Consider the following 57671-nt stretch of genomic DNA (forward strand, 5'->3'; position numbering starts at 1 on the left):
CGGTGCCGGAGTCGAAGATCGTGGAGACGCTGATCGAGGAGGCGTTGAAGCTGGCCGAGCAGATGCAGGACGAGGGCGTCGCCTCCGGCGCACCCTCCGTCGCCGTCAGCTGACGTCCCGGGGCCGACCCGGCCTCCTGCCCTACTGCGGAACAGAAGGTGATCCCATGTCCCTACTGGAGTCCATTCAAGGCCCCGCCGATCTGAGACGGCTGCCCGCCGACGAGCTTCCCCGCCTCGCGGACGAGATCCGGGACTTCCTGATCGAAGCCGTCACCCGAACGGGCGGCCATCTCGGTCCCAACCTGGGCGTCGTGGAACTCACCATCGCGCTGCACCGGGTCTTCGACTCGCCCACCGACCGCGTGCTCTTCGACACCGGCCACCAGAGCTACGTGCACAAGCTGCTCACCGGTCGTCAGGACTTCACCCGCCTCAAGGCCAGAGGCGGGCTGTCCGGCTACCCCTCGCGGGCCGAGTCCGAACACGACGTGATCGAGAACTCGCACGCCTCGACCGTCCTCGGCTACGCCGACGGGCTGGCGAAGGCGAACCAGCTCCAGGGACGCGGTGACCACCGCGTGGTCGCGGTGATCGGCGACGGTGCGCTGACCGGCGGCATGGCCTGGGAGGCGCTGAACAACATCGCCGAAGCCCGGAACCGCCCGCTGATCATCGTGGTCAACGACAACGAGCGCTCCTACGCGCCGACCATCGGCGGCCTCGCCAACCACCTCGCCACGCTGCGCACCACCCAGGGCTACGAGCGGTTCCTGTCCTGGGGCAAGGAGACCCTCCAGCGCACCCCCGGAGTGGGTGCCCCGCTCTACGAGGCACTGCACGGCGCCAAGAAGGGCTTCAAGGACTTCATCGCCCCGCAGGGCATGTTCGAGGACCTGGGCCTGAAGTACATCGGCCCCATCGACGGCCACGACGAGCCGGCCCTGGAGTCCGCGCTGAAGCGCGCCAAGGGCTTCGGCGGCCCGGTCATCGTGCACTGCCTCACCGAGAAGGGCCGCGGCTACCGCCCGGCGGAGCTGGACGAGGCCGACCACTTCCACCAGGTCGGCGCGATCGACCCGATCACCTGCGAACCGCTGCGGCCCTCCAGTGGGATCTCCTGGACCTCGGTGTTCGGCAACGAGTTGGTGGAGCTCGGACGCGAGCGCCCCGACATCGTCGCCATCACCGCCGCGATGCTCCAGCCGGTCGGCCTGGGGAAGTTCGCCAAGGAGTTCCCGGAGCGGATCTTCGACGTCGGGATCGCCGAGCAGCACGCGACCGTGAGCGCGGCGGGACTTGCCACCGGCGGGCTGCACCCGGTCGTGGCCGTGTACGCGACGTTCCTGAACCGGGCCTTCGACCAGGTGCTGATGGATGTGGCGCTGCACCGGTGCGGGGTGACCTTCGTGCTGGACCGCGCCGGGGTCACCGGCACCGACGGGGCCAGCCACAACGGCATGTGGGACATGTCGATCCTGCAGGTCGTCCCCGGCCTGCGGCTCGCCGCGCCGCGCGACGCCGACCAGCTCCGCGCGCTGCTCCGCGAGGCCCTGGACGTCGACGACGCCCCGACCGTGGTCCGCTTCCCCAAGGCCGAGGTCGGTCCGCCGATCCCCGCCGTCGAACGCCTCGGCGGTGTCGACGTACTGCTGCGCACGGCGGCGCAGGGCACCGCGCCGGACGTCCTGCTGGTCGCCGTGGGCACCATGGCCCCGGCCTGCCTGGACGCCGCCGCGCTGCTGACCGCCGACGGTCTGACCGCCACCGTCGTCGACCCGCGCTGGGTCAAGCCGGTCGACCCCGCGCTGACCGAGCTCGCCGCCCGCCACCGCCTGGTCGTCACCGTCGAGGACGGTGGCCGGGTGGGCGGCGTCGGCGCATGTGTCGCCCAGTCCCTGCGCGACGCCGAGATCGACGTGCCGACCCGGCAACTGGGCATCCCGCAGGAGTTCCTGGCGCACGCCTCACGCAGTGAGATCCTGGACGAGCTCGGACTCACCGGCCCCGGGATCGCCGCGCAGACGGCGGGATTCGCGAAGGCCGTCGGCCTCGGGCAGCAGCAGGAGGCAGCCGTGCCGAGCGGCTTTACCGGAGGGGAACCAACGCGTGGAATCTGAGAGCCGAGCAACCGAGAAGGCGACGACCCCCTTCGACATCGCGGCGCTGCTGGCGGAGCGCGGCGCGGAGCGCTACCAGCTGCACAGTTCCTATCTCAACCACCAGCTGCCCCGGATGCTGCACACCATCGGCTTCGACAAGGTCTACGAGCGGGCCAAGGGCGCCTACTTCTACGACGCCGAGGGCAACGACTACCTGGACATGCTCGCCGGCTTCGGCATCTTCGCCCTGGGGCGGCACCACCCGGTGGTGCGGCAGGCGCTGCACCAGGTGATGGACCTGGAGCTGGCCGACCTCACCCGCTTCGACTGCCAGCCGCTGCCGGGTCTGCTCGCCGAGAAGCTGCTGTCCTACGCCCCGCACCTAGACCGGGTCTTCTTCGGCAACAGCGGCACCGAGGCGGTCGAGACCGCCCTGAAGTTCGCTCGCTACGCCACCGGCAGGCGCCGCGTCCTGTACTTCGACCACGCCTTCCACGGGCTCACCACGGGCTCGCTGTCGGTCAACGGCGAGGAGGGCTTCCGCAAGGGCTTCGCACCGCTGCTGCCCGACACCCTGCTGCCGCTGGGCGACCTCGGGGCGCTGGAGCGGGAACTGAAGCAGGGCGACGTCGCGGCCCTGATCGTAGAGCCGATCCAGGGCAAGGGCGTGCACGCGACCCCGCCGGGCTACCTGAAGGCGGCCCAGGACCTGCTGCACCGTCACAAGGCGCTGCTGATCGCCGACGAGGTGCAGACCGGGGTCGGCCGCACCGGCGACTTCTTCGCCTACCAGCACGAGGCCGGGGTGGAGCCCGATCTCGTGTGCCTGGCCAAGGCGCTCTCCGGTGGCTACGTTCCGGTGGGTGCGACCCTCGGCAAGGAGTGGATCTTCGAGAAGGTGTACTCCTCGATGGACCGGGTGCTGGTGCACTCGGCCAGCTTCGGCTCCAACGCCCAGGCGATGGCGGCGGGGCTCGCCACCCTGCACGTCATGGAGGACGAGCAGGTGGTGGCGAACTCCCGCCGCGTCGGCGACCTCTTTCGCGAGCGACTCACCGAACTGAAGCCCAAGTACGAGATGCTGGCCGACGTGCGCGGCCGAGGGCTCATGATCGGCATCGAGTTCGGCCGCCCGCAGTCGCTGCGGCTGCGAACCGGCTGGACCGCGCTGCAGGCCGCCCGCAAGGGGTTGTTCGCGCAGATGGTCGTGGTTCCGCTGATGCAACGGCACCGCATCCTCACCCAGGTCTCGGGCGACCACCTCGAGGTCATCAAGCTGATCCCGCCGCTGACCATCGGCGAGCGCGAGGTGGACCGCTTTGTCGAGGCGTTCACCGAGATCATGGACGAGGCGCACAGCGGCACCGGTCTGATGCGGGACTTCGGGAAGACGCTCATCAAGCAGGCGGTGGCCAACCGGTAGGAGGCCCGGAGGCCCGGCCGGATCCTGGCAGAACCGGATCCCGGCAGCCCCTGCTCAGACCTCGCTCACACCTCGAGGTGCTCCTCGATCTGACGGATCCGGTGCCGCGCCAGCGCCAGGTTGGCGCGGGTCCGGTCCAGGGCGAGGTAGAGGAAGATGCCCTTGCTGCCCTGCCGCGTCAGCGGCCGGATCAGGTGGTACTGGTTGGTGAGCGTGATCAGGATGTCCTCGATGGTCTCATTGTGAAGATTGAGCATCTCCATGGTCCGCATCTTGGCGCGGACCACGTCGGTGTTCCCCGCGGCCGCGACGTTGAGGTCCAACTCCTTCGTCGAGCTGAGCGATCCGAGGGCCAGGCCGCTGCTGTAGTCGACGATCGCAACGCCGATGGCCCCCTCGATGGCCATGGCTTCCTTGAGTGCGGTCTCCATGTTCGGCATGTCCGGACATCCTCCTGAACGGGTTCCGACAAGGGGACCGTTCGTGGTCCCTGCACTCAGGACCCTAGGAGTCCCCGGAAGCGGCACATGCCGCTTGGTCGAAAGTGATCAGGAGGCGGCTGCGGGGCGGCTGAAGTCGATTGCCGGATGATCTTTTCTGGTCGCTTCAGGCTGAGGATTAAGCGGAGATGAGGCCTGACGGGCCATCGAGGGAGAGGTAAGAGCGAGATCATTCGACGGAGTCCCGCCCGGGGGAACACGGCCTCCGAGGCCGCACGGAAAAAGCCGATCAGCCAAAGCCGCGAAGCGCCCCGGAACATGGGAAGGCCGGTGCGCAACCGCTGAATGGGGCCGGAAAGAGACGCTGCGACAGCAGCTCCGGGAGCGCCTCGGAAGTGACGAACGCCATGCTCCGTGTCCACGGTTCGGGCGCCCGGAAGGTGACCCAGGTAACACGAATCGGGTCAGCGGGCGGAGTCAGCCGGCGGACTCGGCGCGCGGCGTGGAGAAGGCGACCGGTCGGCGTTCGGAGTCCGGGCGAGAGGTCGAGCGGGGGGACGGCACGGGGCCATGGGTGGGCGCGGGGGCGACCGGCGCGTCCGCCTTCCCGCGCCAGAAGCGGCGGGTGGCCCAGGCGGCCTGCAGCCGCTCGTCGGCGCTGGCGACCACGGGCTCGAAGAGCGGCAGGGCCAGCAGGACCAGGGCCCCGGCGGCCCAGCCCGCGAGCACGTCGGTGACCCAGTGCGTACCGAGGTAGAGCGTGGTGAGGCCCACCGTGATGCCCATGAAGCCGGCGGCCACGGCGCCGGACCGGCGCCAACGGACCGCGAGGTAGGCCATGACGCCCCAGGTCACCACCGCGTTGGCGGTGTGGCCCGAGGGAAATATGCCGCCGCCCTGGAAGATCTCGCTCGCGCCCGGCACGTGGGCGTAGTGCGGGCCGAGGCGCCCCATTCCGATCTTCACCGCGCCGACGGACATGTTGAGCAGCACCAGGGAGACTCCCAGAACCAGCAGCGGCCGCATGCTCCTTGACCGCCAGCAGCGCCAGGCCAGCCAGATCGAGACCACGATGGCGGAGGGGCCGCGCTGGCCGGCTATGACGTAGACGTTCAGGAAGGACTGGAACGCGGGCCAGTGCTCGTAGGGCTTGAACATCATCACGGACCAGTCGAGGGAGACCATGCGTGAGGTGGTGAGCACCGCGAGGATCACCGCCAGGTAGAACACGGCGGTTGAGACGAAGAGCAGTCGGTGGGTACGGCTCAGCGGCGGCCACCTGAGTTCTCGCTCGGCGGGCCGCCTCGGTGCTGTCGTCTGCGGGCGCTCTAGTAGGGCGACCTCTTTCCTCTGGCTACGCACCCCTTCGACGTTACAGTGTTCGGCTGTGGGGGTCGGCGACTAGTTGTTGTTCGTAATAACCATGTGACCTGGTCGCTCGTCGGTTCGAGATAAGTGATCCGAGTGGGCGGGGAGAGGCGTTCCGATTTCGCTGCGGCAGGACGTGACATGGATCATTCTTCGCCCGGCGCAGGTTTGACCGGCAGCGTTGCGGGCATCAGCGGCGAGAGCCGAGCAGGAGTTCCGACTTTTCGATATTGGTAAGAACTCCATGAGAATCCCCTGGACGCCGGTTTCGAATTGCTGGCCATCCGAATTCGTGCGCCTTTCCCGGCCATATTCCTCGCCTTTTCCTGGCCTTTATGAGGACCCTCGGGGGAATCCCGGTAATTCCCCCGAAAGTCCGCTTGCTCAGGCGAAGCCGCCGAGCGTCACACCGCCGTCGAGTACCAGGGTCTGCCCCGTGATCCAGGAGGCCTGGTCGGACAGCAGGAAGGCGACCGCCCCGCCCACGTCCTCGGGGACGCCGAGCCGCTTCAGCGGGTAGGTGGCCGCCACCTGCTCCTCGTGTCCCGCGAACAGGGCCTCGGCGAACTTGGTCCGCACCACGGCCGGGGCCACGGCGTTCACCCGCACCGACGGCGCCAGCTCGTACGCGAGCTGCTGGGTGAGCTGGATCAGCGCCGCCTTGCTCGCGCCGTACATGCCGATGCCGGGGGCCGGACCGAGGCCGCTGACCGAGGAGACGTTGACGATCGCCCCGCCGCGCTCGCGCAGCGACGCCTTGTGGACCAGCTGGACCCAGCCGAGCGTCGACACCAGGTTGATGTCCAGGATCTTCCGTGCAGCAGACAGGTCGAGGTCGACCATCGGGCCGAAGACCGGATTGGTGCCGACGTTGTTGACCAGGTTGTCGATCCGGCCGAAGCGCTCCATCGCGCGGTCCACGACCTCGGCGCGGTGGGCCTCGTCGTGGCTCTTGCCGGCGATGCCGAGCGCGTGCTCCGGTCCGCCGAGCTGCTCGACGGCCTGCTCCAGGCTGGCCGCGTCGCGGCCGGTGATCACCACGCGCTCGCCCCGGGCGACCAGCGCCTGCGCCACCGCGAGCCCGATGCCCCGGCTGGCGCCGGTGACCAGTGCGACCTTCTCGTTGTCCGTCATGGTGCTGGTACTCCTCAGAGGGTGGGGGAGGTCAGAGGCTGGGGGAGGTCAGAGGGTGGGGGAGGGGAGGTCGACGAGGCCCGCCAGAGCTGCTCGGTGCCGGTCGGCGGTGCCGAGCGCGATGGAGGCGCTCTTGGCCCGCTTGAGATAGAGGTGTGCCGGGTGCTCCCAGGTGAAGCCGATGCCGCCGTGCAGCTGCACCGCGTCCTCGGTGGCGGCGACGGTGACCTGCGAGGCGAAGGCCTGCGCGAGCGCCGCCGCGACCTTCGCGTCGGGGGAGCCGCCGGCGACCGCATCCGCTGCGTAGCGGGCCACGGCGCGCAGCTGGGCCACCGAGACCCAGAGGTCCGCGAGCCGGTGCTTCACGGCTTGGAACGAGCCCACCGGCCGGCCGAACTGGTGACGCTCCTTCACATACGCGACGGTCGTCTCCAGGGCCCACTCGGCGACGCCGAGCTGCTCGGAGGCGAGCAGGGCGGCACCGGTGGTCAGCGCCGCGTCCAGGGCGCCGACGGCCTCGTCGCCCTCGGCGACCAGCCTGCCGGGAGCGCCGGCGAAGGCCAGATCGGCCAGCGGCCTGGTCATGTCCAGGCTGGTCACGGGCGTGGCCGTGAACTCCTCGACGGCAAGCAGAGCCGGACGGCCGCCGGCCAGCGCGGGCACGAGCAGGACGTCCGCGGTCCGCGCGTCAGCGACCAGGCGTACGCGGCCGTACAGCAGGCCGTCCCGTACCTCGACGTCGGCCGGGAAGGCGGCACCCGGAGCGGTCGCGAAGCGCACGGCCAGCGCCGCGACGCGGGCGCCTGAGGCGACCTGCGGCAGCAGCACGGTCTCGTCGGCCGCCAGCAGCGCCGCCGTCGCCAGCACCGCGCTGCCGAAGAAGGGGACGGGGGCGACGGCGCGGCCCAGCTCCTCCAGCACCACGGCGGTCTCGCGCCAGCTCGCGCCGGCGCCGCCGGATTTCTCGGGCACGGCCAGGCCGGTGACGCCCAGTTCGGCGCCGAGCGCCCGCCACAGCGCGGTGTCGACCGGCTGCTCGCTCTCGGTGCGGGCGAGGGTCTCGGACTGAGGGGCGCGGGCGGCGAGCAGCGCCCGGACATGGATCCGCAGCTCCTGCTCGACCTCGGAGTACTGCAGGTCCGGTGCTTCGTCGGTGGGGGTCACTGTGGGGCTCACTTCGGCAGGTCCTTCCATGCGACGTCCTTGTCGACCCGGATCTCCTGGGGGAGTCCGAGCACCCGCTCGGCGATGATGTTGCGGAGGATCTCCGAGGTGCCGCCCTCGATCGAGTTGCCCTTGGCCCGCAGGTAGCGGTAGCCGGGCGAGCCGCCCTCCATCGAGGGGTTGGAGGGACGCCGGAAGGTCCAGTCGTCGTAGGTCAGGCCCTCCGCGCCGAGCAGTTCCAGCTCCAGACCCGAGATCTGCTGGTTCAGCCGGGCGTACGCGAGCTTCGCGGCCGAGCCCTCGGGGCCCGGCTGTCCGGCGGCGAGTTGCTGGCGCAGCCGCTCGCCGGTGAGGCGCGCGGCCTCGGCGTCCACCCACAGCCGCAGCAGGGCGTCGTGCAGTCCGGGGGTGCGCAGGTCGGGGCGCTCGCGCCAGGTCCGGGTCAGCAGGCCGATCAGCCCTCCCTCGCGCGGCTCGGCGTGGCCGCCGATGGCGACGCGCTCGTTCATCAGGGTGGTCTGGGCGACTCGCCAGCCGTTGCCGACCTCGCCGAGCCGGTGCGCGTCGGGGATGCGTACCCCGGTCAGGAAGACCTCGTTGAACTCGGCCTCGCCGGTGGCCTGCCGCAGCGGGCGGACCTCGACCCCGGGCGCGGTCATGTCGCAGATGAAGTAGGTCATGCCCGCGTGCTTGGGCACGGTCGGGTCGGTACGGGTGACCAGGATCGCCCAGTGCGCCTCGTGCGCCAGCGAGGTCCAGACCTTCTGCCCGTCCACCACCCAGGAGTCGCCGTCGCGGACGGCACGGGTGCCGAGCGCCGCGAGGTCGGAGCCCGCGCCGGGCTCGCTGAACAGTTGGCACCACACCTCCTCGCCGGTCCACAGCGGGCGCAGGAAGCGGCTGCGGATGTCGTCGTCGCCGAAGGCGAGCAGGGTCGGCGCGGCCATGCCCAGGCCGATGCCGTGGCGTCCCGGGTCCAGGGTGGGCGCTCCGGCGGCGGCGAACTCCTCGTTGACGAGCTGCTGCAGCGAGCGGGGCGCGCCGAGGCCGCCCAGGCCGACCGGGAAGTGGATCCAGGCCAGCCCGGCGTCGTAGCGGGCGCCCAGGAACTCGGCGGTGGGGGTGCTCGCGGGGTCGTGCGCGGCCAGCAGCTCGCGGACGGCGGTGCGCAGGCCGTCGGCGGTCCAGGCCGTGGCCTCGGGATGTGCGGTGCTCATGGAGTAAAGCCCTCTCGACAGTGAGCAGGGGGAGCGCTCGAAGACTTGCTCCGAGGTGGGCTGTCGCCGGTGCGCCGCGGCGGACGCGGCGCACCGGCAGGTCGTTGGTCGGTGCTCGGCCGGACGGGCTCTAGTCGAGCGGCCCGCCCGCGACGTAGACCACCTGGCCGGAGACGAAGCCGGCACCCTCGCTGACCAGGAAGGACACCGTGTGCGCGATGTCCTCCGGGACGCCGACGCGGGCGACCGGGATCTGCGTCGCGGCGGCGGCCTTGAAGTCCTCGAAGCTCATTCCGACGCGCGCGGCGGTGTGCGCGGTCATGTCGGTGGCGATGAAACCGGGGGCGACGGCGTTGGCGGTGACACCGAACTTGCCGAGCTCCTTGGCCAGGGTCTTGGTGAAGCCCTGCAGACCGGCCTTGGCGGCGGAGTAGTTGGCCTGGCCGCGGTTGCCGAGGGCCGAGGAGGACGAGAGGTTGACGATGCGTCCGTAGCCCGCGTCCACCATGTGCTTCTGCACGGCCTTGGCCATCAGGAACGCGCCCTTGAGGTGCACGTTCATGACGGTGTCCCAGTCCAGCTCGGACATCTTGAACAGCAGGTTGTCGCGAAGCACGCCCGCGTTGTTGACCAGCACGGTCGGCGCGCCGAGCTCGGCGACGACCCGCTCGACGGCGGCCGCGACCTGCTCGGCGTTGCTGACGTCCGCGCCCACGGCGAGGGCGCGGCCACCGGCGGCGGTGATCTTCTCGACGGTGTCCTTGCCCGCGGACTCCTCCAGGTCCACCACGGCCACGGCGAAGCCGTCGGCGGCGAGGCGGATCGCGGTGGCGGCGCCGATGCCGCGTGCGGCGCCGGTGACGATGGCTACGCGGGAGGTCTGGTCAGTCATGGTTGCTGTCATTCCTTCGGTCTGGTGGTTGAGGGGACGTCAGTTGGTCTGTGCGGCCGCGGCAGCCAGGTACGGCTTCAGTTCGCGCCGGGCCAGCGAGCGGCGGTGCACCTCGTCCGGGCCGTCCGCGAAACGCAGGGTGCGGGCCTGGGCCCACAGCTGTGCCAGCGGGAAGTCCTGGGAGAGGCCGCCCGCGCCGTGGGCCTGGATCGCCTTGTCGAGGATCCACTCGACGGTCGCCGGGGTCGCGATCTTGATGGCCTGGATCTCGCTGTGCGCGCCCTTGTTGCCCACCGTGTCCATCAGCCAGGCGGTCTTGAGCACCAGCAGCCGCAGCTGCTCGATCCGGACCCGCGACTCGGCGATCCACTCCTGGACCACGCCCTGCTCGGCCAGCGGCTTGCCGAAGGCCGTACGGGACACGGCCCGACGGCACATCAGCTCGACCCCGCGCTCGGCCATGCCGATCAGCCGCATGCAGTGGTGGATCCGGCCGGGGCCGAGCCGGGCCTGGGCGATGGCGAAGCCCTCGCCCTCTCCGGCGATCAGGTTCTCGGCGGGGACGCGCACGTCGGTGAACACGATCTCGGCGTGGCCGCCGTGCGCGCCGTCGGTGTAACCGAAGACGTTCATGCCGCGACGGATGTCGACGCCGGGGGTGTCCCGCGGGACCAGGATCATGCTCTGCTGGCGGTGCTTCGCGGCACTCGGGTCGCTGCGGCCCATCACGATGAGGATCTCGCAGCTGGGGCTCATCGCGCCGGAGGACCACCACTTGCGGCCGTTGATCACGTACTGGTCGCCGTCGCGCTCGATCCGGGTGGCGATATTGGCGGCGTCGGAGGAGGCGACCTCGGGCTCGGTCATGCAGAAGGCCGAGCGGATCTCGCCTTCCAGCAGCGGGGCCAGCCAGCGCTTCTGCTGCTCCGGCGTGCCGAACTCGGCGAGCACCTCCATGTTGCCGGTGTCGGGGGCGGCGCAGTTGAGCGCCTCGGGCGCGAGGTGCGGGCTGCGGCCGGTGATCTCGGCGAGCGGCGCGTACTGGAGGTTGGTCAGGCCCGCGCCGTGCTCGGCATTCGGAAGGCTGTGCTGGTCTACAAAGAAGAGGTTCCAGAGCCCGCGCCGGTGCGCCTCCGCCTTCAGCTCGGCCATGATCGGCGGGCGGGACCACTCGTCCTTCGCCGCGGCGAGCTGCTCCGCGTGGACGGCCTCGGCGGGGTAGATCGTCTCGTCCATGAAGGCGAGCAGCCGCTCCTGCAGCTCGCGCGTGCGGTCGTCGTACAGGAAGTCCATCAGTGCGCCTCCAGCTTGAGCAGGGTCTCCAGGGCCGAGGCGACCAGCGGTGGAACCAGCGCGCCCAGGTGCGCGAAGCCCTCGCCGACGGTCTTGCCCTGGGTGTAGCGGTAGTGGATGCCCTCGGCGATGACGGCGAGCTTGTAGGCGGCGAAGGCCGTGTACCAGGGCAGGGGGGTGAGATCCAGGCCGGTGCGGGTGGCGTAGTGCTCCACCAGTTCATCCATTCGGGGGAATCCGGCAGCCGGGTTGACGGCCTGGGTGACCGGGTTGCCCGGCATCTCCCCGGCGATGTCCCAGTACACCTTCATCAGGCCGACGTCGGCGAGCGGGTCGCCGAGCGTCGCCATCTCCCAGTCCAGGACGGCGGCGATAGTGTCGTCGGCCGCGACGACCGTGTTGTCCAGACGGTAGTCGCCGTGCACGATGGTGGCCCGCTGACTCGCGGGGATGCCCTGGCCCAGCCGCTGCTGCAGCTCGTCCATGCCCGGGATCTCCCGGCTGCGGGAGGCCTCGAACTGGCGGAACCAGCGGGCGACCTGGCGCTGCAGGTAGCCGTCGGGACGGCCGAAGTCGGCGAGCCCGACCGTGGCCGGGTCGATCGCGTGCAGTTCGGCGAGGACGTCGATGAGCCGGTAGGACAGGGCGCGGGCGCGCTCGCGGCCGAGGCCGGCCGAATCCTCGGCGGTCCGGTAGACCCGGCCCTCGACCTCGTCCATCAGATAGAAGGGCGCGCCCAGCACCTCCGCGTCTGTGCAGAGCAGGTGCACGCCCGGGACCGGTACCAGGGAACCCGCCAGCGCGGCGATCACCCGGTACTCGCGGGACATGTCGTGCGCGGTCGCCAGCACGTGGCCCAGCGGCGGCCGGCGCAGCACCCAGCGGTGGCTGGCGTCGTGCAGGGTGTAGGTCAGGTTGGACTTGCCGCCGGAGATCAGCTCGGCCGCGAGCGGTCCGTCGACCAGACCGGGGTGGGCCTGCGCGAGGTGGTCGCGCAGGCGGTCCAGGTCCAGGCCGGGCGGATGCGGTGCCCCGGAGGGCCGGGCCCCGGGTTGCTCGGGCGATTGCTCGGGCATGCAGACCTCCTGGCTCGGGATGCGGCACAGTGGGGCTGTGACGCCGACGCCGCCACCATACCGACTGGTAGGTATGTCGGCTAGGGTGGGTCGTGACACATCCGATCGAAGCCGAGGGGACGCACGTGGCCGCAGCAGCACGCAGAGCCGTCGGAAGCCGGGGCAGTCGCGTCACGGTCCTGCCGGGACCGCTCGGCCGCGAGCCGGTCGCCCGCCTCGACGGCGATCCCGACGCCGACTCCGCCGCCTCCGGCGCGGACGAGCCGGAGCCCGCCCCGGTGCAGGAGCGCCTGCTCACCGCCGCCAGCCGGCTCTTCGCCGAACGCGGCTTCGCGCTGACCTCCGTCCAGGAGATCGTCGAGCGAGCCGGTGTCACCAAGGGCGCGATGTACCACTACTACGCGTCCAAGGACGACCTGCTGCAGCAGGTCTACACCCGGCTGCTCGCGGTCCAGTCCGCCCGGCTCGCGGCAATCGCCGACGCGGACCAGCCGGTGCGCGCGCGGCTCCGCGCCGCCGCCGCGGACGTCGTGGTCAGCACCCTGGAGAATCTGGACGACGCCATGGTGTCCTGGCGGTCCATGCACATGCTGCCGCAGCAGCGGCTCGCCGAGGTGCGCGCCGAGCGCAGGCGCTACCACGAGCGGTTCCGCGCGCTGATCGAGCAGGGCCAGGCCGAGGGAGTGCTGCGCGCCGACGTGTCGGCGGACCTCGCGGCGTACCAGTTCTTCGGCGGGGTGCACCACCTCGGCAGCTGGTACCACGCCGACGGCGAACTCACCCCGGAATCGATCGGCGAGACCTTCGCGGATCTCCTGCTGCGCGGCCTCGACGTCTCCTGACCCTTCTCCTGACGCGCCGCCAGAAACGCCCCCGAAACACCTTGACGCGTCCTCGCCAGAGGCGGCGAAAACCCGCTGGAATGATTGGTTTCGACCGGGAACGACCGTCCTGGATCACGATTAGGCCGCAGGTCCGAAGGGCATGTCGTCTGGCTTCGGTTGGTTTGTATAGTGTGCGCCAGCAGCCGTCGGCTGCTCGGTGAAACCTCCTCGCACTCACAGCTCCGACTCGGGGTCCGCGGGACGCGGGTACGCCGCTGCCAAGCCGCGCGTTCCTCAGACAAAGGGCCGCGCGAAGGCGTAAGACGGGACGGTTATCAATGGTGCTGGGGGATATCGACATGACGGGTGCTCCGCTCCGCCTTTCCCAGTCACCCGGACAACTCATCCGGATAGCCCAGCAGGTGCACACCCGGCTCTGGTCGGAACACGTCGGGCACGAGCTCACCGCCCCGCAGTACGCCGCTCTGGTCGCGCTCGCCGTCGAGCCCGGCGCCGACCAGCGCACGGTGGGGGAGCGGGCGTCGCTGGACAAGGCGACGATGGCCGAGATGGTCGGCCGCCTGGTGCGGCGTGGTCTGGTGCTTCGCCGCCGGGACCCCGCCGACGGCCGCCGCAAGCTGCTCACCCTGTCGCCGCTCGGCACCCAGGTCGTCGGCGACGTCTCGCCGGGCGTGGCCCGCGTGCAGCAGCAGCTCCTGGAACCCCTGACCGAGCCGCAGCGCTGCGAGCTGATGACCTCCCTCTCCCGGATGGCCCGGATGGAGGACATGGCGCTGGAGACGATGGTTGAGGCCAGGCCGATCCTGGACGCCCCCCGCGTCGTCGGCTACCTGATCCGGGTCGCCCAGCAGGTCCACACCCGGCTCTGGACGGAGCACGCCTCCGGCGAGCTGACCGCTCCGCAGCACGCGGTGCTCGCGGCACTCGCGGAGGAGCCGGGGATCGACCAGCGCACGGTGGGGGAGCGGGCGTCGCTGGACAAGGCGACGATGGCCGAGCTGGTCAGCCGCCTGGTGCGGCGTGGTCTGGTGCTTCGCCGCCGGGATCCCGCCGACGGCCGTCGCAACCTGCTGGCGCTGTCCCCTGCCGGCACCCAGCTGCTGGACCAGGTCCGCGCGGGCGTCGCCGAGGTGCAGAACCAGCTCCTCGCTCCGCTGGACCCGACCGAGCGCGAGCGGGTCGTCGAGCTGCTCTCGGTGGTCGCCCGCCTCTCCGAGGGGCAGCCGGCAGCGGCGGAGTAGTAGCAGCGGCAGAGTAATAAGTAATAGGGGACAAGCTCGGTAATAGGGGACAGGCTCGCGCCGCCCTCATCCCTCCGCGTCGCCCGTCCGCCGGTCGAACACCAGTGGACGGGCGGTCCGCAGCGCCGTGGCGATCGCGCCCAGCAGGACGGCGTCCTCGCCCAGCGCGCTCGGCGCGACCTTCGGGCGCAGCGGGGTGAGCCGGTGCAGCGTCTCCTCCACGGTGGTCAGCAGCAGGTCGGCGCTGTGCCCGACGCCACCGCCGAGCACCACCAGGTCCGGGTCGAGGACCGAGGACACCGCCGCCACCACATGCGCCAGGCGCACCGCCTCCTGCTGGACGGCAGCCACGGCGGGGGCGGAGCCGAGCCTGGCGGCCTCGAACACCCGTTTGGCCGTGAGCGGCCCGGTCATGCCCAGCCCTCGTGCGGCCCGGACCACGGCGTCCGCCGAGACCGCGTCCTCCAGCATCCCCCGGCGCGGGGTCGCGTCCCCGACCGGTTCCTCGCTGCCTGGCATCGGGCTGGTGATCAGCGGCAGGAAGCCGATCTCGCCGGCCGCGCCGTGAGCGCCGCGGAAGAGCTCGCCGTCGGCGACGACGCCCATGCCGAGGCCGGTCCCGATCAGCACGTAGACGAAGAGCTTGCTGCCCGTCCCCGCGCCGAAGGAGTACTCGCCGAGGGCGGCCAGATTGGCGTCGTTGTGGACGGCGAGCGATGTGCCCAGGCCCTGGCGGATCCCGTCGAAGAGTCCGGACCGTCCCCACCCCGGCAGGTTGACCGCGTAGCGGACCCGTCCGGACCGCTCGTCGAAGACGCCAGGCGTACCCACCACGGCCTCGACGATGTCGGCCTGCGCCAGGCCTGCCTCCGCGGTCACCCGCCCGGCGGCGGCGACCACGGCCTCCGCCACGGCGGTGCTGCTGCGCCCCCGGTTGGGTACGTCGACGCGGGCGACGACGGTACCGGCCAGATCGGCGACCGCGAGGCGGAGCCAGGCCCGGCCGATGTCGATGCCGAGCACGTGCCCGGCGTTGGGGTCGGCCTCGTACAGCACGGCGATCCGGCCTCGGTCGGGGGCCACCGTCCCGGCCTCGCGGACCAGCCGGGCCTGCTCGAGCGCGGCGAGCGCGGTGGAAACAGTCGGCTTGGACAGGCCGGAGTCGCGCGCGAGCTGCGCCCGTGAGGCGGGCCCAGCGGTGCGCAGCCGTTCGAGGAGCAGCCACTCGTTGTTGCTGCGCAGACGCTGGCGGTTCCACCGCTGGTCGGCCTGCTGCTGGTCGGCGAGGTGCTCGGTCATCCTGCCTCGTGTACCTCTCCGGTCGCGCGATCTGTCCTGGTGGCTTGAAGTGATCACTGTATGCGGCCGTTGCCGCCGTGACTGACGCAGGCTACTGCCGGTTCTCGATCCGCGACCTGCGACGGGAGGCCCTTGACATCTAAGTAAAGATACTTAACTTAATCAGCCTCTGCTGTCTACACCCCACGCACCACCAACGCCTTCGTCTGCACCCTGTATATGGGGGTTTGCGATAGTTCAGTGGGCGGGTAGAAGCGTCGCTGCGGACAATGAGGTCATGGCCAAGAACAGCGAGGGGTCAGGCCCCCGCAGGTTCGGCGGCATGTCGGTCAGTTCCCGGACGATCGGCATCGTCGTCGTCGCAATCCTCGTCGTCTGGTTCATCCTGATGAACACCGCCTCCGTGACGATGCACCTCTGGGGGCTCTCCACGGTCAGCTCGCCGCTCTGGCTGGTGCTGGCCGTGGTGCTGGCGGCAGGAACCGTGTTCGGCTGGCTCGTCCGCCGCAACCGCGATCGGCGCTGAACCGCGATCGGAGCTGAACGGGCGCGCAGACGTGTGAGCGGACCCGGGCGGTTCCCCTCGAATCGGGTCCGAATCGCCGCTCCGGAGTGAGCCCCGCCACACCGGTCGGCGCGTCCACGAGGCTCGGTAGTTGATCCATTCCTTATGCCCGGGCCGTGTCTCGGCCTTGTGGGCGGTGCCCTCATCCTCCTGAGGTATGACCTCGGGTCCGATGGGGCTTACGGCCTGCTCACGCGGGTGTGGGCGGATTTCGAAGAATTTCGCCCGAATGGTTTGGGACCCTGAGGGGCGGGTAGCCGCGGCGTCTCCATGCCTGTGGCGAACACTGCTTCACTACGGAGGAGCGTAGTAGACGGGGCCTTGGAGCTGGCGCGACGACGGGCTAAGAATGGCGCAGTCGTCACGGCGGCCCCGCTGATCGCAGTGGGGCCGCCTTCATCCGGCACCAACCGAAACCGGGGTGCCCCAGGCGCTGAACCGGCTTCGCAGGGCACCTGTCCCGTCCTGCGGACCCAGTCGGCCAGCCGCCTAGCCAGCCGATTGAGGTCTTCTCCCCATGCTCCACAAGCGTGCTCTCAGCCTGCGAAAGCGCACCGTCGCCATTGTCGCCGCAGCTTCTGTTGCCGGTCTCGCCGTGGCCGGCGTCGCCGTAGCCGAGTCGTCCACCGCCGGCCCCAACGCGGCCGTCGTCTCCCAGGCCGACGCCCTCGCCAAGGTTCAGGTCGCGCAGGCTTCCGCGTCCGCCTCCGCCTCGACCGCCGCGGCGCAGAAGGCTGCCGCCGCCAAGGCAGCGGCCGACAAGGCTGCCGCTGCCAAGGCCGCAGCTGACAAGGCTGCCGCAGCCAAGGCCGCGGCCGCCAAGGCCGCCGCGGCGAAGGCTGCTGCCGCCAAGGCCGCCGCCGACAAGGCCGCTGCCGACCGCGCCGCCGCGGCGAAGGCCGCCGCTGATCAGGCCGCCGCCGACAAGGCTGCTGCTGACAGGGCCGCCGCCGCCCGCGCCGCCGCCAACCAGGCCGCTGCCGCCTCGCGCTCCCAGGTCCGCACCGCCCTGACCGGTTCGCCGCAGTCCATAGCCGCACAGATCGTCCCCGCCGACCAGCTCGCGTCCTTCGACCAGATCATCTCCCACGAGAGCGGCTGGAACGTCAACGCCACCAACCCGTCGTCCGGCGCCTACGGCCTGGGCCAGGCCCTGCCCGGCAGCAAGATGGCCTCGGCCGGTGCCGACTGGCAGACCAGCGCCACCACGCAGATCCGCTGGGCCCTGGACTACATGAACTCCCGCTACGGCAGCCCGAACGCCGCCTGGTCGTTCTGGCAGGCGCACAACTGGTACTGATCGTCAGTATCCGGTAGCACTCAGCGACACCTGACTCGGAGCCGTCACCGCGCAAGCGGTTGGCGGCTCCGAGTCGTACCCGCCTCTGGACAGATGCCCGAATGCGCTGCCACGATCTCGACAATCTGTGAGACCGGACGTCAGCAGCGGAAAGGCGTGGCCAGGTGGCGACGACCGACAGGACCGGGACGGCTCGTCCCTGGCACCGCTTCTACGCGGCCGGAGTGCCGCACAAGGTCAGCATCCCGAACGTTCCGGTCACTGCGCTGCTCGATGAGGCTGCGCAGCGGCACGGGCGGCGCACCGCGCTGGTCTTCTTCGGCCGGAAGACCAGCTACCGTGCCCTGCGCAGGGCCGTCGACCGCTTCGCCGGGGGACTGGCCGCACTCGGCGTCCACCGCGGCGCCCGGGTCGCCCTGGTGCTGCCCAACTGCCCGCAGTATGTGATCGCCTTCTATGCCGTGCTCCGCCTGGGCGCGATCGTGGTGCCCACCAACCCGCTCTACACGGAGTCGGAGCTCGCGCACCAGCTGAACGACTCCGGCGCCACGGTCGCCGTGGTGCACGACGGAGCCTTCGCGGTGGTGGACGCGGCCCGCGGACGGACCGGGCTGCGCGAGATCGTGACCACCTCTCTCGCGGACGCACTGCCGCTCCACTCGCGACTGCTGCTGCGGCTGCCCCTCGCCAGGGCCCGGGAGCTGCGGACGAGGCTGCGCCCCGGTCTGCCGGAGGGCGCACGTGCCGTCCCCTTCGCCAGGGTCGCGCGCGGCCCGCGCAGTGCCGCCGCCGGAGCCGGGCCGGTGAGCCCGCGCACGGCGGTGGCCGTGCTCCAGTACACCGGGGGCACCACCGGCACACCCAAGGGCGCCATGCTGACCCATCGCAACCTGGTCGCCAACGCCCACCAGGTCCGGGCCTGGTACCCGCAGCTCCGGCAGGGGCGGGAGACCCTGCTCGGGGTGCTACCGATGTTTCATGTCTACGGAATGACGATGTGCCTCACCGTGGCCTCGCTGGCCGGGGCCAGGACCGTGCTGCTGCCGACCTTCGAGGTCGGGCTGGTCGTGCAGGCGCTGCGGCGCCGGCGGCCCACGCTGTTCCCCGGCGTGCCGCCGATGTACCAGGCGCTGATGAAGGAAGGGCGGGACCGGGGTGCGGGTCAGCTGCGCGGGCTGCGCTCGGTGCGCTACTGCATCTCCGGTGCGATGCGTCTCGAGCCGGAGACCGTGGACCAGTTCCAGGGGCTGACCGGGGCTCACCTGGTCGAGGGCTACGGCCTGAGCGAGGCGTCCCCCGTGGTCCTGGCCAACCCGCTGAACGCCAACGCCCGCCCCGGCACGGTCGGCATCCCGCTCCCCGGAACCGAGGTCCGCGTGGTGGACGAGGACGATCCGACCCGGGAGCAACTGCCGGGTGTGGCTGGCGAGTTGACGGTCCGTGGGCCGCAGGTCTTCGCCGGCTACTGGCATGAGCGCGAGGACAGCGCGCGGATGCTCCACGACGGCTGGCTGTTCACCGGCGACATCGCCGTGATGAGCCCCGACGGCTATGTGACCGTCATCGACCGCAAGCGCGACGTGATCATAGCCAGCGGCTTCTCCGTGTTCCCCAGCGAGATCGAGGACGTGTTGCTGGCGCACCCCGCTGTGGCCGAGGCCGCCGTGGTCGGCGTGCCGGACGCCTACCGGGGCGAGACGGTGAAGGCGTGCGTCATCGTCAGGGAGGGCTCCCGGCTGACCGAGGGCGCGCTGATCGCCTACTGCGCCGAACGGCTGACGGGGTACAAGGTTCCCAAGATCGTGGAGTTCCGGTCGGACCCGCTGCCGCGCAACCTGCTCGGCAAGGTGCTCCGACGGGTGCTGCGGGACGAGCAGGCCTGACCCCGGCCCGCTCCGGCTACTCCACCTGGTCCGCCGACTCCTCCTGCTCCGGCGCCGACGTGTCGTGCACCTTCAGGGCCTCCTCCAGGGTGGGGGACTCGTCCCAGACGCTCTGGAAGGCGAGCCGCAGCGTCGCCGCCAGCGAGGGGTGGCGGATCACCAGCGAGGTGGTCGCACCGGTGCGCTCCACCGGGTCCGGCATGTCGCACAGCACCGTCGAGCCGTCGGCGATCACCAGCTTCAGCGGCAGCGAGTCGGCGATCCTGATCTCCTCGCCGACGTCGACGAACTGCCGCACCACGGCCAGCACCTCCGGGTCGTCCAGCACGTCCCGGCTGTAGAGCGAGCGGACCGTCCGACCCGCCGCGTGCAGTCGCGCGGATGCCTCGATCCCGGCGACGTTCTCCGCGGGCGGGTTCACCCATGGCGGCCGGGAGAAGCTCAAGAGCTCCCGCTCGGCCTCCGACTGGATCCGCGCGAAGCGGTCGCTGATGTCCGCCGCGTCGCGCAGCACCTCGACGTAGTCCAGCGGATCGGTGTGGGTGCGCCCGCTGTCCCAGGTCGGCAGCAGCTCGCGGGCAAGCTCGTCCGAGAGGCGTTCCAGCCGTCCCAGCGAGCGGCGCTGCTGCTCCATCAGGCGGTCCACGGCGATCTCCGGGGCGACCGCCGAGTAGCCGGCCACCCGTCCGGGGTGGAGCACCGCGAGCTGGCGCCGGGTGAGGCCCTCCAGTACGTCGTACACCCGCTGGCGTGGGACCTGGGCTTCTCGGGCGACCTCGGCCGCCGTGAAGACGTCGCGGCGGATCAGTGCGAGATAGACCCGTGCCTCGTAATTGGTGAGGCCGAGCTCTTCGAGATCCGCAGCGCGCCTGTCGTCCGTTTGCATAGGAGGCACCGTAGCGGCGAAGGTCCCCGCTTTGGCAAGCCATGTCCACGTGCTGGCTTACACAGGTTTCCGGTGGGGTTCTTGTGGGGCCGTCCGGCGTTCGCTATCTTCGTCACGCTGGCCACCACTCTACGGGGTGTCAGATTCGCTATTTTGTCATGTCCTTGGAAGGCTGGGAGGTGAAACGTGCGATCACATCGGTTTCGGCGTCGTCGCGGCCGCTTACCTGCCGTACGGCTAGCCCCGCCCGCCGGATTGTCAGAGCTGCGCGATACGGTTCCCCCCTGCTCAGATCCGAGCACCGTACGGTGAACCACCCTGGAGCCAGCCGCCATGTCCGAAATCCCGGTCGACACAGCGACCGACCCGTCATCGACCCCGCCCGAACCCGCAGTCACCACTGACGGCCCCAACTACCTGAGCCACAAGCAGATCATGGTGGTCATGGGTGGCCTCATGGCCGGGATGCTGCTCGCCGCCCTCGACCAGAGCATCGTGGGGACCGCCCTGCCGACGATCGTCAGCCAGCTCGGTGGCATCGACAAGCTCTCCTGGGTCGTCACCGCGTACCTGCTGACCTCCACGGCCGCCACCCCGCTCTGGGGCAAGATCTCCGACCTCTACGGGCGCCGGATCATCTTCCAGTCCGCGATCGTGGTCTTCCTGATCGGCTCCGCGCTGGCCGGCCTCAGTCAGAACATGGGCGAGCTCATCGCCTTCCGCGCGGTCCAGGGCATCGGCGGCGGCGGGCTGATGTCGCTGGCCTTCGCGATCATCGGCGACGTCATACCCCCGCGCGAGCGCGGCCGCTACCAGGGTCTGATGGGCGCGGTCTTCGGCCTGTCCAGCGTGGCCGGACCGCTGCTCGGCGGCTGGTTCACCGACAGCATCGGCTGGCGCTGGATCTTCTACATCAACCTGCCGATCGGCTTCGGCGCTCTGGTGGTCTGCTCGTTCGCGCTCAAGCTCCCGGTCAACCGCCGTGAGCACTCGATCGACTACCTGGGATCGGCGGCGATCGTCACCGGTGTCACCAGCCTGCTGCTCTACCTGAACTGGGCGGGCACCGCGTACGGCTGGGTCTCCTGGCAGGGCCTGCTGCTGCTCGGCGGCTCGATCCTGCTCACCGTCGGTTTCGTGCTGATCGAGCGGCGGGCGGCCGAGCCGATCCTGCCGATGCGGCTGTTCCGCAACCCGATCTTCTCGGTCGGCAACGGCTTCGGTTTCTTCGCCGGGTTCGCGATGTTCGGCGGCATCATCTACCTGCCGGTGTACCTGCAGGCGGTCCAGGGCATGTCCGCCACCAAGTCGGGCCTCGGCATGCTGCCCGCCGTCGCCGGGATCATGGCCACTGCCATCACCTCGGGCCGGATCATGGCGAAGACCGGGAAGTACCGGATCTACCCGATCGCGGGCTCGCTGGTGATCATCGGCTCGCTGGTGCTGCTCAGCACGCTCAGCAACACCACGCCGTACTGGCAGGTCGCGCTGTACGCCTTCGGGTTCGGCGCGGGCCTGGGCCTGACCATGCAGACGCTGGTCACGGCCATCCAGAACTCGGTGGACTTCCGCGACATGGGCGTGGCGACGGCCTCGGCGACGTTCTTCCGGCAGATCGGGGCCTCGATCGGTACCGCGATCTTCGGCACGGTGCTGACCAGCCGCCTGGCCCACTACATGAAGCAGGAGTTCGCGGGCTCGGCGGGCGGCTCAGGCGGTGGCGGCGGCAAGCTGGACGCCAACAACGTCCAGGCCATCCAGCACCTGCCCGCGCCGGTGAAGGAGCACGTCACGGCGGCCTTCGCGCACGCCATCGGTGACCTCTTCCTGGCGGGCGTGCCCTTCATCGCGATCGCCTTCGTCTTCGCCCTGGTCCTCAAGGAGAAGCCGCTGGGCAGCGCGGACGGGGCTGCCGCCGCGGCGGTTCCCGCGCACTGACGGGCGCGTCCGTCAGTGCGGCGTCAGCTGGAGGCGCGGGCCATCCGGTCGAGGGCATGGAGCAGCGCGGGCAGCTCCGGCCCTCGGCCGATCGGCAGGATCTCGCCCGGCCTGTCGTCCAGCAGCAGCAGCGCGATGTCGTCGGTACGGGCGGCCAGGCTCCAGCCGGGGCCGTCCGCCCGTACCAGCCGGGCGTCGTCGGCGGCCGGGGCGGAGCGGATGCGCCCCGCGGGCGGGGGAGTGCGGGTGTACTCGCGCGCCTCGGCGAGGACCCGGGCCACCGGCTCGGACGGTGTCCCGCCAGTGGAGTCGAACTGCACCTTGGCGCCGACCTGCTCCCGCCACACCGACCACTGCTTGGCGATCTCGTCCGCTCCCAGCCGTCGCTGAGCCGGGCCCCAGGAGTCCGGGTCCGGTGGGCTGAGCAGTGCGTGCTCGCTCTCGTCGGCGGGAGGATCGTGCGGCTCGGGGAGTCCGGGGGTGCTCACGGACAGCGCCAGCGGCCAGCCGGGGAACGAGTCCACCACGGTGCGCTCGGGCGGGGTCAGGTCGTAGGCCATTCCGCAGTCCCAGGCGGCGATGGCGCAGGCGACCAGCGCGGCGTCGTCCGACACGACCGTCCACCTGGCTCCGGCAGCGTCCTGTCCGAAGAGCAGCCCGTAGCCGTCGGCCCAGGGTTCGAGCTCGAGCTCGGCGCAGGCGGCGGGGTAGTCGTCCCCGAGCACGCTGGGGAACTGGCCCGGGGTCAGCAGCAACGCGCTGAGCACGTAGAACGCGCTCTCGTCCACCTGCGTGTCCTCCACCGGAATCCCTCCTCTCGAATGTCGAGCTCCCGTCGAAGCCTCGTCGAAACCTGTCGAACTCGGTCGGCTCCGGAAGTCGGCTCATCGTAGTGACGCGGTGGCGGAAAGTGCTAGGGCTGACCTGGAAGTCCCGCTCCGGCCAGGACCGGCCGGGAATGGCCGGGAACGGCGACGGTCCCGGCCGCTGCGGGGTTGTCGCAGCAGTCGGGACCGTGGGTCGGATCGGGGGGCGGGACTCAGCCCGCCGTCAGCGCCCGCAGGCTCTCCTTGAGCGAGCCCATGGTCGCCAGCACGGCTGTCGGCTCGTAGCCGCAGTGCGCCATGCAGTTGTCGCAGCGCGGGTCCTTGCCGCGCCCGTAGGCGTCCCAGTCGGTGGTGTCCAGCAGTTCCTGGTAGGTCTCCACGTAGCCGTCGGCCATCAGGTAGCAGGGCTTCTGCCACCCCTTGAGCGAGTACGAGGGAATCGCCCACGGAGTGCACTCGAAGTCCACCTTGCCTTCGAGGAAGTCCAGGTAGAGGGCCGAGTGGTTGAGCCGCCAGCCCTTCCGGCGGCCGTCCGCGAAGGCCTTCTTGAACATCGCCCGGGTCTGCTCGACGCCCAGGAAGCGGTCCTGGTCGGGGGCCTTCTCGTAGGCGTATCCGGGGGAGATCTGCATCCGGTCGACCTTGAGGTCGTCGTTGAGGTACTGCAGCACCTCGATGACGTCCTGCGGGCTGTCGTTGTTGAAGAAGGTCGAGTTGGTGTAGACGGCGAATCCCGCCGCCTTGGCCTGCTTGATCGCCTCGACGGCCTGGTCGAAGACACCGACCTTGCTCACCGACTCGTCGTGCCGCTCGCGCAGCCCGTCGATGTGGACCATCCAGGCGAAGTTGCGGTGCGGCTTGAACTTGTGCAGGTGCTTGGGCAGGAGCACGGCGTTGGTGCAGAGCACCACGAACTTGCCCTTGGCCAGCAGAGCCCGGGTCATCTCGTCGATCTGCGGATGCATCAACGGCTCGCCACCGGCGAGGGACACCATCGGTGCACCTGCCTCCATGACGGCGTTGACGACCTGCTCGACCGGCATCCGTTGCTTCAGAACGCTTGCCGGGTGCTGGATCTTGCCACAGCCGGCGCAGGCGAGGTTGCAGGCGAAGAGTGGTTCGACCTCCACGATCAGCGGGAACTTCTTCCGCCGAAGGAGCTTCTGCTTGAGGAGGTACGTGCCCATCTTGACGGTCAGATTAAGTGGGAGTCCCATGATCCATGTCTCCGTTCCCCCGGGCCGCAGGATTGTGGCCCCCCACTAACATACAGACTGTATGGAACAGGATGTAGGTATGTCAGTCCCCCGGATCCGGCGGAGTCGTCGTGCGGAGCACGTCGCGGACACGCGGCGTGCGCTGTTGCGCGCCGCGCGTGACCTCTTCGCCGAGCGCGGGTACGCCGCGACCGGGACGGAGGACATCGTGGCCGCCGCCGCGGTCACCCGCGGTGCGCTGTACCACCACTTCAAGGACAAGGCCGACCTGTTCCGCGCCGTCATGGCCGAGTGCGCCAAGGAGATGGCCGAGCGCCTGGTCGCCCAGGAGACGGCCCGCGCCGAGGAACAGCCAGGGGATGCCTGGCAACTGCTGCGCAGCGGCTTCCAGTCGTTCCTGGACGCCTGCATCGACACCCACTTCCAGCGGATCGTACTGATCGAAGGGCCTGCCGTGCTCGGGCACAGCGCCTGGGACGCCCTGGTGGAGGAGCACGGCTACCTGCTGCTCGCGGAGGCGCTGACCGAGGCGATCAGCGAGGGCAACGTCGAGGAACTGCCGGTCGCCCCGCTGACCCGGATGCTGGCGGCGCTGATCTCCGAGGCCAGCCTCTACATCGCCCGTGCCGAGGACCATGTGCAGGCGCGCGAGGAGGCGGGTCTGGTGCTCGAGCGACTGCTCGCAGGACTGGGGCGCAGCCCGGGCGTGTCGCAGGGCCGGGTCGAGGTCGGCAACGTCTGAGCGGTTCACCCGTTCGGGGGGTGGGGGTCTCTCGCGGGTTCGGGGACCCTCGTGCGCTACCGGCGAGTCGTAACCCTTCCCGAGACCTTCCCGAGCCGGGCCGGGTGCCCTACCCTCCTGATTGCGCCACTGATTACTGGCACGTTGGATGATGTCGATCCCGGCAGGAGGCACCCGATGGGGAGCAGTGAGAGGCCCGACCAGCACGTGCGCGTCGCCGTCGTCGGCTCCGGGTTCGGCGGGCTGGGAGCAGCGGTACGGCTGCGCGAAGAGGGCGTCACCGACTTCGTCGTGCTGGAACGCGCCTCCTCCATCGGCGGCACCTGGCGCGACAACAGCTACCCGGGCTGCGCCTGCGACGTCCCCTCGCACCTGTACTCGTTCTCCTTCGCGCCGAACCCCGACTGGCCGCGCACCTTCTCCGGCCAGCCCGAGATCCGCGCCTACCTGGAGCGCATCGCCGACTGTTTCGACCTCCGGCCGCACCTGCGGTTTGACCACGAGCTGCTGAGCGCCCGCTGGGACGCCGCGGAGACCCGCTGGGAGCTGGAGACCAGCCAGGGCCGCTACACCGCGGACGTGGTCGTCGCCGCCTGCGGCCCGCTGTCCGACCCCTCCGTCCCGGACCTCCCCGGCATCGCCGACTTCCCCGGCAAGGTCTTCCACTCCGCCCGCTGGGACCACGACTACGACCTGGCCGGCAAACGGGTGGCCGTCGTCGGCACGGGGGCCTCCGCCATCCAGATCGTCCCCATGATCCAGCCGGAGGTGGAGCGGCTCGTCCTGCTGCAGCGCACTCCGCCGTGGGTGATGCCCCGGATGGACCGCGACATCACCGCCGCCGAGCGCTGGCTCTACCGCCGCGTCCCGGCCGCGCAGCGCGCGCTGCGGGCGGCGCTGTGGAGCATCCGCGAGTACCAGGTCGGCGCGTTCGTGAAGCGCCCGGGGCTGCTCGGGGCCGCCCAGCGGCTGGCGAAGCTGAACCTCGACCAGCACATCAAGGACCCGGCCCTGCGCGCCACGTTGACGCCGGACTACCGCTTCGGCTGCAAGCGCGTCCTGCTGTCCAACACCTACTACCCGGCGCTCGCCCAGCCCAATGTCGACGTCGTCGGCTCGGGGCTGGCCGAGGTGCGCGGCAGCAGCGTCGTCGCCGCCGACGGCACCGCGCACGAGGTCGACGCGATCATCTTCAGCACCGGCTTCCACGTCACCGACATGCCCATCGGCTCGAGGATCACCGGCGCCGCCGGCCGGACCCTCGCCGAGGAGTGGGAGGACGGCATGGCCGCGCTGCGCGGCACCACCGTCAGCGGCTTCCCCAACCTGCTGTTCGTCGTCGGCCCCAACACCGGCCTCGGCAACAGCTCGATGGTGCTCATGATCGAGTCGCAGCTGAACTACCTCGCGGACTACCTCCGCCGCCTGGACGCCTCCGGCGTGGCCGCCCTCGACGTCACCGCCACGGCGCAGCGCCGCTGGAACGCGGAGGTGCAGCGGCGGATGACCCGCACCGTGTGGAACACCGGCGGCTGCCGCAGCTGGTACCTGGACGCCAACGGCAACAACACGGTGCTGTGGCCCGGCACCACCGCCCACTTCCGGCGCGAGACGCGCAGCGTGGACCTCTCCGAGTACGACCTGCTCAGGAAGCCCACCGCTGCCCCCGCCGCCGTCCCCGCCGCCGTCCCCGCCGCGCCCGACGAACCGGCCAGCCCCGGTACCCCCGCCGTTCCTTCGCCCGCCCGCGCCTGAGAGGGATCCACCCCATGCCCAAGCAGTCCCTCGCCGGCCAGGTCGCCGTCGTCACCGGCGCGGCGCGAGGTGTCGGCGCCGAGCTCGCCCGGGCCCTGTCCGCACGCGGCGCCACGGTCGCCCTGGTCGGTCTGGAGCCCAAGGAACTGGAACGCGCCGCCGCCGAGTGCGGCCCCGACGCCGGCTGGTGGGAGGCCGATGTCACCGACCTGGCGGCGCTCCGGTCCGTGGCCGAGCAGGTCGTGGATCGCTACGGCCGGGTCGACGTCGTCGTCGCCAATGCCGGTATCGCCATCGGGGGCAGCTTCCTCGACTCCGACCCCGAGGCGTTCCAGCGCGTCATCGAGGTCAACCTGCTCGGCAGCACCAGCACCGCCCGCGCCTTCCTGCCCGCCCTGATCGCCTCCCGCGGCTATCTGCTGCAGATCGCGTCCCTGGCCTCGATGACCCCCGCGCCGCTGATGACCGCGTACTGCGCCAGCAAGTCCGGCGTCGAGGCGTTCGCGCACGCGCTACGCGGCGAGGTCGCCAACCAGGGCGTCAGGGTCGGCGTCGGCTACCTCAGTTGGACCGACACCGACATGGTGCGCGGAGCGGACGAGGACGACGTGATGCGCGAGATGCGGACTCACCTGCCCTGGCCGACCAACCGTACCTACCCCCTCGCCCCGGCGGTCCAGCGGATCGCGGACGGCATCGCCCGGCGCTCCGTCCACGTCTACGCCCAGGGCTGGCTGCGCGGCTACCAGCTGATCCGGGGTCAGATCCCGCTGGTCCTCGGCCGGATCGCCCCGCTGCAGCTCCGCGCCATCGAGCCGCGCCTGCGGGAGACCGCCGACGCGCGGCGCGGGCTCGTCGGCCGAGGCGGAGCCGCCGACGAGCAGGCCCGCGCCGCCCGGAAGGTCGGCAGCTGACCACCTGGTCCGGCGAGTACCCGGGTAGGCCTTGACCGGGCCGAGATCCATCCCGGCTACGTCGCAGCGTTCGCCCCCGAGGCATCGACGACCGGCCCCCGTCCGGCTGGGAACCGCACCCCTGACCGGGGCTGCCCCAGAGGACGACAGGGGTCAGTCGCCCAGCGCGTCCTGGAGTCCCTCCAGCGCGTCCGCCAGCAAGCCCGCGTCGCGCACGACCAGGTGGGCGGGGTCGGTGCTGCCGGCGGCCGGGGCGGGAAGCTCCGCTGTCCAGGATTCGTAGCAGGGGCGGACGGCCGAGAGGTCGACGGGCTGGTCCAGACGGACGGCCTGGGCCGCGCGCGCCGTCTCGGCGCGCAGAGCCTCGGCGAAGCGGGCCGCGCCGGGGACCGGCGCCGGGTCCGTGCGCGGTGCGGGCAGGTGCGCCTCCAGCAGCATGGCCGAGCGGCCGAGCGCCGCCATCGCCGAGCGCGCGGCGGTGACCTGCGAGTGCAGCAGGCCGCGGTGCCGGACGGGTTCCACCGCCGCCTGCTGATCGGCGGTCAGCAGGTCGGCGCGGGCCTGGCGGTAGTCGAGCAGAGCCTCCCGGACCGCGCGGCGGTCGGCCGTCGTGGGCGCGCCGAAAGCGGCGACGGCGGCCGCCGCGTACCTGCCGCCCGTCTCGATGTACGCGGCGAGCAGGTCCGGCAGCCGAACCGTCTGCCAGGTCGGGAAGAGGGCGTAGGCGGCGAGCGCCAGCGCACCGCCGACCAGGGTCTCCGCGACCCGCTCCTCGCCCGTCGCGGTCAGCGCGGCACCGTCCATCGCCAGCAGGAACACCACGTACATGGTCACGCAGGCGGTCATCGCCGCATAGCCGGTCCGGAGCGTCAGATACGCCCCGCCGATGCACAGCACCGCCAGCGCGGAACTGACCCAGTCGTTCGGTTCGGCCAGCCGGATCACCGCGCTGGCGACGGCGACGCCCAGCACCGTGCCCGCGATCCGCGCCACCCCGCGGGAGTACGTCTGCGAGAAGTCGGGCCGCATCACCATCACGGCGGTGAGCGGCGCCCAGTAGCCGTGCCCGAAAGGGAGTGCCAGACCGATCGCCTCGCCGATGGCGGCGACCGCGCCGACCCGCACCGCGTGGCGCAGGACCGGGGAGGACCAGCGCCAGTTGCGCCGGACCGCGTGCCCCGCGAGGGGCAGCATCTCCGGGACGGAGGGGCGGGAGAGGTTGCCGAGCTGTCTCGCGTCCTCGCCGGTGCCGCCGGGGGACTCCAGTGACTCGGCGATGTCCGCTAGCACTCCGATCAGGAGCCGTCCCGACTGGCGGGAGGCCCCGGTGAGCACCGGCCCGGTGGCGGGGACGGCCAGCGCCCGGTAGGTCCACTCGGGCACGGAGACACGGTCGCCGGTGCGGATCGAGTGCGCCACCGCGTCCAGGACTTCGGCGGCTGCGTTCAGGATCTCCCGGGCGCGGTCCCGCTCGGGACCCTCCTCGGCCGCGCCCACGCGCGGGTCGGCGAGTGCCGCCATCGCGGGGCGCATCCGCTCCATGGGTGCCCGCATGCCGCCGAGCTCCGCCGGGCGGCGTCGGGCCTGACCAGGCGTCAGCGCCGCCGCGCTGCGGGCCTGCATCAGCGGTTCGGGGTCGAAGGCGGCGAAGGGGTCGTCCCGCAGCCGCCGGGCGTAGTCCGCCATCGACGCGTAGGCGTCGGCGAGCGCGTCGCGCTGCGCGCCCCAGCGCCGTACCGGCCACACGACCACGAGCAGGGCCTGGACGACGCCGCCGGCGGCGATCACCCCGGCGTGCTCGGCGGCCTGCGGGACGCTCTCCGGCAGGGTGACCACGACCAGCATCACCGCGATGGTCGTGGACGCGACCACGCCGGCGGTGGGGCCGAGCGACCAGGCCAGCCCGGCGGCGAACGCCCACAGTCCCAGGACCAGGACGAACAACGGCGGCCAGGGCGACGCGAGATAGCCCACGAAGGTGCTCACGGACAGGCCCGCCGCCGCACCCAGGGCCAGGACCGGCCTGGGGCGGTAGCTGCGCTGGAAGGTGGCGGTCCCGGCGATGAAAGCGCCCACGGCGGCGGAGGTCGCGAGCGAGGGCGAGCCCAGGGCCAGGGCCGTGAAGACCACGATCGCGGCGCCGAGCGCCCCGCGCACGGCGCGCATCGGCTCGGTGTACGCCCGCTCCAGGGTGAAGCCGGCGCGGGCGGTGCTTCTCAGAGCCGTGGTCCAGGGCATGACCCGAGCCTAGATCGCCTAGCGCGGGCGCTCGTTCCAGGCGGCGATGGCGTGGTGGCCGTGCTCCGCACCCAGGCGGCTGATCGTGCCTGTGGCGAGCATGAAGAGCGCGCCCGAGGCGGCGGGCAGGCCCAGGTAGCGGGCCGTCAGGACGCGCAGGAAGTGGGCGTGCGCGACCAGCGCGACATCGTCGCCGTCGGCTTCGCGAAGGGCCTCGGCCACGGTGGCGAGGACCCGGTCGGCGCGGGCGCCGACCGCCGCGGGCATCTCCCCGGGGTGGCCCTCCGGGCCGGGCGGGACGCCGTCGGTCCACAGGTCCCAGTCGGGCCGCGTGCGGTGGATCTCCGCTGTGGTGATCCCCTCGTAGCCGCCGTAGTCCCACTCGTGCATGTCCGGATCGATCCGCACGTCGTCGAGGCCCGCCAGCTTCGCGGTGGCACGGGCACGGGCGAGCGGGCTGCTCAGCGTGACCGCGATGCGGTGCTCGGCGAGGATCGCCGCCAGCGCGCGGGCCTGCTCCTCGCCATGGGCTGTCAACGGCCGGTCCGTGTAACTGGTGTGGCGCCCCGACTCGCTCCAGTCGGTCGCCCCGTGGCGGACCAGGATCACATCGCCCATGCCGGTCACTTCTCTCATCCGTCGGTGGCGGCGCGCCCACGCGAGCGCGCCGGCGCCCAAGCGTCGAAGCTGTGTCTCGGTGCTGATCCTCGCATGTCCGTGTGCGCAGCGATCAACCGCCCCACGGGCCGGTGAGGGCCGTGGGAGCGAGAGGCTGCGGGTCGGGAGGGGCGGCTCAGGGCTTACGACCTGGGGAGTCTCCCGAGGTCGCTAGCTCTTGGACGGTTCGGCCGAGGCTAGGGCGTTGATCTCCCTGGACGCGAGGATGTGGCTGCTCGCGCCGGTGGCCGCCACCGCGATCATCGCGCGTCCCAGCTGCTCGGTGGTGGTGATCTGGTTCGGGGCCAGCTTCCGGAGGAGGGGAAAGAGCGGGCCGGTCACGGCGTACATCGCCCGGTACAGCCGGGTCTTCGAGGTGATCCCGTGCATGGGCTGAACCCAGCCCGGACGGAACATATAGGCGTCGAATGGCAGCCCGAGCAGGTCGTTCTCGGTCTTCCCCTTCACCCGGGCCCACATGATCCGGCCCTGCTCGGTGCTGTCGGTTCCCTGCCCGGACACGTACACGAAGGTCAGTTCCGGGTTCAGGGCGGCCAGCGGACGCGCGGCCGCAAGGGTCAGGTCGTAGGTGACCCGGCGGTACGCCTCCTCCTTCATCCCGGCCGAGGAGACGCCGAGGCAGAAGAAGCAGGCGTCGTACCCGGAGAACTCACCCTCGATCGCGGTCAGGTCCGCCAGGTCCCGGTGCACGATCTCGCGCAGCTTGGGATGCTCGACGCCCGCGGTGGTCCGGCCGACCACCAGGACCCGCTGCACCGCGTCGTCGCGTAGGCACTCGCGCAGGACACCCTGGCCGATCATGCCCGTCGCACCAAAGAGGATCACGTTCACGGGAGGGACGTCCTCGCTTCCTGTCAGGGTCCAGGATGGATTCGACCATGGACTTTGCCTCTGAGGCAAAGATCTTGCCCACCCGCTGTGCCGGTGTGAACCTGGTGGGCATGGACAACGACCACGGCCTCACCAGTGAGGAACTGCCCGGACTCGGCGCCCGCTTGCGCGAGTGCCGGCTGCGCGGTCGCCTCACCCTGGAGGCCGCCGCCGCGCGGGTGGGACTGTCGCCGGCACACCTGTCCAGACTGGAGACCGCGAAGCGCCAGCCCTCGCTGCCGGTGCTGCTCGGTCTCTCCCGAGCATACGGCGTCCCGGTGGAGGTACTGCTGGGCGAGGACCGGGGCGAGACCTCTCCCGTCGTGCGGGGTCCGGTGGTCAGAGCCGGCGAGAACGAACCCACCTCGGCGGGCGGCTGGACCTACCGCCCGGTCGGCGCCCCCGGCCGGGCCATGCAGGCGCTGCGCGTGCACATCCCGGTGCGGGTCCAGGACGCTGTCGTCCGCGTGCACCCGGGCGAGGAGTGGCTGTACGTCCTGCAGGGACGACTCCTGCTCACACTCGACCGCGAGGAACACCGCCTGGACCCCGGCGACGCCGCGCACTTCGACTCCATGCGGCCCCACCGGCTGGTCGCCGAGCAGCAGCCCGGCGTCGAGCTGCTGTTCCTGCACACCCTGCTGCAGAGCCCCTCCGCCGAACTCTGGCCGCACTGACGTGACCGAACCGAACTGAACTGAACTGACTGAACTGAACTCAACTGAAAGGACGATTCCCATGGCCACCGCCAACCACCCTGTCGAAGACGGGAGCACCCGCACCGAGCGGCGGGTCGGCATTCGCGTCTTTATCTACGTGATCGGGTTGCACCTCTTCGCAGCCTTCGTCATGGCGCTGTACTACTTCGGGCAGCCGTCGGCCCACGGCTAAGACCGACCGGCACATGGAGGGCGGCGTCGCGGGCAAGGGGGCACCTCCCGCCCGAAGGGTGGGGGAGGCTCTCGCCCAGACGGCTTCTCCTCAGTCGCCAGGGCTCCGCCATGGCTCCTTCGTCGGCACCGCCTGGACTCGGCCCTCGACCCTCCCCCAACCTTCGGCCGGGGGGACCCCCTTCTTCTTCCACCCTCCATTTTCCGGTCGGTCCAACGCTGGAGGTCAGACGGGTGCCAGCGTGGTGTCCCTGGAGATCAGCGCAGCGTAGTGGCCGCCGAGCGCGAGCAGGTCCTCGTGGGTACCGCGTTCGGCAACCCGGCCCTCGTCCAGGACCACGATCTGGTCGGCGTCCCGGATGGTCGACAGCCGGTGCGCGATGGTGATGGTGGTCCGGCCGGCGGAGAGGGTGTCGAGGGCCTGTTGAACCGCCTGCTCCGTCTGGGTGTCCAGGGCGCTGGTCGCCTCGTCCAGGACCAGCACCGGGGGATCGCGGAGGATGGTGCGCGCGATCGCGAGGCGCTGCTTCTCGCCGCCGGAGAAGCGGTAGCCGCGCTCGCCGACCATGGTGTCGTAGCCCTCGGGAAGTGCGGCGATGTGGTCGTGGATCTGTGCGGCCCGCGCCGCTTCGTGCAACTCCACGTCGGTGGCGTCCGGCTTGGCGAAGCGCAGGTTGTCCGCGACCGAGGCGTGGAACAGGTAGGTCTCCTGCGAGACCACGCCGACCGCGTCGGCCAGTGCCTCGAAACTCAGGTCGCGCACGTCGACGCCGTCGATGCTGACCCGACCGGCCGTCACATCGTAGAGCCGGGGGACCAGGTAGCTGAGCGTGGTCTTGCCCGATCCGGTCTCGCCGACCACGGCGAGGCTCTGTCCGGCGTGGACGGTGAGGTCGATGCCGTCGAGCGTCGGTCGGGGCTGGGCGGACTCGCGGTCGTACGGCTGGTAGGAGAAGCCGACGTTCTCGAACCGGACCTCGCCCCGGATGCGTCCGTGGTCGCTGGGGAGGGTGACGGCGTCGGGGCGTTCGGTGATGTCGGGAACCAGGTCCAGGTACTCGAAGATCCGCTGGAACAGGGCCAGCGAGACCTGCACGGACACGCCGACCTGCAGCAGCTGGACCGTCGGCCGGAACAGGTTCTGCTGGAGTGAGGTGAAGGCCACCAGCGTGCCGATGGACACCGCGGTGCCCCCGCTCGCCATCCCGGCCGCCCAGTAGATCACCGCAGGCATCGCAGCCATCACGATCTGGATGGTCGACTGCCGCCAGCGGCCCGCCATGTCGGCTCGGACCTCCAGTTCGGCGAGCGAGTCCGACTCCTTGGCGAAGTCCTGGCTCAGCGCGCGCGAGCGCCCCATGGTGCGGCCCAGCAGGATGCCGCTGACCGACAGCGACTCCTGCATGATCGACGAGAGGGCGGCGAGCTGCTTCTGCCGCTCGGTGGCGATCTTCCGCCGCTCGTTGCCGACCCTGCGGCTGATCCACACGAACAGCGGGAGCAGGAGCAGCGAGACGATGGTCAGCCGCCAGTCCAGAGCGATCATGGCGACCACCGTCGCCACGACAGTGGTGAGGTTGGACACCAGGGAGGTCGCGGTGCTGGTGACGGTGGACTGCATCCCGCCGATGTCGTTGGCGATCCGCGACTGCACCTCGCCGGTCCGGGTGCGGGTGAAGAAGGCCAGCGGCATCCGCTGCAGATGGGCGTAGACGCTGGTGCGCAGATCGTGCATCACCCGTTGTCCGACGCTGGTGCTCAGATAGGTCTGCAGCACGTTGAGCACGGAGTTGGCCACGGCGACCGCGATCATCCCGAGGGCGAGCAGGCTCAGCAGTCCGGTACGCCCCTGCGGGATGGCGACGTCCAGAATCGCCCGCAGCAGGAACGGCGACGCGACCGACACCAGTGACGACAGGCCCACGAACACCCCGACGGCGGCGAGCTTCCCGCGGTAGGGCCGGAACAGGCCCAGAATGCGCCGCAGTTGCACGGGCGCCTTGGGTGCGTCCGCGCTGGGGGTGCGGGGGGTGCGGTCGGGTCCTGGCGTTTTCATGGGCGACTCCGGGGATCGGGGGTGACGACCGTCTGAGCCGTCCAACAGAGGGCACCTCACTGTTATTCCCTCTAATAGTGAGCCTACCTCCTTAAAAGCTCCGGCCGGTAGCAGGGCCTCTCGGCTGAGCGAGGAAGCGCGCGGTTTTGTCTGCGATCACCCCTTACTTCCTGATAATGCGCAGCAGGAGAGGCGGGTGACGCCACCGCTCTCGACGAGGCACTGTCGGAAAACACCTGGAGAGCGCTCTCCCGGTCTGTTATAACAGCCCCATGGACGAGTCCCGCAGTCGTGCACCAGCCGTCGCCGCGCCCGCTCCGACCCTGGAGGACGTGGCCCGGATGGCGGGCGTCTCCAGGGCAACCGTGTCACGGGTCGTCAACCGCACCCGGAACGTCGACCCGGCCATTCAGGAGACGGTGCGTCAGGCCGTGGCCGCCGTCGGCTACGTGCCCAACAGTGCGGCCCGCTCGTTGATCACGCGCAGGACCGGGTCCGTCGCCCTGGTCGTCTCCGGCGCGGGGGAGGGCGAGGAGGAGGCGTTCCGCAACCAGGTCTTCACCGACCCGTTCTTCAGCCGCGTGATCAACGGCGTGCTCGGCTTCCTCCGCCCCCGGGGGATGCATCCGGTGCTGATGCTCGCCGAGACCGCGGAGGCCCGGGAGCAGGTGGTCTCCTACCTGCGCCAGGGCAACGCCGACGGCACCCTGCTGGTCTCCACCCACGCTGCCGACCCGCTGCCCGGACTGCTGGTCGAGGCTGGCCTCCCGGCCGTTCTCTTCGCACGGCCCGCGCGGGCGATCCCGATCGGTTTCGTGGACCTCGCGCACCAGGAGGGCGCCCGCCTGGCCGCCGACCGGCTCGTTGCCGGCGGCCGGCGGCGGGTGGTGGCGATCACCGGTCCGCTGGACATCCGCGCGGCGCGTGACCGGCAGGACGGCTTCATCGAGGCCATGGCCAGGCACGGCGAGCCCTGGATCCCCCTGGCAGCGGGCAACTTCACGCAGGCCAGCGGCGAGGCGGCGATGCGGCGACTGCTGGCCGAGCACCCGGACCTCGACGGCGTCTTCGCCGCCAACGACCTGATGGCGCAAGGCGCGCTGCACATCCTCCGGGAGCACGGGCGTCGGGTCCCCGAGGACGTCAGCGTGATCGGCTTCGACGACAGCAGCGCGGCCACCGCGAGCAGGCCCGCGTTGACCACGGTCCGGCAGCCGGTGGAGGAGATGGCGGCGGAGATGGCGCGCCTGCTGCTGGAGCGGATCGCCGAGCCCGGGGGCGGGCCGAAGTCGGCGATCTTCGACCCGGTGCTGGTGGTGCGCCAGTCCGGGTGAGGGTGAGGGCGGACCGGTTCGGGGGGTGCGGGGGTGCGGGGCGTGGGGTGCGGGGCGTGGGGCAGCGGCTGGGAAGAGGTGCCGTCCCGTGGTCAGGTCGGGGCGGCACCCCTGTTCTTGGAAGGAGAGCGCTCTCCCTTCCGTCCAAGGTCCCGCATCCGACGCGACCGCGTCAAGGACTCGGCGGTGACGGCCTGACCGTGAGTGGGGTGGATACACGTTGATTGTCCGGATTCTGACCGACCCTCAAGTACCGGAACCACGCGATCGGTCAAATCTCTTGACGTCCACGAAACAACGGCGCGACCATCGCCCCCATGGGAGAGCGCTCTCTCGGCGAGCGCTCTCCGAACCCTGCTGCCACCCCTGTCAGGAGTCCCCATGGGAGCCCCACCCTCCAGAGCCGTGCCTGCGAGCACCCCGCGCCTCCGGCCGACCGTCCCGATACGCGCGGCCGTCCTGCTCGCCGTCGCCTTCTCGCTGTTCTGCTACGCCCTGATCGCCCGGCCGATCGCCGCACACGCCGCGGACAGCCTGCTCTCCCAGGGGAGGCCCGCGACCTCGTCCTCCAGCGAGGGCGCCGGCTATGTCGCGGCCAACGCCGTCGACGGCAACACCGGCACTCGCTGGGCCAGCGCCTGGAGCGACCCGCAGTGGCTCCAGGTCGACCTCGGCTCCTCGGCGACGGTCGACAAGGTGGTGCTGCAGTGGGAGAACTACGCCACCGCGTACCAGATCCAGGTCTCCGACGACGCCGCCAACTGGACCACGATCTACTCCACCACGACCGCCACCGGCGGCACCCAGACGCTGAGCGTCAGCGGCTCCGGCCGCTACGTCCGGATGTACGGGACGGCGCGCGTGAACGGATACGGCTACTCCCTCTGGGAGTTCCAGGTCTACGGCACCGCCGCATCCCCGACTCCCACGCCGACCCCGACACCAACCCCGACGCCGACCTCCACGCCCACCGCCCCGCCCGGCAACTGGTCCACCGTCTGGAGCGACTCCTTCGGCGGCGCGGCCGGGACGTCTCCGTCGACCGCCAACTGGATCACCGACACCGGCACCGCCTACCCCGGCGGCTCCGCCAACTGGGGCACCGGTGAGGTCGAGACCGCGAGCAACTCCACGGCGAACGTGGGCCTGGACGGCAACGGCCACCTCAACCTCACCGCGCTCAAGGACGGAGGCGGCGCCTGGACCTCCGGCCGCGTCGAGACCCAGCGCAGCGACTTCACCGCTCCGGCCGGCGGCCAGCTGATGATCTCCGCGTCGATCAAGCAGCCCAATCCGGTCGGCGCACTCGGCTACTGGCCCGCCTTCCGGGCGATCGGCGCCAACTACCGCAGCAACATCAACACCTGGCCCACCATGGGCGAGAGCGACATCCTCGAGGACGTCAACGGCCGCAGCCAGCTCTCCGCGACCCTGCACTGCGGCACCGCGCCGGGCGGCAACTGCAACGAGTACAACGGCCTGACCAGCGGCCTGGCCAGCTGCACCGGCTGCCAGACCGGGTACCACAGCTACGCCGAGGTCATCGACCGCACCAGCTCCGACGAGCAGATCCGCTGGTATCTCGACGGCAGGCAGATCTGGCAGGTCAACGAGTCCCAGGTCGGCGTGAGCACCTGGCAGGCGGCCGTGGACCACGGCTTCTTCCTGGTCGCGGACCTCGCGATCGGCGGCTCCTACCCCAACGCGGTGTGCGGCTGCACCTCGCCGAGCAGCGCGACCAGTTCGGGCGGCACGATGAGCGTCGGCACGGTCACCGTGTCGCAGACCACTGGCACTCCGCCCGCGCCGCTCACCACGCCGGCCGTGCCGACCGGGGCCAGCAACGTCCACGTCACCGGCAGCCAGGGCAACTGGCAGCTCACCGTCAACGGCGCCCCGTACCAGGTCAAGGGAGTCACCTGGGGCCCGGCCACGGCCACCGCCGACGCGCACATGCGCGACCTGAAGGCGATGGGCGTCAACACCGTCCGCACCTGGGGGACGGACGCCACCACGCAACCCTTGCTCGACGCGGCGGCCTCGTACGGCATCAAGGTCGTCAACGGCTTCTGGCTCAACCAGGGCGCCGACTACGTCAACGACACCACCTACAAGACCAACACCCTCAACTCCATCAAGCAGTGGGTGACCACCTACAAGGACCATCCCGGCGTGCTGATGTGGGACGTCGGCAACGAGGTCATCCTGACCACGCAGGACCACTACTCCGGTGCGCCGATCGAGCAGGAGCGGATCGCCTACGCCCAGTACGTGGAGCAGGTCGCCCAGGCGATCCACGCCATCGACCCGAACCACCCGGTCACCTCAACCGACGCCTGGACCGGCGCATGGCCGTACTACAAGGCGTACACCCCGGACCTGGACCTCTACGCGGTCAACTCCTACGGCTCGGTGTGCAACGTCAAGTCCGACTGGGTCAACGGCGGTTATACCAAGCCCTACATCGTCACCGAGACCGGCGAGGCGGGGGAGTGGGAGGTCCCCAACGACGCCAACGGGGTGCCCAACCAGCCCACCGACATCCAGGCCCGCGACGGCTACCTCAGCGCCTGGAACTGCATCGCCGGGCACACCGGGGTCGCCCTCGGCGGCACGATCTTCAACTACGGCCTGGAGAACGACTTCGGCGGCGTCTGGTACAACCTCGTCCCGGAGGGCTGGAAGCGGCTGTCGTACTACTCCGTGGCCAAGGACTTCGGCGGCAGCCCGCAAAGCAACACCCCGCCGGTGATCTCCGGCATGACGCTCAGCAACACCACGAGCGTGCCGGCCGGCGGGACCTTCACGGTCAGCGCCGCGGCCACCGACCCCGACGGCGACCTGATCCGCTATCAGTTGATGTACGACAGCAAGTACGTCGATGGCGGCACCGGCCTGCAGCAGGTGGCCTTCACCCAGACCGGCGACGGTCAGTTCACCGTCACCGCGCCGAAGAACCTCGGGGTGTGGAAGGTCTACGTCTACGCCTACGACGGCCACGGCAACGTCGGCATCGAAACCCGCTCGTTCCGCGTCGTCGCCCCGCCCGTCAACGGCACGAACGTCGCCAAGGGCAAGCCCACCACCGCGTCGTCCTTCCAGCCCACCGGTGGCTCGTTCGTCGCGTCCAACGCCACCGACGGCGACTGGTCCACCCGCTGGGCCAGTGACTGGAGCGACCCGCAGTGGCTCCAGGTCGATCTGGGCCAGGTCACCACGATCAGGCACGTCCAACTCGGATGGGAGGCTGCCTACGGCAAGGCGTACCAGGTCCAGGTATCCAACGACGGGACCAACTGGACCACCGTCTACTCCACCACCACCGCGACCGGCGGCATCGACGATTTCGACGTCACCGGATCCGGCCGCTACGTGCGGCTGAACCTCACCCAACGCGGGACCGCCTACGGCTACTCGCTCTACGAGTTCGGCGTCTACAGCTGAGCTACGGCTGAGCCACGAGCCGCTGAGCTGCTGACGCGCTGACCCGCCGCACGGATCGCACCGCGTCACGGATCGCACCGCCGTGCGGCGACCCCGGGTGTCGGGGCTGGGCAGGCAGCCCCGACACCGTCCGATCCACTCCGTCCCGACTCACCCCGTCCCGACGTACGCCATCGGGGCAACCCACCCAACCCTTCTGACCGGGAGGTCCGTTGAGACCCCGAACCGCTCACACCCGCACCGCCCTCGCCGCCACCGTCGCCCTGCTCCTGTCCCTGCTCGGCCTCGGCGTCGCCACCCAGTCCTCCGCCGCTACCGGGACGTTGATCTCCCAGTCCCGGCCGGTCGTCGCCTCCTCCATCGAGAACGCGCAGACCCCCGCCGGAGCCGTCGTCGACGGCGACCCCACCACACGCTGGGCCAGTGCCTGGAGCGATCCCCAGTGGATCCAGATCGACCTGGGCGGCACCGCGACCATCAACCAGGTCGAGCTCGACTGGGAGGCCGCCTACGCCAGCGGCTTCCAGCTCCAGGTGTCGCCCGACGCCACCAACTGGACCTCCATCTTCTCGACCAGTACCGGAACCGGCGGCGTGCAGACCCTCGCGGTGACCGGCTCCGGCCGCTACATCCGCATGTACGGCACGACCCGAGGGACCGGATACGGCTACTCGCTCTACGAGTTCAAGGTCTACGGGTCCGTCACCCTCGGCACCACCGGGTACGTTCTCGCCAATCCGCAGGTCACCGGGGTGACCCCGTCCACCTACGTCCCACCCAACGCGTACTTCCACGAGTTCCAGGCCAACTGCAGCGTCACGCGCGATCTTCCGGACGACCCGATCGTGCACCCCGGCCTGCCGGGCGACTCGCACATGCACACCTTCCTCGGCAACACGACCACGGACGCCAACTCCACCCTGGCCTCGCTCTCGGCCGGCGGCACCTCCTGCAAGGCTCCGGGCGACAAGTCCGGCTACTGGATGCCAACGTTGTACAACGGCACCCAGGCGGTGGACCCGGTCGGTCCGCAGGTCATCTACTACAAGACCGGCGTGATCGACTACACCAGCGTCCGGCCGTTCCCGCCGGGTCTGCGCTTCGTGGTCGGCAGCCCAGCGGCGACGGCGACCCAGTTCTCCACCGACCCGGGCTGGGTCGCGGGTTGGGAGTGCGGCAACAGCTACGGCAACGTCGACATCCCGCCCACCTGCACGCCCGGCACCCTGCTCAACATCCGCTACCAAGCCCCGAGTTGCTGGAACGGCTTGTACCTGGACACCCCGGACCACAAGAGCCACATGGCGTACCCGATCAACGGCGTCTGCCCGGCCGACCACCCGGTGGCGCTGCCGATGATCGAGTTCAAGATGTCGTTCCCGGTGAGCGGTGACATGTCGCAGGTCCACCTCTCCAGCGGCCGCGGGTACTCCTTCCACTACGACTTCTTCAACGCCTGGGACACCGCCACCCAGGCGGCGCTGGTCAACCACTGCGTCGTCGGCGGTCTCCAGTGCGACGCCCGAGGCTTCGACCAGACCCAGCCCGGAAAGGGCGCAGCCCTCAACGACCAGTACCTGCTGCCCTGACCTGTCGTAGGCCCTGACCTCTCCGCAAGCAGCCGACGGGACGCGCATCGAGCGCGCCCCGTCGGCTCCGTCTGCAGCGCAAGTGATCGCACATGGAACTACCAATCTGAACATCACTGTGTTAGAAATGCTCCATGGCTACTGCGAACCGCCTCGACGTCACCCTGCGCCTCGTGCAGGGCGCCGAGCGGATGGGCGTCAGCGAGCTGGCCCGCCGCCTGGGCGTCTCCGAGATGACCGTGCGGCGGGACTTGGACGAGCTGGAACGCCAGGGAATGGTCCAGCGGGTGCACGGTGGCGCCGTCGCCACCGGGCTGCCCGCGCAGGGGGCGGGCTTCGCGGCTCGCGAGCCCTGGCAGGCCGCCACCAAGGACCGGCTGGGGGCGGCCGTCGCCGATCTGGTCGAGCCAGGCCAGACGGTCCTGTTGGACGCCGGCACCACGACCGTGCACGTCGCCGCGCAACTGATCGCCCGCGCCCCGCTGACGGTCGCCGTGCTCAGCCTGCAGGCGGCCGTCAGGCTCGCCGACCAGCCGGGCATCCGGCTGCTGGTCCTCGGAGGGGAGTCGCGGACAGGGGAACGGTCACTGGTCGGTCCGCTGGCGCTGAGAGCCGTGGACACGCTGGTCTTTGACTGCTTCGTGATGTCGATCGGCGGCGTCCACGCCGACCACGGCTGGTCGGAGTTCTCCCTCGACGACTGCGCGGTCAAGCAGGTCGCGCTCGCCCGTGCCGCACGCACCGTCGCCGTCGCCGACGCCACCAAGCTCGGCGTCCAGGCGTTCAGCCGGGTCGCCCCGCTCGGGGCGGTCGACACCTTCGTGACCGATGCGGCAGGCGTCGACGCCGACACCCACCCCAGCGGCCCGCGCACCCTCGCCGCGCTCGCGGACGCGGGCGTGCACACCCAACTGGTCTGAACGCCAGCCTCGATCGCGCTCGTCCGGTCGCCATCACTCGCCACCATCCTTCGCGAACCGGCGACCACCCCTCCCTCCTCCCTCCTTCCCACCTCGTGAAAGGGCCTCCGCCGATGCAGACGACCCCGCGCCCGCTGATGATCCTGGTCGCCGGCCCCTACCGGTCGGGCACCGACGACGACCCGGCCAGACTCGCCGCCAACGTCGACGTGATGAACCAGGCCGCCCTGGCGCTGTTTCGTGCCGGGCACCTGCCCGTCACCGGCGAGGCCCTCGCGCTGCCCCTGATCGGTCTCGCAGGCTCGACCGCCGTCGGCGACCCGGCTTTCGACGAGATCTTCCACCCCATCTCCGAGCGCCTACTGAGCCGTTGCGACGCGGTCCTGCGCATCGGCGGGCCCTCCGCCGGAGCCGATCTGATGACAAGTCAGGCACGCGACCAGGGCAAGCAGGTCTTCCAGAGCCTCGACACCGTCCCCGACGCCCGATGACGGCCGGCCTCGACACTCCCGACCGGCGTGGTCGAACCGGCTTGGACCAAACGGGACGTGACCTGGACGGCAACCCGCGAGTGAAGGTCCGCGAGGTGCGGCTGCTGTCCTCTCACTGGTACGTCCTGCGCACCACCACGTTCGACTACCAGCACGCGGACGGGCACTGGAGCACAGAGCAACGCGAGACGTACGACCGGGGCAACGGCGCAACCGTCCTGCTCTACGACACCCGGCGCGGCACGGTCCTGCTCACCCGCCAGTTCCGTTACCCCGCCTACGCCAACGGCCACCCGGACGGCATGCTCCTGGAAACCGCCGCAGGCCTGCTCGACCAGGACGCACCCGAGATCGCGATCCGGCGCGAGGCCGCCGAGGAGACCGGCCACACGGTAGGCGAGCTTGAGCACGTCTTCGACGTTTACATGAGCCCGGGGTCCGTGACCGAACGCGTGCACTTCTACGCCGCGCCCTACGACTCCGCCACCCGCACCGCCGTCGGCGGTGGCCTCGCGGAGGAGGGCGAGGACATCGAAACCGTCGAGCTCCCCTTCACCCATGCCCTCGACCTGGTCCGAACGGGCGCCATCGCCGACGCCAAGACCATCATGCTGCTCCAGTGGGCAGCCCTTTCCGGCCCGTTCTCCGCCGCACGCATCGCAACGTAGAGTGCGGTGAGAGGAGCGCCCAGGCCAGTTCTCTGCAGCGCTCCGGGGAACCGGGAGGAGGGTCCCATCGACCGACGCTTCGTCCTGGTCCTGGTGCACAGCCCACTGGTCGGGGCAGCAACCTGGCAGCCCGTGGCAGCCGCGCTGCGCGAGCGAGGTCACGCTGTCGTGGTGCCCTCGCTGGCCGGCGCCTTCAGCGGATCCCCGCCGTATCTCCCGACCATGACCGCCGCCGTCACCGAAGCGGTCGACGGCGCCGATGCGGACATCGTCCTGGTCGGACACAGCGGCGCCGGCGGCGTGCTGCCTGCCCTCGCCTCCGGCATCACCTCAACAGTCGTCGGCACGATCTTCGTTGACGCACTGCTCCCCTATCCCGGCCTCAGTTGGTTCGACACGGCACCGCCGGAGCTGTCGACCCAGCTGCGCGCCCTGGCCGCTCCGAACGGCCTGCTGCCACGCTGGGACGCCTGGTTCCCGCCGGGCGCCGTCGACGAACTCCTGCCCGACCCGCACGCACGGTCGCGCTTCCTCGCCGACATCCCGCAGATCCCCCTGGCGTACCTGCAAGAGCGCACACCCGTGCAACCAGAGCTCGCACCCTCCCGTTGCGCCTACCTGCAACTGAGTGAGGCGTACCGCTCCGAGGCCATCCAGGCCGAGCATCGGGGATGGCTGGTCGTGTACCGCGCCGCACACCACCTCGCCATGCTGACCGACCCCGAACCCATCGCCGCATCGATCGAGGAGATCGCGGCGACGATCACGCGCTGACGGCCGCCAAGGACGGCACGTCAGCCCTCAGCGTGTCTCCAGGGGACCACGACTCCGCCCCGGACCTAGGGCCGAGTGGCGCACGCTCGCGATGGCGCGTTGGCCGCCACCTCCTGACGGGGTGACAGCCGGACGTATAGGTCGCCGTCGGCAGGGGAAGGGCACTGGGGACATGACAACTCGTGCGGGTGGGACAGCGGGGACAGCTGCGCACAGCAGCGGGTCCTCGCACGACCACCACAACGACCCGGAGGTCCTTCAATGATGCACCGGCAATGGATGCTTCTCGCCGCCGCGGGTTCCCTGGTCCTGAGCCTGGCGGGAGCGGCGCAGGCCCACGGTCCCGGGCCGCGAACAGGGGCGGGTCCGCACCCGGCCGCTGCCGCTGTACCATCCTCCACGCCCCCGGGATGCGGCTTCGTCCCGGCCGTCCCGGCCGACCGCTTCAAGGGCATCCCCGTCTTCGACGCCGCCAAGGCCGCCCAGCCTTACAACGCCAGGCTCCACACCAGCCAGGGCCTGATCGTCTTTCAGGCACTGACCGCCCAGGCGCCGTGCACGACCTTCTCATTCCGCTTCCTGGCGTCGCACGACTACTACGACCGCACCCACTGCCACCGCCTCACCACCAAGGGCATCTACGTACTCCAGTGCGGCGACCCCACCGGCACGGGCAGCGGCGGCCCCGGATACTCCTTCAACGACGAGAACCTGACCGGCGCCACCTACCCCGCCGGCACTGTCGCGATGGCCAACGCCGGTCCGAACACCAACGGCAGCCAGATCTTCTTCGTCTGGAAGGACACCAAACTCCCGCCCCTCTACACCCCGTTCGGCCGCGTGACCGGCGGCCTCAACCTCCTGCAGAAGATCGCCGCCGCCGGTGAGGACGACCAGAACGGCCCCGGCGACGGCTTCCCGACGCTCCCGGTCGACATCAGCCAGGTGGTGATCAGCCGACACTGACGAACCGAGCTGCGAGCGCGGCCTCGGCCGGGGCCATTGCGTGGTTGTTGAGGTCTTGCCAGCCGCACGGTGCTGGCAAGACCTGCCTCCGAACAGGGCCTGCGGCGGCCCGGGAGGGACATCGCCACTCTTCGGACGATGTTCATCGGATCGAAGGGTGCCGGCCAGTCGAGCACGTCCCGCGGTCGGACGACCCGGTTGTGGCGCTGCGCCAAGGCCAGGGGGTATCCCAACTGCTGTGCGCGCCATGAAACACCACCGTAGGCTTGTGCCCTACGTTCGTGATAGCCATTGATGAACGCGGGCGCTTCAGCCCCCTAACGGCCACCGTGATCCTGCGGATAGCGATGAAGCTTGGCGACATGGCTGACCTCACGGCCGACACCACTCCCGACAAGCGCGAGCGCATCGAGTCCATCAAAGCCCAGATGGTCGATGCCGAGCGAGGCCATGAGCTCGCCGCGCTGCGCAAGGCTCAGAGCATCGCTATATGCCCTGGTCATGGGGCTGCCTGCCGCTGAAGGAAACTCAGGTGGCCTCGGCGTGCCGTCTGGGTAGAGTTGCGCAGTGCCCGAGCTGAAGCAGTTGCATGCTGGCCATGCCCCGTCGGTCCTGGCCTTCGAGCTGGCGAACCGCGCCTACTTCGCTGCCTCGGTCTCCGACCGTGGCGACGAGTTCTTCGACCAGTTCGCTGACCGGCACCGCGCCTTGTTGGCTGAGCAAGAGGCCGGCCTCGGCGCCTTCTATGTGCTGGTCGCCGAGGATGGCTCGGTTCTGGGCCGGTTCAACCTGTACGACTTCGAGGACGGCACCGCCGTGCTCGGCTACCGGGTCGCGCAGCACGTCGCCGGCTGCGGCGTGGCGACCGCGACTGTCCGGGAACTGTGCCGGCTGGCGGCGGCGCGGCACGGGCTGCGCACACTGCGGGCAGCCACCGCCCGCGCCAATGCCGCGTCCCAGAAGGTGCTGACCAAGGCTGGGTTCGTCCCGGTCGGCCCGGCAGATCCGGCCAGCCTCGGCGGTAAGCCGGGCACCTGGTATCAGCGCGACCTGGTTCTCCAGCCGTAGACCGCGATCTTGCCGGTGCCCCGGCTGCGGGATGGCATTCCCCTTGTGCTGGTCGGGCACCATCGCAGGGTCCTCTTCGAGGACCTGAGGGAGTACCTGGGCGAAGACGACCGCAGGCGGAAGGACGCTGCAGACGAGCTCACCCGACTCGATCAGGAGTTGGGGCTGGGCTGACACCGGGCTCTCAGTGGAGCAGGTCGTCGGGGCGAGAGCTGATGTGGTGGAGGTGGCGTCCGGCCGCGGTCATGGCGTGGAGGAGGCGGTGTCCCTCCGCTGGCTTCACCAGGCCGGTCTTCGCGGCCAGGGCCATGAGGTCCATGGTCTCCCGCGTTCTGATGCCCTTACGGCGCGAGAAGGTGCCCGCTGAGCGGTCGTCGGTGATCCAGACGGAGCCGCGGAACTCGCGGCGTGAGGTGATCAGGACGCAGGTCTGGGCCTCGCCGAGGTGCTGGGTGGGGGCTGCCCGGTCGCCGTGGAAGACCGATCGACGGACTCGCTCGACGGCCTGGCGTTCCCCTTCGTCGTCGATCTCGATCGGATCGCCCAGCCATCCGTCCAGCGGCAGTGTGCGGAGGAGTGGTAAGTGGCGAGCTGACAGGAGGGCCTCGTGGGCGACCGCTTCAGTCCAGCGGCCCTTGCCGTCAAGCACCTCCTTGAGCAGCGGGAGACGATCGACGGCGGCGAAGTTGCACAGCACGGTGTTGTCCGGGAACCACCAGGTGCTCACGGCTGGAAGACCATGTCCCCTTCGAAGGCTGACACATCATTGGGCAGGTCCGGCGTCGGCGGCTCGAGAAGGTCGAGAAGATCGTCGACGTCGGTCTGGAGTAGCGCGGCGAGAGGGCGCAGCGTGGTGTCCCCTTCGCGGTAGCCGGAGTAGAGACCGCCGGCCAGCCGTAGCGGAAAGCGCTCCCGCTCGGCCTGGGTCGCCTGCTGGAGGTAGTCACGCATGGAGCCGGCACTGGCGTGGCAGTCGGCGGTGGTGAGGCGGCGGAGCCTGTCACGTGCTGGCTGGTCGATGAGGCCGAGTGCCTTGAGCCGGGCGGCGAGGGCGCTCGGCGATACACGGTATCTGACGACCAGTCGGCTGAAGGAGTCGTCCGTTCGGTCGGTGGCGTTGAACGCCGCGCGCAGTTCGTCCTCGGGGAGGAGCAGGTTCGCCGCGAAGGAGTTGGCGCGGATCTCACTTGCCTCGGTCTGACGCCCCGGGGCGACTTCGGCTTCCAGCAGTACGTCCTGTGCGTCCCGGGCGAGTAGGTGCCCCAACTCGTGTGCGACCGTGAAGCGCTGCCTGGTCCAGCGGTCGGTGCGATTGACCAGGATGAGCCGGAAGTGGTCGGCCTGCCAGGCCAGCCCGTCCACGCCGGAGGGCAGGCGGGTGATCGCGATGTCCACGCCGAAGGCGCGTTCCCAGGAGGCGAGAAGATCGTCCGTCGACTGTTCGGCGATGGTGCCGGCGCCAGCAGACGTGAGAAGTTCGCGAGCCGCATCGGCCAGCGCCGCGCCCTGGTCGAGGTTGCCGGGCGGGTCTGTGCCGACGGAGGGGAGCGCGGGCAGGGCGGGGCTTCGGCCCAGGAGATCCAGGACGTCGTACGCGGAGGTGAAGCGGTCGGTCACCTCCGCGATGCCGTCGCGCCCTGCTGCGATGGCCGTGCTGGTCCGCGCGGCAAGAGCGGGGCGGAGCGGCTCCTTACCGGTGAGCAGCCAGTCGACAGTCACCTGGCCTGCTTCGGCGATCAGCGCAAGCTCGAGAGAGGTGAACCGGCGGATGCCGCTGAGGGATTTGGACAGCTTGTCGGGGCTCAGACCCACATGATCAGCAAAGGCAGCCTGGCTGAGGGAGGCTGCGTGGATGACCGCGCGGACGCGGCCGGAAACAGTCTCGTCCATGACGACCAGCCTACTGGCGCGTTGCGAAAATCGCAAGAGCGGAGGCTGGCCGCAACACCCGCCAGCAGGGGTGTGGAGCAGAGGACATCACGTTCACCAGAACACCACCTCGCCCACCAGGCCGCAGACGATAGGGTGCGGCGGTGAGTGAGTACCAGTACTACGAGTTCCTCGCCATTGACCGGCCGCTGGACGTGGACGAGTTGGCGCAGGTGCGAGCGCTCTCGACCAGGGCGCGGATCACCCCGACCCGATTCACCAACAGCTACTCCTGGGGTGACTTCAAGGGCGATCCACGCCGTCTGATGGAGCGTTACTACGACGCCCACCTCTACCTCGCGAACTGGGGTACTCACCAGGTCATGCTTCGGCTACCGGTGCAGCTCCTCGACCTGCCCACCGTGGGCCCCTACCTGATCGAGGACAGCATCGAGGCGTGGACCAGCGGGGAGCACCTCGTGCTCAGCCTGACCAGCAGCGACGAGAGCGGCGAGGCGGACTGGAACGAGGACGTCGACGACTCCCTCGCTCCGATCGTCGGTATCCGCGGCGAGCTCGCTTCAGGTGACCTGCGGGCCCTCTACCTCGCCTGGCTGTCCGCGCTGACCGTGTGGGAACTCCAGGACGACGACGAGGACGCCTACCAGGAGGAGCTCGAACCGCTGGTTCCTCCGGGACTGGGACAACTGACCGCCCCGCAGCGCGCACTGGCCGACTTCCTGCGGGTGGACGCCGACCTGCTCGCCGCCGCCGCAAGGACGAGTCCTGCCACCACCGGGCCGGCCGAACCGGACGAGGCGAGACTCGCCGAGTGGATCGCGGCCCTGCCTGCCAAGGAGAAGGACCACTTGCTGCTGCGTGCAGCCCAGGGCCGCTCCCCGCAGCTCGGCGCGGAACTGCTCCGACGCCACCTGGTCGCCGAACACCACGGTGTCGAGTCCGAGTACGAGTCCGAGTCCGAGTCTGCGTCCGACTCCGAACGCCGCACCGCAGCCCAACTGCTGGACGCGGCCGCCGCGCTCCGCGCCGAGCGTCGCGCCCTGGCCTAGCACCGGATCCGCGCTCCGCGCTCTGCAGCAGCCTCAGGACAGGTCGTGAACTGGGGCGAGGCGCAGTTGCTCCTCTTCGACGATCCGGCGGGCGAGGGGCCGTTCGGAGATGTCGACCGCGTCGGGGGTGGCCTCGGCGATCTCGCCGCGGCGGGCGTAGGCGTCGACGCCCCCGGCCCCGCCTGGAAGCCTTCGCCACGACCCCCCGATCCGCATGCCACCCAGTCGTCCGGTCCTGAGCCGCTCGCACCGTCTCCTACTCGTCCTCCTACTCGTCGGCGTCCAGGACGAGTGCGCGGACGTACTGGACTGCCTTGGCGAGCGGGACGGTGGTGGTCTCGCCGGTGGCGCGGACGGTGACCTCGACCGTCCCCGCGGTCAGGCCGCGGGCGCCGAGGGTGATGCGGTAGGGGATGCCGACGAGTTCCACGTCGCTGAACTTCACGCCGGGGCGCTCGTCGCGGTCGTCCCAGAGCACCTCGACGCGCTCGCTGGTCAGCTGCTTGTAGAGGTCCTGGCCTGCGGCGGCGACGGCCTCGTCGCCCTTACCCAGGGTGACCAGGGCGACCTCGAAGGGTGCGACGCTCGTGGGCCAGATGATGCCCTTGTCGTCGTGGTGCGACTCGACGATGCAGGCCAGCGCCCGCTCGATGCCGATGCCGTAGCTGCCCATGATGGGCACCACCCGGTCGCCCTCGGGGCCCAGCACGGACACCCCAAGGGCCTCCGTGTACTTGCGGCCCAGCTTGAAGATGTGGCCGATCTCCACCGTGCGGACGACGTCGAGGGCCGTCCCGCAGGTCGGGCAGGGCTCGCCGGCGGTGACCTCGCGCAGGTCGGCCCAGCGGCCCACCGCGATGTCGCGGGTCAGGTCCACGCCGCGCAGGTGGACGCCGTCGCGGTTGGCGCCGGTGGTCATTCCGGTCCGGCCGCGCAGAGCCTCGTCGGCGACGATCACCAGGTCGGCGCTGCCAGGGAGGGAGGTCGCGACCGCGCCCAGGCTGCCGGGCGAGGCGCCGAGTGCGGCCTGGATCTCCTCGGGGCGTGCTGGGCGGACGGTCGTCGCGGCCAGCGTGTCGATCAGCTTCTGCTCGACCAGCGCGTGGTCGCCGCGCATGAGAATCAGGGTGAGCTGCTGGTCGACCGCGTAGACGAGGGTCTTGACCTGGTGCTCGGCGGTGACGCCGTGCAGGCGGGCGAGGTCGTCGATGGTCCGGGCGTCGGGGGTGTCGAAGGGCTCGGGTGCGTCGAGGGCAGGCGCGTCGAGCGGGGGCGCGTCGACGACCGGCGCGAGGCGGGAGGTGGCCTTCTCGACGTTGGCGGCGTAGCCGCAGCCGGTACAGCGAACGATCAGGTCCTCGCCGGCGTCGGATGGGCACATGAACTCGACCGAGGCGCTGCCGCCCATGCTGCCGCTGGATGCCTGGACCGGGATTGCGGGGATTCCGAGGCGGGCGAAGATGCGGGTGTAGGCGGCGTGGTGGCGGTTGAAGGCGTCGTCGAGCCCGGCCTCGTCGAGGTCAAAGCTGTACGAGTCCTTCATGGTGAACTCGCGGACCCGGATCAGGCCGCTCTTGGGGCGGGGCTCGTCGCGGAACTTGGTCTGGAACTGGTACCAGGTCTGCGGCAGGTCCCGGTAGGAGCGCAGCTCCTGCGCGAGCGTCGTGAAGATCTCCTCGTGGGTCATGCCCAGCGCGAGGTCGGCGCCCTTGCGGTCCTTGAGGCGGAACATCTCCTCGCCCATGACGTCCCAGCGCCCGGACTTGTGCCAGATCTCGGCGGGGTGCATGGTCGGCAGGACGAACTCCTGCGCACCGATCCGGGCGAGCTCGTCGCGGACGATGTCGATGATCTTCGCGCGGGTGCGGACCGCGAGCGGCAGCAGCGAGTAGTGGCCGGCCATCAGCTGACGGATGTAACCGCCGCGCAGCAGGAGGCGGTGGCTCACCGCGTCCGCGTCGGCGGGGTCCTGGCGGAGGGTGGGCACGTACAGCTGGGACCAGCGCATGGATCGGGAACCTTCGTCTCGGTGAACGATGCGGGCGTCGCGACGGCGGTCACGCGTCCAACGCCGCAGAAGCCGCATTCTAGTCCTCTGGCCTGGGGCGAACCCTGCCGTTGTGGATGCGGCGCAGCACGCCCGTGGCGGTCGGCCCGGCCTGGTGTTCAGGTCCGGGCCGACCGCCACGGGAGACAGCGTGGGGCGGCGACGGGTTCAGCTGATGTCGAAGCCGTCGACCAGGAGGTAGCTGCCGCCGGCCTTGGTCAGGGTCAGCGTGTGGGTGCCGAGGGGCAGCCCGCTGGTGCTGTAGAGGGTCTGCTGTGCGTGGCGGGTGGGGGTGTTGGCGTTGACTGTGCCCTTTGAGGTGCCGTCCAGCGACACGTTGACGACGCCCTCGTCGGAGTTGGTCTCGGTGACGAACTCGATTCCTGTGCCGTAGAAGGTGACGGTCACGGAGTTGCCGTCCGTCTGGGTGTAGTGGACGCCGTCCTGGTAGTCGCCGTAGCCGCGGTTGCCGCTGGCTGCCCAGGCGCCCGTGTAGGCGATGGAGAGGGCGTCGTCGTCGATCCGGCCTGTGGTCTGACGGTACTGACCCGTCGGACCGGCAGCGGCGATGATCGACTGGGCTGCTGCCGGCCAGGCTCCGCCGCTCACGATGGTGGCCTGGTTGAAGGTGATGTTGGTGCCGTTGTTGTTGTAGGCGGCGTTGTCGGAGTAGTTGTCGTGGATGGTGATGTCGTGGATCGTCTTGATCCACATTCCGATCCAGTTCTGGCCGCCGAACCGTACGACGTTGTCGTGGGTGTTCCAGTACGAGCTGCCCTCGTCCTGGTAGAGCATGTTGTTGGTGTTGTTGCCCTCGGCGACCACGTTGCCGGCCAGGACCGAGGTCTGGCTGCTGTCGCCACCGCCCTGTCCGCCGTTGGTGTAGATCGGGCCGCCGTCGTGCAGCACGCCCATGACGTTGTGAACCGAGTTCTTCAGGATCTGGTTGCCGCCGGCGTAGATGGTGCCGTGGTGGCAGGTCGTGCCCAGCAGCGTGCAGGAGGCCCAACCCCAGCCCCAGCCGAGGGAGATGCCCGAGTACGGGGTGTAGCCGATGTCGTTGTCGGCGAGCACGGCACCGCGGGTGTAGCCGGCCCAGATGCCGACGGCGTCCTGGTAGTCCTGGCCGACGTGGCTGATGGTGTTCTGCGACACCGTGTCACCACTGGTCATCAGCGCGGTCTGGTTCTGGTAGTAGTCGTCGACCTCGCCGAGGGAGACTCCGCCGCCGGAGGTGTCGGTGATGAGGTTGCCGGTGACGGCGGAGTTCTGCGTGCCGTCGGCGAGGTCGACGCCGGTTCCGCCAAGGTGCTGGAAGGCGTCCTGGGTGAACGTGATGCCGCTGCCGCGGTGGACCTGCACGGCGGCCGCGATCCGGATCGGCGCGTGGGTGGCCGGGTCCCAGAGCACCCCGGCCTGGTTGTCGACATATCCGCTTGTGGTCGGCTGGTCCCAGGTGGCGTAGGCGAAGGTGATCCCGCTGAAGGTGAGGTCGTGGACCGGGGTGACCGTGTCCGGGATCACCGTGAAGGCGTCGACCAGGAGGTATGTCCCCGAGGTCTTGACCACCTTGACGGTGTGGGTGCCCTTCGCGAGGCCGGTGACCGACACCACAGGCTGCTGGGCGAGCCGGGTGGCTCCGGAGGCGGAGACGGTCCCGGTCTTCGTCCCGTCCACGTAGACGTCCATGCTGCCCTCGTCCGAGTTGACCTCGGAGAGGACCTGCAGGCCGGTGCCGGTGAAGGTGTAGCTGACCGAGTCGCCGTTGGTGGTGGCGGCGTGGACGTCACCGCCTAGATCGCCGAACGCGCGGCCGGTGTTGGTGAACCACGAGGGGCCGGTGTAGACGGCGTTCGGGTCGGTGTCGTTGACCGGGGCGACGTGCCCCGGGGTGCCGGAGAGGTCCAGGAGGCTCTGTTGCACCGGCAGTTCGACGTCGGCGGTGCCGAGGTTCTCCCCGGACCGGGGGATGTAGTACAGCTGGCCGGCCGCGCTGTCGAGGTAGAACTGCCCTGGCTGGGTGAGCAGTTGGTAGGCATTCTCGATCCAGCTGATGCCGTTCAGCGTCGGCAGGCCCGCGCCGTTGAAGGGATAGCCCGGGTTGGGCACGCGGGTGTTGTTGTTGGCGAAGCAGGCGGGGTCGACGTTGAGGCTGGAACCGCCGCCGCTCGTCGGCGTGACGCTCTGCAGCGGGCAACGCATCTGCTTCCAGGCGTTGTTGTCGACGATCTCGATCTGGTTCTGGTTGGTGAACGAGGTGTAGGCGCCGTCGCCGGTGCTGAAGCTCGAACCGGAGAGCGTGAACCCACTGGGATTCAGCGGGCCGCGGGCGCGCTCGGCGCGGGATCCGTTGACGAACAGTTGGCGGCTCTGCGTGCCCGCCGGGACACTCGCGCGGTAGATGTTCTTCCCGCTGTCGTAGAGCGAGAACCCGCTGACCTTGTCCGCACCGCTGATCAGCGGGGTTTCACCCGGGTAGGCGGCCCAGACGACCTTGTGGCCGTTCTGGCCGGAGTCCTGCGGGCCGAAGGACATCGGCGTGGAGAGCTGGTACGTGCCGCCGCGGAGGTAGACGGTGAGGTCGGCGGACATCGTGCCGACCTCCGAGCGGACCAGGTTCTGAGCCCCGGTCAGACTGCAGGGCGCGCTGCTCGTGCAGGCACTGCCGGAGCCGCCGGGTGACGCGTAGACGGTGCCGGCGGCTGCCTCGGCAGTGCCGGGCAGCCCCGCGAGGGCGATGAACAGGGCACCGGCGGTCAGGCCGGACGACAGTACGGCGACACGACGTCGTGTCGACATGGGCGACTCCTGGGGGTGGCAGGGCGGCGCAGTGAAGGACGTTCGGGCGTGGTGGACGGCGCGCCGGGGCGTCATGAGTCCGCATCGAATCCGCATCGAGTCCGCGCACAGAATCATCGGATCTATCCCGGACGCCGAGAAAGCTACGGCGGTGCGGCTGGGCATGACAAGAGTCCGAACAGGACGAATTTCCGGGCATGTGGAGCGGTGGCGGCCCCTGTCAGCGCCGAGAGTTGGTGAGCCTGGCTGCCGGACCGCCCCGTGATCTGCAGATTCTCCGGGAGGTCGGGCAGATCCAGATGTGGTCGAGATTGGATCCGGCAGGGGACAGTTCATCGGATGAATCGGCCGCAGACGGTCTGCGGAAGTCGTAGCGGACCGTCCGTCTTGGCTCCCGTCGGGGAAGTCCGGGCTCGCGCCGTCGGCCCGCTACACTGGTGGCTGCTCACCGAGACCACGCAACATCTGCCTGATGCAGAGTCGGCCCGACCGCTCGGCGGCCGTGGCCCCAAGCCCGCATACGCGGCAGGGGTCCGGTATCAACCCCGGTCGACGCGCAGAGGACGACACTCGGCGCCCCGGGCACCCTACGACCCCGGGCGCTACCAGGCGGCAGGAAGTCTGTTCCGTTATGGCCCGCACCACTCAGGCCACACCTCCCTCCACCCGCGTCGGCACCCGCGTCGGCTACGGCACACTGCTGCGCACACCCGGCGCGTGGACGTTCCTCGTCCCGGCCTTTGCCGCGCGCCTCCCGTTCGCGATGCTGAGCCTCGGCATCGTGCTGCTCGTCGTCGACACCACCGGTTCCTACGGCCTCGCCGGGGCGGTCGCCGCCGGGGCTGCCGTCGCCCAAGCCGCCGTCGGCCCGCAGACCGGACGCCTGGCCGACCGCCACGGCCAGGCCGCCGTCCTGCTCCCCATGATCGTCGTGCACGGATTCGCCGTCGCGGTCCTGATCGCCCTCGCGCTGGGCCATGCGCCGGTGTGGACGCTGTTCGCCGCCGCAGTGCCGGCAGGCGCGTCGGTGCCGCAGATCGGTGCGATGGTGCGGGCCCGCTGGCTGCACGTGCTGCGGGACCAGCCGTCGGCCGGCCTCTCCACGGCCTTCGCGTTCGAGTCCGTCACCGACGAGTTCACCTTCGTCATCGGCCCGGTCCTGGCCACAACCCTCGGCACGATCGTCGCGCCCGCCGCAGGTCTCGTCGCCGAGGCCGCGCTCACCGTGGTCGGCGGCCTGGCCTTCGCGCTCCAACGCCGCAGCGCGCCTCCCGTACGCGCGGCGTCCCGCGCACGCCGCGCCTCGGCCCTCGCCCACCCCGGCGTGCGACTGCTTGCCGGCTCGCTGCTAGGCGTCGGTTCGGTCTTCGGCGCGCTGCAGGTCTCCATCACCGCCGCCGCCGAGGCAGCCGGACGCCCGGGCATGGGCGGCGTGGTGTACGGCCTGTTCGCGTGCGGCAGCATGTGCGCGGGAGTGGTCTTCGGCATGGTGTCCTGGCGGCGCTCACCCCAGCGCCGGATGCTTGCCTCGTACACCCTGCTGGTGCTCGGCTGCTCCACGCTCTGGGCGATGCCCTCGCTCACCGCCCTCGCGCTGGCCGGGTTGTGCTGCGGTCTGGCCATCGCGCCGACCCTCATCTCCGCGTACACGCTGGTCGAGGCGCTGGTGGACGCGGGCGCGAAGACCGAGGCGTTCACCTGGCTGACCGGCGCGATCGGACTCGGCCTCGCCGTGGGCTCGACCGTGGCCGGACAGGTGATCGACCGGCATGGGCCGACGGGCGGCCTCCTAGTGCCCCTGGCCGGATCAGCACTCGGCCTCGCGGCGCTGGTCTCCTGGCGCGGACTGCTCGCGCCCCGCGCGGCGGCCGGTCGCAGAGTGGCCGGCGCGGTCCCCGGCTCCGCTGCCTCGGTCCTCGAACCCGCGGGGCTGCGCTGAGCCCGAGCGGCCGCGTCGGGCCGCTCTGCGCGTCGCCACCGCGACGGCCGGGCCGTCCCGGCCGTCGCCACCGCAACGGTGCGCCAACCCCAGTCAAGCGGTCCCGGTCCAGATGGTGCGCCACGTTCCGGATCCGCGCGCTGGCCGCAAAAGCGGATACCCGCGGTCGCGGTCCAGGTGGTGCGCCGCGCTCTGGCTCCGCGCGCCGGTATCCGCTTCTGCGGTCGCCGGGCGAGAATATGCAGCAACGGGACATGGAGGTGATCGCGGGATCATGAGCGGACTCGGACGGGCAGTCGCTCGGTGGACGTCCCTGTCCCTCGCAGCCAGGGTCGCCACCCTCTCGGTCCTGGTCATCGCCGCCGTGATCGGCGTGGTGCTCGCCATCCCGGGAGGCCGTTCCTCGCCTCCCGCACCCTCTCCTCCCGTGGGGGCCCCACCACCGTCAAGTCCGACCCAGCCGGGGACGCCGACGTCCCCCCTCACGGGCCTGCCCGGCCAGGCCGGGCGCATCCTCGCCGTGAAGATCGACAACATCGTCAACGCCCGTCCGCAGACCGGAGTCAACTCCGCTGACGTCGTCTACGCGATCGAGGTCGAGGGCGGGCTCTCCCGGTTCCTCGCCGTCTACGACGCCAACCACCTACCACCCGGCGACGCCATCGGTCCGGTGCGCAGCGCCCGCGAGAGCGATCTGCCGATCCTCCAGCAGTACGGCAAGGTCGACTTCGTGTACTCCGGCGCGCTGAGCAGGTTCCTTCCGGTCCTGGCCGCGGCGAACGTGTTCAACTGCTCGCCGCAGCAGGCCGGTTCGTTCTTCCGCGGCCAGAACAACGTGCCGCCCTACAACGAGTACACGGTGCCCTCGGGCATCCTGCGCCAATTCCCCGACTCGGCGCCGGCCCAGGACATCGGATTCCGCTTCGGCGACGCGCCGGCCGGCGGCGTCCCCGCCGCGTCCTATGCCGCCAGGATGCCGGCGGCCTCCTTCACGTTCACCTGGTCTGCCGCGCGGGGGAAGTACCTCGTGGCGATGGACGGCGCGCCGGCCCGGTCCACGGACGCCGGGCAGATGGGTGCACCGACCATCGTGGTGCAGAAGGTTGCCGAGACCACGTCCCCGCGTGGGTTCATGGACACGCCGGGTGAGTTGTCGCCCTACGCGCCGACCGTCGGCGGCGGTGAGGCGATCGTGCTGCGGGACGGGAAGGCGTACGACGGCACCTGGTCGCGGCCCGATGCCGGCAGCGGCACCACCTTCAGCTACGCCGGGCAGCGCATGAACTTCCATGCGGGCCAGGTGTGGATCGTTCTCGAGCCCAAGTGAGCTGATGTCCGCGCGGTCATCCGTTCGGATGGCCTGCGCCTGTCGTGCCCACGCTTCCCGCAGCGGCCGTCCTACGCTGGCGCAAAGGCACGGCGAAGGGGAGGACCATGACCGAGAGCGCGGCCGGGCTGCTGGAGAGCGTCCGTCGGCAACTGGCGCTCCGCGAGGGGGACAACCGCTTGATCCCGCGTATCGCCGAGGGCAGCGCCTCGCCGGCCGTTCTGGCGGAACTCGCCGCGCAGCAGTGGCGCATCATCGCGAGTGACCGGCGCAGCTTCCTGGTCCTGGCCGCCCGCTGCGCGGACAACCCGGGCGGCGAGTACTTCGCCGGGCTGGCGGCAGGAGAGAGTCTGGCCCTGGACAAGCTCGGGGGATTCGCTACCGCCTGCGGGCTCGACTCCGCCGCCCTGCTCGCGCGGGAACCGCTGGCGGGCTGTCAGGCCTACCCCGCGTACATGGCCTGGCTGGCCCTCAACGGCGACCCGGCCGGGGTGGTGCTCGCCCTCGCCGCCAACTTCGCCACGTGGAGCGGATACTGCGCCACGGCAGCCCACGCGCTGCGCCACTACTACGACTTCGACGACAGGGCCTGTGCCTTCTTCGACTTCTTCGCCGCGCCCGCCCCGGAGGCCGAAGCCCAGGCCCTGGCCGTGGTGGAGCGAGCCCTCCCCGAAGGCTCAGCCTCAGCTGAGCTTCTCGGCTACGGGCGCCTTCTGCAGAGCTATGAACTGATGTTCTGGAACACCCTGGCGGACCTCGACCCGCCGGAGAGCTGACCGGCTGGAGCAGGTGCGAGGCGACGAGCGCCTGCTTACCGGCGTCGCGTCGTTCACATCAGTCCCGCGAGCCGGTAGAGCACGAGTGGCCCGGCCACGGCGACGTCTTGGTCGGCCCGTCGGGCTGTCGGGCTGTCGGGCTGTCCGGTTTCAGCTCCCGGCTACTCGAGCTGCTGGTAGTTGATCGGTACAGCTCTGACGCGTCAGGAAATACGCACACGTATCAAGAAGTCATAAACTTTCAGGGAGAAGTGGAACATGATCTTTCCGATCCATTGAATCGGACGACTGTTATCCGCTTCACCGGCCTCAGTCATCACTGGCGTCACAAGGCTTGA

At 70.4% G+C, this 57671-nt stretch carries 48 protein-coding genes and 1 pseudogene; 28 read left to right on the plus strand and 21 right to left on the minus strand.

The window, feature by feature from the left end; translation table 11 throughout:
- Positions 1-166 precede the first annotated feature (166 nt).
- Positions 167-2119, plus strand: coding sequence for a 1-deoxy-D-xylulose-5-phosphate synthase (gene dxs / locus ABIA33_RS20630; protein ID WP_370083818.1), 1953 nt, complete (start codon positions 167-169; stop codon positions 2117-2119).
- A complete protein-coding gene (locus ABIA33_RS20635; RefSeq protein WP_370083819.1) occupies positions 2109-3524 on the plus strand; it encodes an aspartate aminotransferase family protein in 1416 nt (471 codons plus the stop codon). The genes dxs and ABIA33_RS20635 overlap by 11 nt, the downstream gene beginning before the upstream one ends.
- Positions 3525-3589: 65 nt before the next feature.
- On the opposite strand, the gene ABIA33_RS20640 is transcribed toward ABIA33_RS20635, so the two are convergent.
- The 8 genes from ABIA33_RS20640 to ABIA33_RS20675 form a co-directional block, all read right to left on the minus strand.
- The gene (locus ABIA33_RS20640; RefSeq protein WP_370083820.1) at positions 3590-3964 is read right to left on the minus strand and encodes a hypothetical protein; all 375 of its coding nucleotides are present in this window, start codon (positions 3962-3964) and stop codon (positions 3590-3592) included.
- A 477-nt stretch (positions 3965-4441) separates the two neighbouring features.
- Positions 4442-5326, minus strand: coding sequence for a phosphatase PAP2 family protein (locus tag ABIA33_RS20645; RefSeq protein WP_370083821.1), 885 nt, complete (start codon positions 5324-5326; stop codon positions 4442-4444).
- A gap of 390 nt (positions 5327-5716) precedes the next feature.
- Positions 5717-6466: an SDR family oxidoreductase gene (locus tag ABIA33_RS20650; protein ID WP_370083822.1), complete on the minus strand. Its 750-nt coding sequence runs from the start codon at positions 6464-6466 to the stop codon at positions 5717-5719.
- Between the two features lie 48 nt (positions 6467-6514).
- On the minus strand, positions 6515-7660 hold the full coding sequence (locus ABIA33_RS20655; RefSeq protein ID WP_370083823.1) for an acyl-CoA dehydrogenase family protein: 1146 nt from the start codon (positions 7658-7660) through the stop codon (positions 6515-6517).
- Complete coding sequence (locus tag ABIA33_RS20660; RefSeq protein WP_370083824.1) at positions 7639-8847, minus strand: acyl-CoA dehydrogenase family protein; 1209 nt, start codon at positions 8845-8847, stop codon at positions 7639-7641. Before ABIA33_RS20660 ends, ABIA33_RS20655 begins: the two co-directional genes overlap by 22 nt.
- 130 nt (positions 8848-8977) lie before the next feature.
- A complete protein-coding gene (gene fabG, locus ABIA33_RS20665) occupies positions 8978-9739 on the minus strand; it encodes a 3-oxoacyl-ACP reductase FabG (protein ID WP_370083825.1) in 762 nt (253 codons plus the stop codon).
- Between the two features lie 39 nt (positions 9740-9778).
- Positions 9779-11032: an acyl-CoA dehydrogenase family protein gene (locus ABIA33_RS20670; RefSeq protein WP_370083826.1), complete on the minus strand. Its 1254-nt coding sequence runs from the start codon at positions 11030-11032 to the stop codon at positions 9779-9781.
- Positions 11032-12108, minus strand: a complete 1077-nt coding sequence (locus ABIA33_RS20675) for a phosphotransferase family protein (RefSeq protein WP_370083827.1) — start codon at positions 12106-12108, stop codon at positions 11032-11034. The genes ABIA33_RS20670 and ABIA33_RS20675 overlap by 1 nt, the downstream gene beginning before the upstream one ends.
- Positions 12109-12386: 278 nt before the next feature.
- Here ABIA33_RS20675 and ABIA33_RS20680 point away from each other — a divergent pair, with 278 nt between their 5' ends.
- Together ABIA33_RS20680 and ABIA33_RS20685 are read left to right on the plus strand one after the other, a co-directional pair.
- The gene (locus ABIA33_RS20680; RefSeq protein WP_370083961.1) at positions 12387-12950 is read left to right on the plus strand and encodes a TetR/AcrR family transcriptional regulator; all 564 of its coding nucleotides are present in this window, start codon (positions 12387-12389) and stop codon (positions 12948-12950) included.
- Between the two features lie 341 nt (positions 12951-13291).
- On the plus strand, positions 13292-14194 hold the full coding sequence (locus ABIA33_RS20685) for a MarR family winged helix-turn-helix transcriptional regulator (protein ID WP_370083828.1): 903 nt from the start codon (positions 13292-13294) through the stop codon (positions 14192-14194).
- 66 nt (positions 14195-14260) lie between these two features.
- Here ABIA33_RS20685 and ABIA33_RS20690 read toward each other — a convergent pair whose 3' ends face one another.
- The gene (locus ABIA33_RS20690; RefSeq protein WP_370083829.1) at positions 14261-15493 is read right to left on the minus strand and encodes an ROK family protein; all 1233 of its coding nucleotides are present in this window, start codon (positions 15491-15493) and stop codon (positions 14261-14263) included.
- 277 nt (positions 15494-15770) lie between these two features.
- On the opposite strand from ABIA33_RS20690, the gene ABIA33_RS20695 reads away from it, so the two are divergent.
- The 3 genes from ABIA33_RS20695 (at position 15771) to ABIA33_RS20705 (ending at position 19241) form a co-directional block, all read left to right on the plus strand.
- Positions 15771-16019, plus strand: a complete 249-nt coding sequence (locus tag ABIA33_RS20695; protein WP_370083830.1) for a hypothetical protein — start codon at positions 15771-15773, stop codon at positions 16017-16019.
- Between the two features lie 556 nt (positions 16020-16575).
- A complete protein-coding gene (locus ABIA33_RS20700; RefSeq protein ID WP_370083831.1) occupies positions 16576-17358 on the plus strand; it encodes a lytic transglycosylase domain-containing protein in 783 nt (260 codons plus the stop codon).
- A gap of 164 nt (positions 17359-17522) precedes the next feature.
- Positions 17523-19241, plus strand: a complete 1719-nt coding sequence (locus tag ABIA33_RS20705) for an AMP-binding protein (protein WP_370083832.1) — start codon at positions 17523-17525, stop codon at positions 19239-19241.
- 16 nt (positions 19242-19257) lie between these two features.
- Here ABIA33_RS20705 and ABIA33_RS20710 read toward each other — a convergent pair whose 3' ends face one another.
- Positions 19258-20127: a TrmB family transcriptional regulator gene (locus tag ABIA33_RS20710; protein WP_370083833.1), complete on the minus strand. Its 870-nt coding sequence runs from the start codon at positions 20125-20127 to the stop codon at positions 19258-19260.
- A gap of 333 nt (positions 20128-20460) precedes the next feature.
- Between ABIA33_RS20710 and ABIA33_RS20715 the strand changes: the two genes are divergently transcribed.
- Complete coding sequence (locus ABIA33_RS20715; protein WP_370083834.1) at positions 20461-22065, plus strand: MDR family MFS transporter; 1605 nt, start codon at positions 20461-20463, stop codon at positions 22063-22065.
- A gap of 23 nt (positions 22066-22088) precedes the next feature.
- Here the strand turns inward: ABIA33_RS20715 and ABIA33_RS20720 are convergent, their stop codons facing one another.
- Positions 22089-22874: a hypothetical protein gene (locus ABIA33_RS20720; protein WP_370083962.1), complete on the minus strand. Its 786-nt coding sequence runs from the start codon at positions 22872-22874 to the stop codon at positions 22089-22091.
- A 230-nt stretch (positions 22875-23104) separates the two neighbouring features.
- A complete protein-coding gene (hpnH, locus tag ABIA33_RS20725) occupies positions 23105-24109 on the minus strand; it encodes an adenosyl-hopene transferase HpnH (protein ID WP_370083835.1) in 1005 nt (334 codons plus the stop codon).
- A gap of 79 nt (positions 24110-24188) precedes the next feature.
- Between hpnH and ABIA33_RS20730 the strand changes: the two genes are divergently transcribed.
- The 3 genes from ABIA33_RS20730 (at position 24189) to ABIA33_RS20740 (ending at position 27520) form a co-directional block, all read left to right on the plus strand.
- A complete protein-coding gene (locus ABIA33_RS20730) occupies positions 24189-24851 on the plus strand; it encodes a TetR/AcrR family transcriptional regulator (protein ID WP_370083836.1) in 663 nt (220 codons plus the stop codon).
- A gap of 177 nt (positions 24852-25028) precedes the next feature.
- A complete protein-coding gene (locus ABIA33_RS20735; RefSeq protein WP_370083837.1) occupies positions 25029-26606 on the plus strand; it encodes a flavin-containing monooxygenase in 1578 nt (525 codons plus the stop codon).
- A 14-nt stretch (positions 26607-26620) separates the two neighbouring features.
- Positions 26621-27520: an SDR family oxidoreductase gene (locus tag ABIA33_RS20740; RefSeq protein WP_370083838.1), complete on the plus strand. Its 900-nt coding sequence runs from the start codon at positions 26621-26623 to the stop codon at positions 27518-27520.
- Positions 27521-27673: 153 nt separating this feature from the next.
- Here ABIA33_RS20740 and ABIA33_RS20745 read toward each other — a convergent pair whose 3' ends face one another.
- The 3 genes from ABIA33_RS20745 to ABIA33_RS20755 all read right to left on the minus strand — a co-directional run bounded on the left by ABIA33_RS20745 (position 27674) and on the right by ABIA33_RS20755 (position 31267).
- A complete protein-coding gene (locus ABIA33_RS20745) occupies positions 27674-29758 on the minus strand; it encodes an FUSC family protein (RefSeq protein WP_370083839.1) in 2085 nt (694 codons plus the stop codon).
- 18 nt (positions 29759-29776) lie between these two features.
- On the minus strand, positions 29777-30376 hold the full coding sequence (locus ABIA33_RS20750; protein WP_370083840.1) for a histidine phosphatase family protein: 600 nt from the start codon (positions 30374-30376) through the stop codon (positions 29777-29779).
- A 210-nt stretch (positions 30377-30586) separates the two neighbouring features.
- On the minus strand, positions 30587-31267 hold the full coding sequence (locus tag ABIA33_RS20755) for an NAD-dependent epimerase/dehydratase family protein (protein ID WP_370083841.1): 681 nt from the start codon (positions 31265-31267) through the stop codon (positions 30587-30589).
- Positions 31268-31377: 110 nt separating this feature from the next.
- Here ABIA33_RS20755 and ABIA33_RS20760 point away from each other — a divergent pair, with 110 nt between their 5' ends.
- Together ABIA33_RS20760 and ABIA33_RS20765 are read left to right on the plus strand one after the other, a co-directional pair.
- The gene (locus ABIA33_RS20760; RefSeq protein WP_370083963.1) at positions 31378-31983 is read left to right on the plus strand and encodes a helix-turn-helix domain-containing protein; all 606 of its coding nucleotides are present in this window, start codon (positions 31378-31380) and stop codon (positions 31981-31983) included.
- 61 nt (positions 31984-32044) lie between these two features.
- The gene (locus ABIA33_RS20765; RefSeq protein WP_370083842.1) at positions 32045-32197 is read left to right on the plus strand and encodes a DUF6126 family protein; all 153 of its coding nucleotides are present in this window, start codon (positions 32045-32047) and stop codon (positions 32195-32197) included.
- A 225-nt stretch (positions 32198-32422) separates the two neighbouring features.
- On the opposite strand, the gene ABIA33_RS20770 is transcribed toward ABIA33_RS20765, so the two are convergent.
- Positions 32423-34252 (minus strand): ABC transporter ATP-binding protein, encoded by a 1830-nt coding sequence (locus tag ABIA33_RS20770; protein WP_370083843.1) that lies wholly within the window; start codon positions 34250-34252, stop codon positions 32423-32425.
- 272 nt (positions 34253-34524) lie between these two features.
- On the opposite strand from ABIA33_RS20770, the gene ABIA33_RS20775 reads away from it, so the two are divergent.
- The 11 genes and pseudogenes from ABIA33_RS20775 to ABIA33_RS20825 all read left to right on the plus strand — a co-directional run bounded on the left by ABIA33_RS20775 (position 34525) and on the right by ABIA33_RS20825 (position 45506).
- Positions 34525-35586, plus strand: coding sequence for a LacI family DNA-binding transcriptional regulator (locus ABIA33_RS20775; protein ID WP_370083844.1), 1062 nt, complete (start codon positions 34525-34527; stop codon positions 35584-35586).
- Positions 35587-35967: 381 nt separating this feature from the next.
- Positions 35968-36465 (plus strand): annotated as a pseudogene (locus tag ABIA33_RS20780) (discoidin domain-containing protein); the annotation flags it as partial.
- Positions 36466-37341: 876 nt separating this feature from the next.
- Positions 37342-39030, plus strand: a complete 1689-nt coding sequence (locus ABIA33_RS20785) for a discoidin domain-containing protein (protein ID WP_370083964.1) — start codon at positions 37342-37344, stop codon at positions 39028-39030.
- Between the two features lie 323 nt (positions 39031-39353).
- Entirely contained in the window at positions 39354-40619 is a 1266-nt protein-coding gene (locus tag ABIA33_RS20790) for a DUF1996 domain-containing protein (RefSeq protein ID WP_370083965.1), read from the plus strand.
- A gap of 134 nt (positions 40620-40753) precedes the next feature.
- Entirely contained in the window at positions 40754-41539 is a 786-nt protein-coding gene (locus ABIA33_RS20795; RefSeq protein WP_370083845.1) for a DeoR/GlpR family DNA-binding transcription regulator, read from the plus strand.
- 113 nt (positions 41540-41652) lie between these two features.
- Positions 41653-42030 carry a DUF4406 domain-containing protein gene (locus tag ABIA33_RS20800; protein WP_370083846.1) on the plus strand — a complete coding sequence of 126 codons (378 nt, stop codon included), beginning with the start codon at positions 41653-41655 and terminating at the stop codon, positions 42028-42030.
- Positions 42027-42698 (plus strand): NUDIX domain-containing protein, encoded by a 672-nt coding sequence (locus tag ABIA33_RS20805; RefSeq protein WP_370083847.1) that lies wholly within the window; start codon positions 42027-42029, stop codon positions 42696-42698. Before ABIA33_RS20800 ends, ABIA33_RS20805 begins: the two co-directional genes overlap by 4 nt.
- Before the next feature lie 93 nt (positions 42699-42791).
- Complete coding sequence (locus ABIA33_RS20810) at positions 42792-43472, plus strand: alpha/beta fold hydrolase (protein ID WP_370083848.1); 681 nt, start codon at positions 42792-42794, stop codon at positions 43470-43472.
- Between the two features lie 279 nt (positions 43473-43751).
- Positions 43752-44438, plus strand: a complete 687-nt coding sequence (locus ABIA33_RS20815) for a peptidylprolyl isomerase (RefSeq protein WP_370083849.1) — start codon at positions 43752-43754, stop codon at positions 44436-44438.
- A gap of 281 nt (positions 44439-44719) precedes the next feature.
- A complete protein-coding gene (locus ABIA33_RS20820; protein WP_370083850.1) occupies positions 44720-44959 on the plus strand; it encodes a hypothetical protein in 240 nt (79 codons plus the stop codon).
- A 46-nt stretch (positions 44960-45005) separates the two neighbouring features.
- Complete coding sequence (locus ABIA33_RS20825; protein ID WP_370083851.1) at positions 45006-45506, plus strand: GNAT family N-acetyltransferase; 501 nt, start codon at positions 45006-45008, stop codon at positions 45504-45506.
- A 184-nt stretch (positions 45507-45690) separates the two neighbouring features.
- Here the strand turns inward: ABIA33_RS20825 and ABIA33_RS20830 are convergent, their stop codons facing one another.
- Together ABIA33_RS20830 and ABIA33_RS20835 are read right to left on the minus strand one after the other, a co-directional pair.
- On the minus strand, positions 45691-46233 hold the full coding sequence (locus tag ABIA33_RS20830) for a hypothetical protein (protein ID WP_370083852.1): 543 nt from the start codon (positions 46231-46233) through the stop codon (positions 45691-45693).
- Positions 46230-47396 carry a helix-turn-helix domain-containing protein gene (locus ABIA33_RS20835; RefSeq protein ID WP_370083853.1) on the minus strand — a complete coding sequence of 389 codons (1167 nt, stop codon included), beginning with the start codon at positions 47394-47396 and terminating at the stop codon, positions 46230-46232. The genes ABIA33_RS20830 and ABIA33_RS20835 overlap by 4 nt, the downstream gene beginning before the upstream one ends.
- Before the next feature lie 143 nt (positions 47397-47539).
- Between ABIA33_RS20835 and ABIA33_RS20840 the strand changes: the two genes are divergently transcribed.
- Entirely contained in the window at positions 47540-48445 is a 906-nt protein-coding gene (locus tag ABIA33_RS20840; RefSeq protein WP_370083854.1) for a hypothetical protein, read from the plus strand.
- 33 nt (positions 48446-48478) lie between these two features.
- Here the strand turns inward: ABIA33_RS20840 and ABIA33_RS20845 are convergent, their stop codons facing one another.
- The 3 genes from ABIA33_RS20845 to ABIA33_RS20855 form a co-directional block, all read right to left on the minus strand.
- Positions 48479-48661, minus strand: a complete 183-nt coding sequence (locus ABIA33_RS20845) for a hypothetical protein (protein WP_370083976.1) — start codon at positions 48659-48661, stop codon at positions 48479-48481.
- 52 nt (positions 48662-48713) lie between these two features.
- Positions 48714-50453 carry a proline--tRNA ligase gene (locus ABIA33_RS20850; RefSeq protein ID WP_370083855.1) on the minus strand — a complete coding sequence of 580 codons (1740 nt, stop codon included), beginning with the start codon at positions 50451-50453 and terminating at the stop codon, positions 48714-48716.
- A 207-nt stretch (positions 50454-50660) separates the two neighbouring features.
- Positions 50661-53291 (minus strand): hypothetical protein, encoded by a 2631-nt coding sequence (locus ABIA33_RS20855; protein ID WP_370083856.1) that lies wholly within the window; start codon positions 53289-53291, stop codon positions 50661-50663.
- 631 nt (positions 53292-53922) lie between these two features.
- Here ABIA33_RS20855 and ABIA33_RS20860 point away from each other — a divergent pair.
- The 3 genes from ABIA33_RS20860 (at position 53923) to ABIA33_RS20870 (ending at position 57333) form a co-directional block, all read left to right on the plus strand.
- The gene (locus ABIA33_RS20860; protein WP_370083857.1) at positions 53923-55230 is read left to right on the plus strand and encodes an MFS transporter; all 1308 of its coding nucleotides are present in this window, start codon (positions 53923-53925) and stop codon (positions 55228-55230) included.
- Between the two features lie 274 nt (positions 55231-55504).
- Positions 55505-56557 carry a DUF3048 domain-containing protein gene (locus ABIA33_RS20865; RefSeq protein ID WP_370083858.1) on the plus strand — a complete coding sequence of 351 codons (1053 nt, stop codon included), beginning with the start codon at positions 55505-55507 and terminating at the stop codon, positions 56555-56557.
- Between the two features lie 107 nt (positions 56558-56664).
- On the plus strand, positions 56665-57333 hold the full coding sequence (locus tag ABIA33_RS20870) for a transcriptional regulator (protein ID WP_370083859.1): 669 nt from the start codon (positions 56665-56667) through the stop codon (positions 57331-57333).
- Positions 57334-57671 lie beyond the last annotated feature (338 nt).

It is taken from the genome of Streptacidiphilus sp. MAP12-16 (assembly GCF_041262165.1).
Classification (GTDB): Bacteria; Actinomycetota; Actinomycetes; order Streptomycetales; family Streptomycetaceae; genus Streptacidiphilus.

Bases quoted from the DNA above. Each gene is read 5' to 3' on its own strand.
- dxs (WP_370083818.1), top strand. From the start codon at position 167: ATGTCCCTACTGGAGTCCATTCAAGGCCCCGCCGATCTGAGACGGCTG.
- ABIA33_RS20640 (WP_370083820.1), bottom strand. From the start codon at position 3,964: ATGCCGAACATGGAGACCGCACTCAAGGAAGCCATGGCCATCGAGGGG.
- ABIA33_RS20650 (WP_370083822.1), bottom strand. From the start codon at position 6,466: ATGACGGACAACGAGAAGGTCGCACTGGTCACCGGCGCCAGCCGGGGC.
- ABIA33_RS20655 (WP_370083823.1), bottom strand. From the start codon at position 7,660: ATGGAAGGACCTGCCGAAGTGAGCCCCACAGTGACCCCCACCGACGAA.
- ABIA33_RS20660 (WP_370083824.1), bottom strand. From the start codon at position 8,847: ATGAGCACCGCACATCCCGAGGCCACGGCCTGGACCGCCGACGGCCTG.
- fabG (WP_370083825.1), bottom strand. From the start codon at position 9,739: ATGACTGACCAGACCTCCCGCGTAGCCATCGTCACCGGCGCCGCACGC.
- ABIA33_RS20670 (WP_370083826.1), bottom strand. From the start codon at position 11,032: ATGGACTTCCTGTACGACGACCGCACGCGCGAGCTGCAGGAGCGGCTG.
- ABIA33_RS20675 (WP_370083827.1), bottom strand. From the start codon at position 12,108: ATGCCCGAGCAATCGCCCGAGCAACCCGGGGCCCGGCCCTCCGGGGCA.
- ABIA33_RS20685 (WP_370083828.1), top strand. From the start codon at position 13,292: ATGACGGGTGCTCCGCTCCGCCTTTCCCAGTCACCCGGACAACTCATC.
- ABIA33_RS20690 (WP_370083829.1), bottom strand. From the start codon at position 15,493: ATGACCGAGCACCTCGCCGACCAGCAGCAGGCCGACCAGCGGTGGAAC.
- ABIA33_RS20695 (WP_370083830.1), top strand. From the start codon at position 15,771: ATGGCCAAGAACAGCGAGGGGTCAGGCCCCCGCAGGTTCGGCGGCATG.
- ABIA33_RS20700 (WP_370083831.1), top strand. From the start codon at position 16,576: ATGCTCCACAAGCGTGCTCTCAGCCTGCGAAAGCGCACCGTCGCCATT.
- ABIA33_RS20710 (WP_370083833.1), bottom strand. From the start codon at position 20,127: ATGCAAACGGACGACAGGCGCGCTGCGGATCTCGAAGAGCTCGGCCTC.
- ABIA33_RS20715 (WP_370083834.1), top strand. From the start codon at position 20,461: ATGTCCGAAATCCCGGTCGACACAGCGACCGACCCGTCATCGACCCCG.
- hpnH (WP_370083835.1), bottom strand. From the start codon at position 24,109: ATGGGACTCCCACTTAATCTGACCGTCAAGATGGGCACGTACCTCCTC.
- ABIA33_RS20730 (WP_370083836.1), top strand. From the start codon at position 24,189: ATGTCAGTCCCCCGGATCCGGCGGAGTCGTCGTGCGGAGCACGTCGCG.
- ABIA33_RS20735 (WP_370083837.1), top strand. From the start codon at position 25,029: ATGGGGAGCAGTGAGAGGCCCGACCAGCACGTGCGCGTCGCCGTCGTC.
- ABIA33_RS20740 (WP_370083838.1), top strand. From the start codon at position 26,621: ATGCCCAAGCAGTCCCTCGCCGGCCAGGTCGCCGTCGTCACCGGCGCG.
- ABIA33_RS20745 (WP_370083839.1), bottom strand. From the start codon at position 29,758: ATGCCCTGGACCACGGCTCTGAGAAGCACCGCCCGCGCCGGCTTCACC.
- ABIA33_RS20750 (WP_370083840.1), bottom strand. From the start codon at position 30,376: ATGGGCGATGTGATCCTGGTCCGCCACGGGGCGACCGACTGGAGCGAG.
- ABIA33_RS20760 (WP_370083963.1), top strand. From the start codon at position 31,378: ATGGACAACGACCACGGCCTCACCAGTGAGGAACTGCCCGGACTCGGC.
- ABIA33_RS20765 (WP_370083842.1), top strand. From the start codon at position 32,045: ATGGCCACCGCCAACCACCCTGTCGAAGACGGGAGCACCCGCACCGAG.
- ABIA33_RS20770 (WP_370083843.1), bottom strand. From the start codon at position 34,252: ATGAAAACGCCAGGACCCGACCGCACCCCCCGCACCCCCAGCGCGGAC.
- ABIA33_RS20775 (WP_370083844.1), top strand. From the start codon at position 34,525: ATGGACGAGTCCCGCAGTCGTGCACCAGCCGTCGCCGCGCCCGCTCCG.
- ABIA33_RS20785 (WP_370083964.1), top strand. From the start codon at position 37,342: ATGAGCGTCGGCACGGTCACCGTGTCGCAGACCACTGGCACTCCGCCC.
- ABIA33_RS20795 (WP_370083845.1), top strand. From the start codon at position 40,754: ATGGCTACTGCGAACCGCCTCGACGTCACCCTGCGCCTCGTGCAGGGC.
- ABIA33_RS20800 (WP_370083846.1), top strand. From the start codon at position 41,653: ATGCAGACGACCCCGCGCCCGCTGATGATCCTGGTCGCCGGCCCCTAC.
- ABIA33_RS20805 (WP_370083847.1), top strand. From the start codon at position 42,027: ATGACGGCCGGCCTCGACACTCCCGACCGGCGTGGTCGAACCGGCTTG.
- ABIA33_RS20815 (WP_370083849.1), top strand. From the start codon at position 43,752: ATGCTTCTCGCCGCCGCGGGTTCCCTGGTCCTGAGCCTGGCGGGAGCG.
- ABIA33_RS20835 (WP_370083853.1), bottom strand. From the start codon at position 47,396: ATGGACGAGACTGTTTCCGGCCGCGTCCGCGCGGTCATCCACGCAGCC.
- ABIA33_RS20845 (WP_370083976.1), bottom strand. From the start codon at position 48,661: ATGCGGATCGGGGGGTCGTGGCGAAGGCTTCCAGGCGGGGCCGGGGGC.
- ABIA33_RS20850 (WP_370083855.1), bottom strand. From the start codon at position 50,453: ATGCGCTGGTCCCAGCTGTACGTGCCCACCCTCCGCCAGGACCCCGCC.
- ABIA33_RS20855 (WP_370083856.1), bottom strand. From the start codon at position 53,291: ATGTCGACACGACGTCGTGTCGCCGTACTGTCGTCCGGCCTGACCGCC.
- ABIA33_RS20860 (WP_370083857.1), top strand. From the start codon at position 53,923: ATGGCCCGCACCACTCAGGCCACACCTCCCTCCACCCGCGTCGGCACC.
- ABIA33_RS20865 (WP_370083858.1), top strand. From the start codon at position 55,505: ATGAGCGGACTCGGACGGGCAGTCGCTCGGTGGACGTCCCTGTCCCTC.
- ABIA33_RS20870 (WP_370083859.1), top strand. From the start codon at position 56,665: ATGACCGAGAGCGCGGCCGGGCTGCTGGAGAGCGTCCGTCGGCAACTG.